The sequence below is a fragment of the Lysinibacillus sp. UBA5994 genome (genome assembly GCF_002429725.1).
GTDB lineage: Bacteria > Bacillota > Bacilli > Bacillales_A > Planococcaceae > Lysinibacillus > Lysinibacillus capsici.
The window spans coordinates 1-57,671 of the sequence record NZ_DJAU01000054.1; the positions used below are offsets into that span (position 1 = coordinate 1).

48 protein-coding genes, 1 pseudogene and 1 other annotated feature (1 of these 50 running past the window's edge) are annotated in these 57,671 nt (G+C 37.6%); of the genes and pseudogenes, 41 read left to right on the forward strand and 8 right to left on the reverse strand.

The window, feature by feature from the left end; genetic code table 11:
* Nucleotides 1–227: 227 nt before the first annotated feature.
* The 21 genes and pseudogenes from B3D98_RS15855 to ileS all read left to right on the forward strand — a co-directional run bounded on the left by B3D98_RS15855 (nucleotide 228) and on the right by ileS (nucleotide 22,728).
* The gene (locus tag B3D98_RS15855) at nucleotides 228–2,450 is read left to right on the forward strand and encodes a penicillin-binding protein (protein WP_066037191.1); all 2,223 of its coding nucleotides are present in this window, start codon (nucleotides 228–230) and stop codon (nucleotides 2,448–2,450) included.
* Nucleotides 2,451–2,507: 57 nt separating this feature from the next.
* Nucleotides 2,508–4,424 carry a stage V sporulation protein D gene (locus B3D98_RS15860; protein ID WP_048394665.1) on the forward strand — a complete coding sequence of 639 codons (1,917 nt, stop codon included), beginning with the start codon at nucleotides 2,508–2,510 and terminating at the stop codon, nucleotides 4,422–4,424.
* A 125-nt stretch (nucleotides 4,425–4,549) separates the two neighbouring features.
* On the forward strand, nucleotides 4,550–5,521 hold the full coding sequence (gene mraY / locus B3D98_RS15865; RefSeq protein WP_048394663.1) for a phospho-N-acetylmuramoyl-pentapeptide-transferase: 972 nt from the start codon (nucleotides 4,550–4,552) through the stop codon (nucleotides 5,519–5,521).
* The gene (gene murD, locus B3D98_RS15870) at nucleotides 5,521–6,870 is read left to right on the forward strand and encodes a UDP-N-acetylmuramoyl-L-alanine--D-glutamate ligase (RefSeq protein ID WP_048394660.1); all 1,350 of its coding nucleotides are present in this window, start codon (nucleotides 5,521–5,523) and stop codon (nucleotides 6,868–6,870) included. Before mraY ends, murD begins: the two co-directional genes overlap by 1 nt.
* A gap of 40 nt (nucleotides 6,871–6,910) precedes the next feature.
* Nucleotides 6,911–7,973: pseudogene (locus B3D98_RS15875) on the forward strand (FtsW/RodA/SpoVE family cell cycle protein).
* Nucleotides 7,974–7,994: 21 nt separating this feature from the next.
* Nucleotides 7,995–8,828 carry a cell division protein FtsQ/DivIB gene (locus B3D98_RS15880; RefSeq protein ID WP_048394656.1) on the forward strand — a complete coding sequence of 278 codons (834 nt, stop codon included), beginning with the start codon at nucleotides 7,995–7,997 and terminating at the stop codon, nucleotides 8,826–8,828.
* Complete coding sequence (locus tag B3D98_RS15885; protein ID WP_048394654.1) at nucleotides 8,806–9,534, forward strand: DUF881 domain-containing protein; 729 nt, start codon at nucleotides 8,806–8,808, stop codon at nucleotides 9,532–9,534. Before B3D98_RS15880 ends, B3D98_RS15885 begins: the two co-directional genes overlap by 23 nt.
* Before the next feature lie 123 nt (nucleotides 9,535–9,657).
* Nucleotides 9,658–10,377 carry a DUF881 domain-containing protein gene (locus B3D98_RS15890; RefSeq protein WP_036077135.1) on the forward strand — a complete coding sequence of 240 codons (720 nt, stop codon included), beginning with the start codon at nucleotides 9,658–9,660 and terminating at the stop codon, nucleotides 10,375–10,377.
* Between the two features lie 3 nt (nucleotides 10,378–10,380).
* Entirely contained in the window at nucleotides 10,381–10,752 is a 372-nt protein-coding gene (locus tag B3D98_RS15895; RefSeq protein ID WP_048394651.1) for a small basic family protein, read from the forward strand.
* 95 nt (nucleotides 10,753–10,847) lie between these two features.
* Nucleotides 10,848–12,131 (forward strand): cell division protein FtsA, encoded by a 1,284-nt coding sequence (ftsA, locus tag B3D98_RS15900; RefSeq protein ID WP_004224856.1) that lies wholly within the window; start codon nucleotides 10,848–10,850, stop codon nucleotides 12,129–12,131.
* Nucleotides 12,132–12,184: 53 nt separating this feature from the next.
* Complete coding sequence (gene ftsZ / locus B3D98_RS15905; protein WP_288584175.1) at nucleotides 12,185–13,342, forward strand: cell division protein FtsZ; 1,158 nt, start codon at nucleotides 12,185–12,187, stop codon at nucleotides 13,340–13,342.
* Nucleotides 13,343–13,524: 182 nt separating this feature from the next.
* Nucleotides 13,525–14,358 carry a sigma-E processing peptidase SpoIIGA gene (locus B3D98_RS15910; RefSeq protein ID WP_054549862.1) on the forward strand — a complete coding sequence of 278 codons (834 nt, stop codon included), beginning with the start codon at nucleotides 13,525–13,527 and terminating at the stop codon, nucleotides 14,356–14,358.
* 13 nt (nucleotides 14,359–14,371) lie between these two features.
* The gene (sigE, locus tag B3D98_RS15915; RefSeq protein ID WP_009373518.1) at nucleotides 14,372–15,079 is read left to right on the forward strand and encodes an RNA polymerase sporulation sigma factor SigE; all 708 of its coding nucleotides are present in this window, start codon (nucleotides 14,372–14,374) and stop codon (nucleotides 15,077–15,079) included.
* Between the two features lie 114 nt (nucleotides 15,080–15,193).
* Entirely contained in the window at nucleotides 15,194–15,967 is a 774-nt protein-coding gene (sigG, locus tag B3D98_RS15920) for an RNA polymerase sporulation sigma factor SigG (RefSeq protein ID WP_004227313.1), read from the forward strand.
* Between the two features lie 131 nt (nucleotides 15,968–16,098).
* Nucleotides 16,099–16,341, forward strand: coding sequence for a PRC-barrel domain-containing protein (locus B3D98_RS15925; protein WP_225340754.1), 243 nt, complete (start codon nucleotides 16,099–16,101; stop codon nucleotides 16,339–16,341).
* Between the two features lie 119 nt (nucleotides 16,342–16,460).
* On the forward strand, nucleotides 16,461–17,165 hold the full coding sequence (locus B3D98_RS15930) for a YggS family pyridoxal phosphate-dependent enzyme (protein WP_054549893.1): 705 nt from the start codon (nucleotides 16,461–16,463) through the stop codon (nucleotides 17,163–17,165).
* A complete protein-coding gene (locus tag B3D98_RS15935) occupies nucleotides 17,149–17,646 on the forward strand; it encodes a cell division protein SepF (RefSeq protein WP_004227319.1) in 498 nt (165 codons plus the stop codon). Before B3D98_RS15930 ends, B3D98_RS15935 begins: the two co-directional genes overlap by 17 nt.
* 20 nt (nucleotides 17,647–17,666) lie before the next feature.
* Nucleotides 17,667–17,948 (forward strand): YggT family protein, encoded by a 282-nt coding sequence (locus B3D98_RS15940; protein ID WP_004227322.1) that lies wholly within the window; start codon nucleotides 17,667–17,669, stop codon nucleotides 17,946–17,948.
* A 170-nt stretch (nucleotides 17,949–18,118) separates the two neighbouring features.
* The gene (locus B3D98_RS15945; RefSeq protein ID WP_004227327.1) at nucleotides 18,119–18,907 is read left to right on the forward strand and encodes an RNA-binding protein; all 789 of its coding nucleotides are present in this window, start codon (nucleotides 18,119–18,121) and stop codon (nucleotides 18,905–18,907) included.
* Between the two features lie 95 nt (nucleotides 18,908–19,002).
* A complete protein-coding gene (locus B3D98_RS15950) occupies nucleotides 19,003–19,527 on the forward strand; it encodes a DivIVA domain-containing protein (protein WP_004227329.1) in 525 nt (174 codons plus the stop codon).
* 96 nt (nucleotides 19,528–19,623) lie between these two features.
* Nucleotides 19,624–19,847, forward strand: a binding site (T-box leader).
* A 112-nt stretch (nucleotides 19,848–19,959) separates the two neighbouring features.
* Nucleotides 19,960–22,728, forward strand: a complete 2,769-nt coding sequence (gene ileS / locus B3D98_RS15955; protein WP_054549863.1) for an isoleucine--tRNA ligase — start codon at nucleotides 19,960–19,962, stop codon at nucleotides 22,726–22,728.
* A gap of 99 nt (nucleotides 22,729–22,827) precedes the next feature.
* On the opposite strand, the gene B3D98_RS15960 is transcribed toward ileS, so the two are convergent.
* Nucleotides 22,828–24,033, reverse strand: coding sequence for a helix-turn-helix transcriptional regulator (locus tag B3D98_RS15960; RefSeq protein ID WP_048394644.1), 1,206 nt, complete (start codon nucleotides 24,031–24,033; stop codon nucleotides 22,828–22,830).
* Nucleotides 24,034–24,235: 202 nt separating this feature from the next.
* Here B3D98_RS15960 and B3D98_RS15965 point away from each other — a divergent pair, with 202 nt between their 5' ends.
* The 19 genes from B3D98_RS15965 to opp4C all read left to right on the forward strand — a co-directional run bounded on the left by B3D98_RS15965 (nucleotide 24,236) and on the right by opp4C (nucleotide 46,119).
* Nucleotides 24,236–24,571: a hypothetical protein gene (locus B3D98_RS15965; protein ID WP_054549864.1), complete on the forward strand. Its 336-nt coding sequence runs from the start codon at nucleotides 24,236–24,238 to the stop codon at nucleotides 24,569–24,571.
* Between the two features lie 24 nt (nucleotides 24,572–24,595).
* Entirely contained in the window at nucleotides 24,596–26,164 is a 1,569-nt protein-coding gene (locus B3D98_RS15970) for a cation acetate symporter (RefSeq protein ID WP_054549865.1), read from the forward strand.
* 164 nt (nucleotides 26,165–26,328) lie between these two features.
* Nucleotides 26,329–26,808 (forward strand): signal peptidase II, encoded by a 480-nt coding sequence (gene lspA, locus B3D98_RS15975; RefSeq protein WP_004227346.1) that lies wholly within the window; start codon nucleotides 26,329–26,331, stop codon nucleotides 26,806–26,808.
* Nucleotides 26,805–27,716: an RluA family pseudouridine synthase gene (locus B3D98_RS15980; RefSeq protein ID WP_279494103.1), complete on the forward strand. Its 912-nt coding sequence runs from the start codon at nucleotides 26,805–26,807 to the stop codon at nucleotides 27,714–27,716. The genes lspA and B3D98_RS15980 overlap by 4 nt, the downstream gene beginning before the upstream one ends.
* 240 nt (nucleotides 27,717–27,956) lie before the next feature.
* Nucleotides 27,957–28,505, forward strand: coding sequence for a bifunctional pyr operon transcriptional regulator/uracil phosphoribosyltransferase PyrR (gene pyrR, locus B3D98_RS15985; protein ID WP_004227349.1), 549 nt, complete (start codon nucleotides 27,957–27,959; stop codon nucleotides 28,503–28,505).
* Nucleotides 28,506–28,519: 14 nt separating this feature from the next.
* Entirely contained in the window at nucleotides 28,520–29,830 is a 1,311-nt protein-coding gene (locus B3D98_RS15990; RefSeq protein WP_054549867.1) for a uracil-xanthine permease family protein, read from the forward strand.
* Nucleotides 29,831–30,024: 194 nt separating this feature from the next.
* Complete coding sequence (locus tag B3D98_RS15995; RefSeq protein ID WP_048394636.1) at nucleotides 30,025–30,903, forward strand: aspartate carbamoyltransferase catalytic subunit; 879 nt, start codon at nucleotides 30,025–30,027, stop codon at nucleotides 30,901–30,903.
* Nucleotide 30,904: 1 nt separating this feature from the next.
* The gene (locus B3D98_RS16000; protein WP_288584192.1) at nucleotides 30,905–32,182 is read left to right on the forward strand and encodes a dihydroorotase; all 1,278 of its coding nucleotides are present in this window, start codon (nucleotides 30,905–30,907) and stop codon (nucleotides 32,180–32,182) included.
* Nucleotides 32,182–33,282: a glutamine-hydrolyzing carbamoyl-phosphate synthase small subunit gene (gene carA / locus B3D98_RS16005; RefSeq protein ID WP_016994256.1), complete on the forward strand. Its 1,101-nt coding sequence runs from the start codon at nucleotides 32,182–32,184 to the stop codon at nucleotides 33,280–33,282. The genes B3D98_RS16000 and carA overlap by 1 nt, the downstream gene beginning before the upstream one ends.
* Nucleotides 33,275–36,472, forward strand: coding sequence for a carbamoyl-phosphate synthase large subunit (gene carB, locus B3D98_RS16010; RefSeq protein WP_048394632.1), 3,198 nt, complete (start codon nucleotides 33,275–33,277; stop codon nucleotides 36,470–36,472). The genes carA and carB overlap by 8 nt, the downstream gene beginning before the upstream one ends.
* A 1-nt stretch (nucleotide 36,473) precedes the next feature.
* Nucleotides 36,474–37,247 (forward strand): dihydroorotate dehydrogenase electron transfer subunit, encoded by a 774-nt coding sequence (locus tag B3D98_RS16015; protein WP_004227355.1) that lies wholly within the window; start codon nucleotides 36,474–36,476, stop codon nucleotides 37,245–37,247.
* Entirely contained in the window at nucleotides 37,244–38,155 is a 912-nt protein-coding gene (locus tag B3D98_RS16020) for a dihydroorotate dehydrogenase (RefSeq protein WP_048394627.1), read from the forward strand. Before B3D98_RS16015 ends, B3D98_RS16020 begins: the two co-directional genes overlap by 4 nt.
* Entirely contained in the window at nucleotides 38,155–38,859 is a 705-nt protein-coding gene (pyrF, locus tag B3D98_RS16025) for an orotidine-5'-phosphate decarboxylase (RefSeq protein ID WP_288584200.1), read from the forward strand. Before B3D98_RS16020 ends, pyrF begins: the two co-directional genes overlap by 1 nt.
* A gap of 3 nt (nucleotides 38,860–38,862) precedes the next feature.
* Nucleotides 38,863–39,492, forward strand: a complete 630-nt coding sequence (gene pyrE, locus B3D98_RS16030) for an orotate phosphoribosyltransferase (RefSeq protein WP_054549871.1) — start codon at nucleotides 38,863–38,865, stop codon at nucleotides 39,490–39,492.
* 880 nt (nucleotides 39,493–40,372) lie between these two features.
* Entirely contained in the window at nucleotides 40,373–41,368 is a 996-nt protein-coding gene (locus B3D98_RS16035) for an ABC transporter ATP-binding protein (RefSeq protein ID WP_048395394.1), read from the forward strand.
* A gap of 4 nt (nucleotides 41,369–41,372) precedes the next feature.
* Nucleotides 41,373–42,362 (forward strand): ABC transporter ATP-binding protein, encoded by a 990-nt coding sequence (locus B3D98_RS16040; RefSeq protein ID WP_054549872.1) that lies wholly within the window; start codon nucleotides 41,373–41,375, stop codon nucleotides 42,360–42,362.
* A gap of 54 nt (nucleotides 42,363–42,416) precedes the next feature.
* On the forward strand, nucleotides 42,417–44,150 hold the full coding sequence (opp4A, locus tag B3D98_RS16045) for an oligopeptide ABC transporter substrate-binding protein (protein ID WP_048395392.1): 1,734 nt from the start codon (nucleotides 42,417–42,419) through the stop codon (nucleotides 44,148–44,150).
* Nucleotides 44,151–44,232: 82 nt separating this feature from the next.
* Nucleotides 44,233–45,198, forward strand: coding sequence for an oligopeptide ABC transporter permease (opp4B, locus tag B3D98_RS16050; RefSeq protein WP_016994271.1), 966 nt, complete (start codon nucleotides 44,233–44,235; stop codon nucleotides 45,196–45,198).
* Nucleotides 45,199–45,210: 12 nt separating this feature from the next.
* Nucleotides 45,211–46,119 carry an oligopeptide ABC transporter permease gene (opp4C, locus tag B3D98_RS16055; RefSeq protein WP_048395389.1) on the forward strand — a complete coding sequence of 303 codons (909 nt, stop codon included), beginning with the start codon at nucleotides 45,211–45,213 and terminating at the stop codon, nucleotides 46,117–46,119.
* Nucleotides 46,120–46,670: 551 nt separating this feature from the next.
* Here the strand turns inward: opp4C and B3D98_RS16060 are convergent.
* From B3D98_RS16060 to B3D98_RS16090, 7 genes are all read right to left on the reverse strand, one after another.
* Nucleotides 46,671–47,597: an ABC transporter ATP-binding protein gene (locus tag B3D98_RS16060; protein WP_288584210.1), complete on the reverse strand. Its 927-nt coding sequence runs from the start codon at nucleotides 47,595–47,597 to the stop codon at nucleotides 46,671–46,673.
* Nucleotides 47,590–48,645 carry an ABC transporter ATP-binding protein gene (locus tag B3D98_RS16065; protein ID WP_048395385.1) on the reverse strand — a complete coding sequence of 352 codons (1,056 nt, stop codon included), beginning with the start codon at nucleotides 48,643–48,645 and terminating at the stop codon, nucleotides 47,590–47,592. The genes B3D98_RS16060 and B3D98_RS16065 overlap by 8 nt, the downstream gene beginning before the upstream one ends.
* A gap of 13 nt (nucleotides 48,646–48,658) precedes the next feature.
* A complete protein-coding gene (locus tag B3D98_RS16070; RefSeq protein ID WP_048395384.1) occupies nucleotides 48,659–49,579 on the reverse strand; it encodes an ABC transporter permease in 921 nt (306 codons plus the stop codon).
* Complete coding sequence (locus B3D98_RS16075; RefSeq protein WP_004227372.1) at nucleotides 49,579–50,508, reverse strand: ABC transporter permease; 930 nt, start codon at nucleotides 50,506–50,508, stop codon at nucleotides 49,579–49,581. Before B3D98_RS16075 ends, B3D98_RS16070 begins: the two co-directional genes overlap by 1 nt.
* Before the next feature lie 133 nt (nucleotides 50,509–50,641).
* On the reverse strand, nucleotides 50,642–52,303 hold the full coding sequence (locus tag B3D98_RS16080) for a peptide ABC transporter substrate-binding protein (protein ID WP_054549875.1): 1,662 nt from the start codon (nucleotides 52,301–52,303) through the stop codon (nucleotides 50,642–50,644).
* Between the two features lie 907 nt (nucleotides 52,304–53,210).
* On the reverse strand, nucleotides 53,211–54,896 hold the full coding sequence (locus B3D98_RS16085) for a methyl-accepting chemotaxis protein (RefSeq protein WP_103117560.1): 1,686 nt from the start codon (nucleotides 54,894–54,896) through the stop codon (nucleotides 53,211–53,213).
* A 253-nt stretch (nucleotides 54,897–55,149) separates the two neighbouring features.
* The gene (locus tag B3D98_RS16090; protein ID WP_103117561.1) at nucleotides 55,150–56,847 is read right to left on the reverse strand and encodes an Rqc2 family fibronectin-binding protein; all 1,698 of its coding nucleotides are present in this window, start codon (nucleotides 56,845–56,847) and stop codon (nucleotides 55,150–55,152) included.
* A gap of 258 nt (nucleotides 56,848–57,105) precedes the next feature.
* Between B3D98_RS16090 and B3D98_RS16095 the strand changes: the two genes are divergently transcribed.
* Nucleotides 57,106–57,671, forward strand: partial view of a YicC/YloC family endoribonuclease gene (locus B3D98_RS16095; protein WP_103117562.1) — the 5' portion only. Its footprint extends 310 nt past the window's final position; 566 of the gene's 876 nt are visible here — the first part of the coding sequence; it begins with the start codon at nucleotides 57,106–57,108; the stop codon falls past the right edge of the window.

A 57,671-nucleotide genomic window follows, 5' to 3' on the forward strand; every position in this document is an offset into this window, starting at 1 on the left:
AAAAACGAACCAGAAGTTTGAAAAGACAATGCTAATTGTTTTAATTGGCATTATTGCTGTACTAGGAATTCTTGTATTAAATAAACAAGCAGCGATTCAAACAACAAGTATAGACATTCAAAAAATCGAATCAGAAGCAGAAGAGATTGCGAAACAGAATGTTGACTTAACGNNAAAGAACTCGGTTTAACTCAAAATGAGAAAAATGTAAAGGTAGTGCCGGGAGAATGAAAAAAAAGAGATTTCGATTCCAATGGGGAGCCTTTCTATTATTAATTTTTTATGGAGGGCTCTTTTTTCTATTATTCACAAGAATGGTGACATTACAGGCTACAGGTGAAGTGGAAGGACAAGAGCTTGCAGCGAGAGCAGCAGCTAAGTATGGTAAGGAAAGTGTAATTACAGCTAATCGTGGGAAGATTTATGATCAAAATGGACAAGTAATTGCAGAGGATACATTGAGTTATCGAATGATTGCCATTGTAAGCGAAAAGGCTACAACAGATCCAAAGAATCCTCGACATGTAGTGGATTCGGAGAAAACGGCAAAAGTACTAGCGAAATATATTCCAGCGATGAAGGAAAAGGAAGACGAGATTGTTAAAAAATTGAACAATCGATATAGAAGTGATGGTGAACCTTTATATCAAGTTGAGTTTGGTAGCGCAGGCCGTGGCATTAGTCACGAGGTCATGAGTAAAATAAAGGAAGAAAAATTACCAGGAATTCTCTTTGTGAGTGACTTAAAACGGTATTATCCAAATGGTGTATTTGCCTCTCATTTAATTGGCTATGCTCTCAAAAAAGATAATGAAGATGGCACGGTTACAACCAAGGGAGAAATGGGTCTAGAATATACGTATGATAAAGAATTAACAGGCGTTAATGGCAAAGTGGAATATGAGACAGATGCTTTCCGCTATTTGCTTCCAAACAGTGAGAAAATGATTACACCTGCAAAAAATGGGGACGACATTTATTTAACACTTGATAAAACAATCCAAAGCTTCTTAGAGGAAGCAATGACAAAGGTTGAACAGGAATATAATCCTGAGTCCATGACCGCGGTAGTAGCAGATCCGAAGACTGGAAAGATTTTAGCAATGTCACAGCGTCCTACATTTAACCCAGAAACACGTGAAAGTCAAAATATGAAGTGGCTGAATGAGGTGATTGAGGAGACAATTGAGCCTGGCTCGACGATGAAAACTTTCACGCTTGCTTCAGCTATCGATACGGGAAAATGGACACCCAATGATTGGTTTATGTCAGGTTCATATACAGTATTTGACCGTACGATTCGAGATCACAATAGATATGGTTGGGGTCCAATCACTTATTTAGAAGGTTTTCAACGCTCTGCCAATACTGGTATGGCCCATTTATTAACTAAGATTGGCGATGACGTATTTATTGATTATCTGGATCGCTTTGGTTTTGGGCACAAAACGGGAATTGATTTACCGAATGAAGCAGCGGGTACTATTTTATCGAAGTACCCTATTCAACGAGTAACAACAACTTACGGCCAAGGTTCAACAGTAACACCTATTCAGTTAATCCAGGCGATGACTGCTATTGCGAATGATGGCAAGATGATGCAACCGTATGTTATCGACCGTATTGTTGATTCTTCTACAGGGAAAATTATTCAAAATCATGAGCCTGTTGAAAAAGGACAGCCGATTAAAGCTGATACAGCGAAACAAGTACGAGAAATCCTAGCTTCAACATTAACATCAAAACATGGGACAGCGAAGGATTTTATATTGGAGGATTATGAGGTTGCAGGGAAAACGGGGACTGCCCAAATTCCGAAAGCTAGTGGTGGATATCTTTCAAACCAATACCTTTATTCATTTTTAGGCTTGGCTCCTGTAGATGATCCACAGCTAATTGTATATGTCTCAGTGAAAAAACCTAAGCTGAACAATGAGCTTGGATCTGTACCAGTATCGAAAGTCTTTAATCCAGTTATGTTAAATAGCTTAAAGCACCTTAATATCAACCCAGACGATGTTCAACATGTCAATAAAGTCAGCATTCAGGACTTTACAGGTCAAAGTGCTGAAGCGGTTGAAGTAGAATTAGCCAATGATGGTTTACAACCAATTGTTGTTGGTAGTGGTGGTAAAATTATTGAACAATATCCATCGAACACTCAAAAGCTGGTAAAAGGTAGTTTTGTATTTTTAAAGACAGATGGCGAGGTAACATTGCCAGACTTTACGAATTGGTCATTACGTAATTTACTAGTCTTCAAATCTATGACTGGACTAGAGATGGAAATATTCGGCGAAGGTTTTGTAGCAAGTCAAAGCGTTTCAGCTGGAACCGTCATCACTGATAGTTCCCCGATTGTTGTTAAGCTCAAAACACCTGCTGAAAGCTTTGTACAAGACGTTGAAGCTGCCTCTGAGGGTGAAGTTGAAGAAGTAGAGGATGAATAATACTGAATAGAAGTCCACTTTATTTCATACGTTGTAAAAAACAAGGTGTGATGTCGAATGAAGTGGATTTCTATCCATTCTAAAAAGCGTTTACGTATTTTATATGTGTTATTTATGTGTGTAGCAGTGGCAATTGTTGTTAGGTTGTTCTTTTTGCAAGTGTTAGATCAAAAAGAATTGACTACTAAGGCAGAGGAGAACTGGGACAGGGAAATTCCATTTGCGAATGAACGAGGGCATATAACAGATCGAGATGGAGAGAGTATTGTAACTAATAAGCTAGCGCCTACTTTATATTTCATGCCTTCACAAAGTGATGATATTGAAGGAGCTGCTGAAAAAATTGCCCAGGTTCTAGAAGTGGATAAAGCGAAGCTATTAGAGAAAATGCAAAAAAAAGCGTACTTAGTGAAACTAGCACCTGAAGGCAAAAATATACCTTATGAAAAAGCAGTAGAATTACAAGGCATGCAAATTGAAGGATTGTATAGTGGTGTTGATTATTCTAGGGATTATCCTTATGGCACGCTATTATCTCGATTTTTAGGTTTTACGGGGTATGATGCCCAAGGATTAGCTGGGATTGAATATGAATATGATAAATTTCTGCAGGCTAATTCTTCTGCTATCCGTCTCTTTACAGATGCAAAAGGTAATAATTTACCTAATGTTTCAAGTGCTTGGAAAGCAGGAGAAGATGGTGCTACGATCGAGCTAACAATTGACGTTGATGTACAGCAAGTCGTAGAGCGCGAAATATCGCAAGCAATGAAGCGCTATGAAGCTGACCAAGCACTAGCTATTGCGATGAATCCAAACACTGGCGAAATTTTGGCATTAGCCTCTTATCCTACTTTCCACCCAGCGGAATATCAATTAGTAGAGCCAGCCATCTACAATCGAAATTTACCTGTATGGATGACGTATGAGCCCGGTTCTACTTTTAAAATTATTACCCTTAGTGCTGCGTTGGAAGAAAACTTAGTGGATTTGGAGCATGAAACCTTTTATGATCCAGGTTATACGATGGTAGCGGGAGCAAAGCTTCGCTGTTGGAAACGTGAAGGACATGGGCATGAAACCTTTTTAGAGGTGGTTGAGAACTCCTGTAACCCAGGCTTTATAGAATTAGGTCAGCGTCTAGGCAATGAGCGATTACTACAATATATTAAAGACTTTGGTTTTGGAAAAAAGACAGGGTCTAATATAGCTGGTGAAGCATCGGGTATTTTATTTTCTAAGGATGCCTTTGGCCCTGTTGAGCAGGCCACCACTTCATTTGGGCAAGGGGTAGCCGTGACACCTATTCAACAAGTTCAAGCAGTAGCTGCTGCCATAAATGGAGGCAAGCTTTATACGCCATATGTTGTGAAAAAGGTATTTAATCCAAATACAGGTGAAGTCATACAAGAAACGCAACCAGTTGTTAAAAATCAGGTAATTCGTGAAGAAACCTCTGCTAAGGTTCGAGGTGCTTTGGAATCAGTAGTAGCGAATGGTTCAGGTCGACAAGCCTTTCGAGATGGACTGCGAATTGGTGGTAAAACTGGAACAGCGCAAAAAGTTGAAAATGGCCGTTATAAAAGTGGAGAATACATCGTATCCTTTATTGGCTTTGCACCAGCAGACAATCCGCAAATTGTTGTCTATGTAGCTGTTGACAATCCGAAAAAGACAACCCAGTTTGGTGGTGTTGTAGCAGCGCCTATAGTGGGGCAAATTATTGAGGATGTTGCGCCTTTTGTAGGTATTGAAAAATCGAAGGAACAACTGGAAAAGGATTATCGTTATGGTGACCCAATTACTGTGAAGGTACCGAATTTTATTGGTCAAACAAAGGATGATATTGCCAAGCAGTTTTATCCATTCCGTATTGAATGGCATGGAGAAGGGACTAAAATTGGTAATCAATTACCTGAAGTGGATAGTGTTATCAAACAAGATGGTACCATTCATTTATATTTGGAGAACTAAAATAACTTTACCTTTAAAAAATGGGAAAGAACCACTATTATTATGAAGGGTAGTAATAATAAAATGAAAGTTAATGCTTTTTTCTTAAAGAAGAAAGTGAAACAAGATTTAAAGGAGATTTTTCAATGAAACTCGCAACAACACTTACCATTTTAGCTCTTGCTTTTATAGTAACAGTTATCCTGGCACCAATTAGTATTCCACTTCTTCGTCGTCTAAAGTTTGGGCAAAGTATTCGAGAAGAGGGACCAAAATCACATATGAAAAAAGCTGGTACACCAACAATGGGGGGAATCATTTTCTTAATATCCATCCTCGTAACAACTGTTGGTGTAGGTAGCTTTTTAGATTTATTAACGACACAGACCGTAGTACTTTTATTAGTATTAGCAGGATTCGGCTTAATAGGTTTATTAGATGATGGTTTAAAGGTTGTATTTAAAAGAAATTTAGGTTTAACCTCTCTTCAAAAATTGATTGGTCAAATTGTTATTGCTATTCTTGCGTATTTCCTTCTACATGTAGGATCGTTTGATACAACGTTAGCTATTCCATTTACGGAGTGGACTATTGATCTAGATGTATTCTATGTAGCCTTTTTAATTTTTTGGTTAGTAGGCTTCTCCAATGCAGTGAATTTGACAGATGGACTAGACGGGCTAGTGGCGGGTACTGCCTCAATTGCCTTTGCAGCATTTGGTGTTATTGCGCTATTCCAAAGTCAGGCAGATATTGCACTATTTTCGTTTGCTGTAACAGGTGCTTTATTAGGCTTTTTATTATTTAATGCAAATCCTGCAAAGGTATTTATGGGGGATACGGGGTCATTAGCATTAGGTGGAGCATTAGCTATGGTATCTGTCTTAGTAAAAGAAGAATTCTTGCTTTTACTAGTTGGCTTAGTGTTTGTGATCGAAACACTTTCCGTTATTTTGCAGGTAGGTAGCTTTAAGCTTCGAAAAAAGCGTATTTTTAAAATGAGCCCTATTCATCATCATTTTGAATTATCCGGTTGGTCAGAATGGAAAGTAGTGCTTGTCTTCTGGTCAACTGCCTTAGCAGTAGCATTAATTGCAGTCTTATCGGAGGCGTTCTAATGAAAAACTATACAGATTTACAACATAAAAAAGTACTTGTGTTAGGTCTAGCAAAAAGTGGTGTGGCCGCTGCTGAAATTTTACATGAGCTTGGTGCATTTGTAACAGTAAATGATTCAAAACCATTTGATGAAAGTCCAGATGCACAAGGGCTCTTACAGAAGGGGATTACAGTTATCTGTGGTCGCCATCCTGAAGATTTACTTGATGAAGGCTTTGAGTTAGTGGTAAAAAATCCAGGTATACCTTATAGCAATCGAATTGTGGCTGATGCCCTTAGTCGAGAGATTCCAGTCTGGACAGAGATTGAGCTAGCTTTTTTAATTAGTGATGCACCATTTATTGGTATAACAGGCTCAAATGGCAAAACAACGACGACAACTTTAATATTCGACATGTTAAGTAACGGAAGTAAAAATCCTTTAATTGCTGGAAATATTGGGACAGTTGCTTGTGGCGTCGCAAAAGAAGCTAATCAAGATGACATCATTGTAACAGAATTGTCTTCTTTCCAATTGATGGGGATTAAAACGTTTAAGCCTAAAATTGCTATTTTGACGAATCTTTATGATGCGCATCTAGACTATCATGGAACATTTAATAACTATGCTGAAGCGAAGTTTGGCGTAACTCGTAATCAAGATGACAGTGATTATTTTATTTATAATGCCGACCAACCGATAGTGGTTGGATATGCAGCACAATCTCATGCACAGAAGATTCCATTCAGTTCGAAGGGGCGTACTGCAAATGGAATTAGTGCAGATGATACAACAATTTATTGGCAAGGTGAACCATACATGGATCGCGCGAACATTGCCTTGCCTGGTAAGCATAATTTAGAAAATATCCTAGCAGCCGTGGCAGCCTGTATTTTAGTTGGCTGTGACAAAGAGAAGATGGAAGAGGTTTTAGCGACATTTGGTGGAGTTAGACACCGTACACAATTCGTACGTGAATGGAACGGTCGTAAGATTTACAACGACTCTAAGGCAACCAATTGCTTAGCGACAAAGAGTGCTTTAGATGCTTTCCAAGCTCCTGTCATTTTACTCGCAGGTGGCTTAGATCGTGGACATTCTTTCGAAGAGCTTCGCCCTTGTATGAGTCATGTAAAGGGTGTTGTTGCGTTTGGAGAAACTGGCTTACGATTTGTAGAATTTGCAAAATCGTGTGGTGTCCAACATACCGTCATTGCTCAAAATGTAGAAGACGCTGTTCAATATGCAGCACCGATGTCTGCAGAAGGAGATGTTATTTTACTATCTCCAGCATGTGCAAGTTGGGATCAATATGACAGCTTTGAAATACGTGGAGATGTTTTTATTGATGCTGTAATGAAGCTGTAATGAGCCTGTAACTATTTTAGAATATACTTGACTTGGAAGGATGGCATTACTGAGAGGTAAAGAAAGCTACTTATTGCTCGTCACAACTTTGATGCTATCAATAATCGGCATTATTTTCGTCTATTCTGCAGGTACCTATTGGAGTGCCGTTCATTATAGTGGAAAAATGCCGTTTTATATGAAGCAAAGCGTATACTTTGTGGTAGCCATNNATTCGATTAAATATTTTGAGAGAGCAGTCCTTTTGGAAAATGGCCTATATATTTTCGTTAATTTTACTCGTTCTCGTCCTGATTCCTGGTATAGGATTAGTGCGAAATGGTTCGCAAAGCTGGATTGGTGTAGGTCCATTAACAATACAGCCGGCAGAGCTAACGAAAATTACCGTCATTGTGTACTTGAGCCATATATTAGCCCAACATAAAACGGGCACTCCTGTTGTTAACTGGCGACATGGTTTTATCCTGTTACTTCCTGTTGTTCTTATCATGTTGCAGCCGGATTTTGGCTCAGTATTTATTCTCGTTGTATCTGTGTTTTTATTGTTTTTTGTCGCTGGCTATCCTCTAAAATTATACGCCATGATTATGCTAGCTGGTGTCGCTGGATTAGTAGGTCTCATAGCGACAGCGCCATATCGTCTAAAGCGTATAGAAGCATTTCTTGATCCATGGGCTGATCCCTTGGTTAGTGGGTTCCAAGCGGTGCAATCTTTAATGGCTATCGGTCCAGCAGGGATTTTTGGGCATGGCTTTGGACAAAGCCGACAAAAGTTTCTGTATTTACCAGAGCCTCAAAATGATTTTATTTACGCCATTATTTTAGAAGAAGTCGGATTGATTGGTGGCCTCGTTATTTTAGTGCTTTTTGTACTAACGATCTATGCAGGCTATAGATTTGCTGTACAGGCTAAAAACCGAACGTCCTATTATGCGATTATCGGGCTAGTCACAATGCTTATGGTGCAGGCTTTTCTAAATATAGCCGTAGTAATAGGTTTAGTGCCAGTAACGGGTGTTACATTACCTTTTATTAGCTATGGTGGAACATCTTTAGTAACAATGTGGTTAATAATAGGTATTATTTATCAATTAGCGAAATAAATATAAAGGAGGAGTACTTTTATGGAGAAAGTAATTGATATAGAAGAACGCATACCTACGCTAAAAAAGCGACGAAAAAAGCGTACAAACCGGAAATTTATAGTGCTAATATTACTTTTCTTTATTGTGTTAGCAGTACTCCTTTATTTTCAATCTCCATACAGTAACATCAATAAAATCACTGTCAATGGTGCGAAGCTAGCGAATGACCAATATTATTTGGAGGCAAGTACTCTTGCGCCAGGAAAATCAATGTGGAGTTTCAAAGTGGAAGATATTGAACAGATTTTATTAAAGGATAAATGGGTAAAAGAAGTACAGGTTAACCGTAACTGGTTACAAGGCGTAACAATTGATATTAAAGAATGGAAAAAAGTTGCGTACTTAGCTGGGGATGGGACTTATTATCCTTTGCTAGAAAACGGCAAGCGCTTTGAACAAACGGGAAATGATACACCCATTGATGCACCTGTTTTTATCGGGATAACTGGTGAAAAGACAATTAATAAGCTTGTTGAACAGCTAGCACAATTAAAGCCCGAAGTATTAGCTTTAATTTCTCAGGTTAACACGAATAGTAATGAAGCAAATCCAAATGCAGTCAAGCTTTATATGAATGATGGCTACGAAGTACGTGCTGTTATTCAGACACTAGCGGAAAAGTTAAATTACTACCCCTCTATCGTCGCACAAATTGCTAACTTAGAAAAAGGTGTGATTGATTTAGAGGTCGGTTCATACTATCGTCCTTTTAACGAGGAATACAACAAGATTAGTATTGACATGGAAGTAAATGCAGATGGTGAAATGGTTAACCAGGAAGTGACAGAAGATGAACAACAAGAAGACGAATAGCAAAGGTAGTTTTTTTACTAGAAAACAATTCGAATTACTAATTGTTTGTGTAACAACAGGATTTATCATCGGCTATTCATACAACCAGGCGAAAGATAATCGAGAAGCAGGCACTATTAATTCTGAGCTTTTTGAGCAAGAAGATTCTTATCGTGAGGAGCTAATCACTCAACAAGAGCGCAATAAAGAACTTACGGAAGAACTAAATCATTTACAAGAACAAATTCGGAAGTATGAAAAATCCTTTGCTTCAAACGAAAAGGACTACAAGAAGCTTGTTGAGCAAGCAGAAGATTTACGGCTTTTACTCGGTGAACTAAAGAGTGAGGGGAAGGGCATACGCATAACCCTTCAAGATGGAGACTATGATCCAAAATCCTTAAATCCAAATGACTATATTGTCCATGAAAGTCATGTATTTAAATTGTTAAATGAACTAAAAATTTCAGGCGCGCAAGCTATTGCTATTAATGGACAACGTGTATTAGCGAGTTCTTATATTCGCTGTAATGGCCCAGTAATAACAATTGATGGTACACAACATCCAGCTCCGTTTGTAATCGAAGCGGTTGGTGATTCAGATACATTAATAGCTTCTTTAAACTTAAACGGGGGCGTGGTGGATCAATTATTAAATGACAATATTGTTGTGTCACTTGAAGAAAATCAGAAGCTTACCATGCCAAAAGTAAAAATAGAAAGTTAGGACAAGTTCTATACTTTAAACTTCATGTTTAATTTAGCCTTCAGTTATATAGTCGATTGTAGAAAATTATACAATTCAAAGTCGTATTCTGAGGGGCATACGATACGTCTAGGAGGGGCTATTTTGAAAAGAAATATGTACACCCGAATAACGATCGTGCTATTTATTATCGGTTTGATGATAGCGGTACAATACAATACCATACAAAAACCAGCTGAGCGAGATACACGAGATATTTGGGCAATAAGAGAGGAATTAGCACAAGAAAAACAAAGACATTCCGCACTACTGGCAGAAATTCGCTCACTTCATGAAGTAGTGGATCGCTATGAGCAATCTGAAAAAGTAAATCAGCAAGCAGCTTTAAATGAAACATTAAATCGTTTAAAGCTACAAGCAGGATTAACAGAAGTTATAGGGCCAGGTGTTGTACTTCGAGTTGAACCTGCACCTGAACTGATAGAAATGGGCTATGAAATTAAAGAGATTTCACCCGATTTGTTAACTCAATTATTGAATACCCTTTTTAAGAACAATGCTACTAATGTCTCAATTGATGGTAATCGGGTAGTACAAACAACAGCCATACGGGATATTAATGGTAAGACAACAGTAAACAGTATACCACTGTCTTCGCCTTCATTTGAGATATTTGTTGGGACAAGCGATTATAAAGCAGCACAAAAAATGTATAATTCCTTGCAGGCCTCAACATTTATAGACTCATTTTATTTAGACAATTTTAATTTAGTAATTGAAGAACCAATTGAACAGTTACAAATTCCAGCATTTGATCAGCCGTTGACAAATGATTATTTAGCAGAGGTAAAAAAAGGAGATTAATATATGTGGCTACCATTTTTAGGTTTGGTATTTGGACTTGCCCTTGGCTTGTTAACAAATATACAAATCCCCTCTATGTATGAAAATTATCTGTCAATAGCTGTTTTAGCAGCTTTAGATACATTATTTGGAGGTATCCGTGCTCAATTACAGCAAGTTTACGATGATAAAGTTTTTGTATCAGGATTCTTTTTTAATATAGTTCTAGCAGCAGGATTAGCTTTTATAGGAGTGAATTTGGGGATAGATTTGTATTTAGCAGCGATTTTCGCTTTTGGAGTACGTTTATTCCAAAATATAGCAATTATTAGGCGTATATTACTAACTCGGTTAGATGAGAAACGTCACAAGCGAAAAAAAACTTCCATAGAATGAGAGAAAAATTGACCAAAATACTCGATTTGCTTAGACATTATGCCAAATTTACAATAGAATGAAAACAAGAGCATTTTTCAAGGAGGTGCAGCGAATTGAATCAGCAAGATTTATACATTTCCCTTGATATTGGGTCCTCCTCTGTCAAGGTATTAATAGGTGAAATGAGTGACGGGCAATTACATGTAATTGGCGTCGGAAATGTAAAGTCGAATGGAGTTCGAAAAGGTGCAATTGTTGATATTGATGCAACAGTACAATCTATTCGAAAAGCAATAGAACAGGCCGAACGAATGACTGGTTATCAAATCCATGAAGTCGTTTTAGGCGTTCCAGCTAACCAGACGATGTTACAGCTAGTTAAAGGTGTTGTCGCTGTAAATAGTGAAAATAGAGAAATTACAGATGATGATTTAGACAGAGTGGTAGAATCTGCACAAGTCATGTCAATACCTCCTGAACGTGAATTAGTTAACATCATTCCAAGACAGTTTATTGTGGACAACCTTGATGAAATTAAAGATCCTCGTGGTATGATTGGCATCCGTCTTGAAATGGATGCAACAATGATAACGACATCCAAAACGCTTTTACACAATGTTCTTCGCTGTGTTGAGCGAGCGGGTTTAAGTATACGAGAAATATATTTGCAGCCATTAGCATCAGGCTACTTTGCATTAACTGAAGATGAAAAAAACCAAGGAACTGCCTTTATTGATTTAGGTGGCGGATCTACAACAATTGCAGTTTTTGAAGAGGGATTATTAACGCATACGGGTGTCATACCAGTTGGTGGTGATCATATAACGAAAGATATTTCAATCGTTTTAAAAACACCAACAGAACAAGCAGAACAAATTAAACACCAGTTTGGACATGCCTTTTATGATGACGCATCAGATGACGAACTCTTTGAAGTGCCTGTCGTGGGTACAGATTCTACTGATCAGTACAGCCAACGTTATATATCGGAGATTATCGGTGCTAGATTAGAAGAATTACTAGAGTTAGTTATAGATGAATTAGCACGTTTAGGTGTTAGAGATTTACCAGGCGGTGTAGTTTTAACTGGTGGTGTTGCAAAGCTTGAGGGGATTGCCCAATTAGCACGTCAAATTCTACAAACGCGTGTTAGAATCTATACACCCGATTATATCGGTGTTAGAGAGCCTTCATTTGCGACGGCAGTTGGACTTATTCGTTACGCCTATTTAGAAGATGATTTTTACGGTAAAAGTACGAATACGCAGCCTGTTGAATATGCAGTTGTAGGGGCTCAACCAGCTATAAGCAAAAAGCAAGAGTATTCTGCACCTTCAGAACCAAAAGAAAGCGTAATTGGGAGAGCAAAAAAATTATTTGATAAGTTTTTTGATTAACTAGAATGCGTAATGAATGATACAGAGTCGAGTTACCGTGGGAGGAAAAAGAGATGTTAGAATTTGATACAAGTGTTGATGAACTTGCAGTAATAAAGGTCATAGGTGTTGGTGGCGGCGGTAACAACGCTGTCAATCGAATGATAGAACATGGTGTACAAGGTGTTGACTTTATCGCAGTTAACACGGATGCTCAGGCATTAAATTTATCCAAAGCGGAAGTAAGGCTACAAATTGGGGCTAAATTAACGCGTGGATTAGGTGCAGGTGCAAATCCAGAAGTAGGAAAAAAAGCTGCTGAAGAGAGCAGAGAACAGCTAGAAGAGGTTTTAAGAGGCGCCGATATGGTATTCGTGACTGCTGGTATGGGCGGCGGAACGGGTACTGGGGCAGCTCCAGTGATTGCACAAATTGCACGTGAATTGGGAGCCCTAACAGTAGGTGTTGTCACACGTCCATTTACTTTTGAAGGTCGTAAACGTCAAACACAAGCAATCGGTGGAATTGGCGGTATGAAAGAAGCAGTAGATACACTGATTGTGATACCAAACGACAAGCTACTACAAATAGTTGATAAATCAACACCAATGTTAGAAGCCTTTAGAGAAGCCGATAATGTATTACGTCAAGGTGTACAAGGTATTTCAGATTTAATTGCTACACCTGGTCTTATTAACTTAGACTTTGCAGACGTGAAAACGATTATGTCCAACAAAGGTTCAGCCTTAATGGGAATTGGTATTGCAACAGGTGAAAACAGAGCTTCTGAGGCTGCAAAGAAAGCTATTTCAAGTCCATTGCTTGAATCATCCATTGATGGTGCTAAAGGTGTCCTTATGAACATTACAGGTGGTTCAAATCTTAGCTTATTTGAAGTACAAGAAGCAGCAGATATCGTTGCTTCTGCATCAGATGAAGAGGTAAATATGATTTTCGGTTCTGTAATTAATGAAAATCTTAAAGATGAAATCATTGTTACAGTTATTGCGACAGGCTTCACAGAGGAAGCTTTACAGCAACAACGACCTACAGCAAAACCGACACTTAATATGAACAGACAATCTGCTCCACAGCAACAAGCACCTATTCGTGAACAACGACAAGAAATGCATGTTCAACAAGAGCAGCCACGTCAAAATCAGCAAAATTATGCACAGGATGACATGCTTGAGGTTCCGGCATTTTTACGTAACCGCAAAAATCGTGGTTAATTAACTTCTAAAAAGCTCGTATTTTACATATGTAAAATACGAGCTTTTTATATTGTCTGCCATGATGTTCAAATGTGTAAGGAAACCATGTTTTTTGTCAAAACATTTTTAGGAAATGATGCGATTGTTTGACAATATTTGTGGGAGTAACGTGCTAACTTTGTAAGTAGGAGGCGGCTGTTATGTATGGAGAATGGCTGGTGCTCATTAATACGCTTTTTAATCTAGCGATACTCACGTTTACGGCAAGAGTAACAGGAGTCCTTGTAAAAAATTCAAGATTATTAATGAGTTCTATTTGTAGTAGTTTTGTAGCTGTCATTGGCGGTCAAATGCTGTGGACGACAATTCTTAGTTTTATATTGTTAATTGGTATAGCGTTTCACTTTAAGATTCGAAGCTTTCAGAAGCAAGGACCTATTGTGTTAACAGCAACGATCGTTATTGGCGGATTGTTAACAGCACTACAACCTTTTTTAAAAAATCTTTCTTCCACCCATTTCATTATGATTTGCTTTTTGCTTGCAGTTTTAAATCTTATTGCATTTTATAAGCAATGGGGTTTTGTAAAGTTAGAACGCTTAAGTGGTCAATTTGTATTTGATACAACTTTAACAATCTTTGGGGCAAAGATACCACTTTCTGCCTTTGTAGATACAGGAAATCAAGCCATTGAGCCATTATCAGGAAAGCCGGTTCATTTTGTTTCCTATACTGCTTTGAGACCACATTTACCTTCAGCGTTCCGGGAATCATTAATGGAATGGCAAGAAACAGATCCGTACAATGTATCTATGTTTTCAGAAGATTATCAGCGTTATATACGATTTATTCATGTCAATACAGTACAGCAGCAAACCGTTGTCCTTGGTTTTCGCTTTGATGAGTGGCATATAAAGGGGGAGCCTTCGCAAGTGAAAATGAATGAATATATCGTATTAACCAAAAAAGCTAAAAATTTTCCACATAGCACAGCAGCAATTTTACATTTTTCAGCGCTTTCAAATAACTCATAGAGGGGGAGAACTATTGCTTCTTAGGCTACTTGCTAGCTTGAAAAAATTATGGAGTAAGTTTCGGAGTCGTGAAACGTACTATATAGGGGGAAATGATTCATTGCCAGTGCCATTAAGTCGAGAAGAAGAAGTTACAGTCATTGCATCCTTTATGAATGGTGATTTACGAGCTAGAGACACACTAATTGAACGTAATTTACGTCTTGTTGTTTATATTGCTAGACGTTTTGATAATACGGGAACGCCAATCGAAGACTTAATCAGTATTGGCTCCATTGGTTTAATAAAAGCAATTGAGACGTTCAATACGGATAAAAATATTAAGCTTGCAACATACGCATCACGCTGTATTGAAAATGAAATTTTAATGCATTTACGAAAAACAAGTCGTATGAAGGGTGAAGTATCCTTAGATGAGCCACTAAATTCTGATGCAGATGGAAATGAATTATTACTGTCAGATATTTTAGGAACAGAAGAGCATATTATTTTAGATAATGTGGAGAAAAAAATTGAACGTCAGCATATGTTCCACGCTATTAATTTACTAGGTGCGCGTGAACGTTATATTATGGAATGTCGCTTTGGTCTCAATGGAAAAGTTGAAATGACACAAAAAGAAGTTGCAGATCATTTAGGCATATCGCAATCATATATTTCCCGTTTAGAAAAGAAAATTATTCAAGATTTACGTGAAAATTTAAATCAACCAATTTCTTAGAAAGGGAAATTTATCCTACCTAAAATTGGTCGCAGCTTTTGTGCATATTCTTGTTTCTCTCGGACAAACTGATGTCACGGTTTAGTCAGAGAATAACATCCGGAGGAATCGAATATGCGAACAAAAGTAGATCTTTGCGGCTTAGATACATCGACTTTGCCAATTTTAAAGCACGAGGAAATGAAGGAACTCTTCATTCGTTTACAAGCTGGTGAAACTGAAATCAGAGAAGAGCTTGTCATGTGCAATTTAAGGTTAGTGCTAAGTATTGTTGGTAGATTTGCCTATAGAGGTGAACAGGCAGATGATTTATTTCAAGTAGGCTGTATTGGCCTCATGAAAGCCATTGATCATTTTGATTTAAAGCATAATGTACGATTTTCGACATATGCTGTACCAATGATTATTGGTGAAATTCGTCGCCATCTGCGTGATCATCATGCATTACGTGTATCTCGCTCTCTAAGAGATATAGCTTATAAGGCAATGCAGGCAAAAGAGCAATGGATAACCGATAATTTGCGAGAACCAACGATTGAAGAAATTGCCGAGATGATTGACATGAAAAAGGAAGACGTTTTATTTGCTTTAGATGCCATTCAAGATCCAGTTTCATTACAGGAACCCATTTATTCAGATGGCGGAGATGCTGTTTATATGATGGACCAATTACGTGATGATGATGTATCAGAAGATCAATGGGTTGCCTATGTGTCGGTAAAGGAAAGCTTGCAAAAGCTAGATGAACGTCAGCAAATGATCGTTGCCAAACGATTTTATTATGGAGAGACCCAAACTGAGATTGCCAAAGAACTTGGGATTTCTCAAGCACAAATTTCACGTCTTGAAAAAAATGCAATTGAAACAATGCAAAAAGATTACAAATAAAAAAATGCGCATCGTATAATTCGGTGCGCATTTTATCTTCATTCAATGAACAAATGATACATAAATATAAAGTAACAGCAAAGTTTGATGGTAGTAGAAATGTTTATACGAAAGTAAACAATAGAGGAGGTATGTCATTGCGTTTTTCGATGTTACAACAAAAAGAAGTCATTGAAGCAGGAAATGGACGATTTATAGGCTTTGTCATAGATGCTGAAGTATCAAAAGAAACAGGCTATGTGACAGCATTTTTGATTGCAGAGCCTCGCAAATATCTTGGTTTTTTTAAAGGTGAAGAGTCTGTGAGAAAAGTGTATATGAAGGATGTGCTTGTTGTTGGTAAGGATGTCATTTTAGTCAAAGCCCTTTCCTAAGACATAGGCACATTAAAATTGTGAGAATTGTATGCTGACATAGGTCAGGCTATTCATTGATAAATCAAGCATTGCTTGTTACAATAAAGGAAACTATTGTTGTAAAGTTGGGAAAAACAGTGACAAAAATCTTAACAAATTTAAACAAACTAAATGATTTAATAACAGCAGCAGAAAAAAAAGGGAATCGTGAGGGCGAAAAAGTCCAAATAATTGCCGTGACGAAGGAAGTTTCTGTTGAAAGAACACAAGAAGCAATTGAAGCAGGGCTCACTCATTTAGGAGAAAACAGACCAGAGGGCTTACATCGTAAAATTACTGAGATACATGCTGATGTTCATTGGCATTACATTGGGTCGCTTCAAACACGTAAAGTAAAACAAGTGATTAACAGCATTGATTATTTACACTCCTTAGATCGTTTGAGTTTGGCAGAAGAAATTGAAAAAAGAGCCGAACAACCTGTTAAATGTTTTGTACAAGTAAATATTTCTGGTGAAGAATCAAAACATGGTTTAACTATCGAAGAAGTTTTGCCTTTTGTAGAAGCATTAAAAGGTTTTACTAAGATTCAAGTTGTAGGTTTAATGACTATGGCACCAAACACCGAAAACGAAGCAATTATTCGCTCTGTTTTCAAGCAATTAAAACAATGTCAACAGCAAATAGCCGAGCAAGGATTCGCACACGCACCTTGTACCGAGTTATCAATGGGCATGTCTAATGACTTTGAAATTGCGGTAGAGGAAGGGGCTACTTTTGTTCGAGTCGGAACGGCTCTTGTTGGAAATGAAAGAGGGGAACAGGATGAGCATGAAAAATAAGATTAAAAACTTCTTTTACCTTGAAGAAGAATTAGAAGAAGAAATCACGCAAGCTCCTATTCAGCAACAACAACCCATACAACAACAGCAACCGATTCATTCAGTTAAGCCAAAAAAAATGATGAAAGAACGCAAAGCACCTATTCATGAAATCATGCCACAAAGCACAGCAACTCCTAATAACATTGTCAGTTTGCAGGCAGCTATGAGTTCTAAGGGAGCAAAAGTTGTTTTAATAGAACCGAGAGTTTATGCAGAAGCACAAGATATCGCAGAGCATTTAAAAAATAAACGTGCAACAATTGTCAATTTGCAACGTATCGAAAGAGAACAAGGTAAACGCATTATTGATTTTTTAAGTGGCACAGTCTATGCTCTTGCTGGAGATATTCAACGTATTGGTAAAGATATCTTCCTTTGTACGCCAGATAATGTAGAAGTGACTGGTGAAATTACAAACTTTATTTTAGACGATAATTAATAGCGAGGATTGTAGTTTATATGACTTTTTTTATAATACTTGGTTATGTATCATTAGCATTTAAGATTTACTCATTCATGCTAATTGCATATATCTTAATGTCTTGGGTGCCTGCCGCTCAAAATTCAGCAATTGGTCGCATGCTTGAAAAAGTTTGTGAGCCATATTTAGGGATTTTTAGGAAATTCATTCCGCCTCTTGGTATGATTGATATTTCGCCAATTGTAGCCATCTTTATGCTGAATTTTATAGAAAGAGGGCTTTATATAGTCATTCAGAAAATATATTTTATGTTCGCTTAGAAGTAAATCCTCACGTTTTGGTGGGGATTTTTTATTTATTTTAATTTTCTATGCTACTAAAGCGACTAATAAAAAATTTTAAAACAATGACGTCCAAACGTCATTAATTGGGAATACTAAGTTTCCAACTAACAAAGCAAAATGGAACTAGTGAAAGAGGAGACAACAAGATGGAACACTTAATCCAGCATTTTCGAAAAGATGAACAGCCCTTTATTGAACAGGTAATAAGCTGGCAGCGTGAGGTTGAAGATCGTTATGCGCCTAAGCTGACAGATTTTCTTGATCCAAGACAACGTTTTATTGTGACATCGATTATCGGGCAAAATGATACCCTAAAAACTGCATGCACAGGTTTATTTGAAGAGGCGGAGAGGCAGCGTATGCTTATTTTTCCTACTTACTATGAAGCAATAGAAGAAGACTTTCAGTTAGTGGCATTTACGATTCAATATCCAGTGAAATTTGTTCAATTACGACATCCTGATGTTTTAGGTGCGTTGCTTTCATTAGGTTTAAACCGTGGCAAATTTGGTGATATTCGTGTAAATGATCAGCAGGTGCAATTCGTTGTAGCTCAAGAGGTAGCAGAATATGTTCGGTTACATTTAACAGGTATTGGTAAAGTTAAGGTGCATATTGAGTCTTTAAAAGAAGCAGATTCCCTTATTGTAAATGAGGAAGAATGGTTGGAGGAATCTCATACAGTATCTTCCATGCGCTTAGATGTAATTATTGCGACTGTATTAAATGTATCACGCCAAAAAGCTCAAGCTTTAATTACTGGGAAAAAAGTTCGTGTAAATTGGACAGAAAGAGATACAGTTGCTTTTGAATTACAAGAGGGAGATATTTTATCGATACGTGGAAGTGGTAGGGTGAAAATTATTATGACTGAAGGCCGAACAAAAAAAGATAAAATCCGTCTTCAAGTCGGTCGATTGGCCCAAAAAAGCTGAAAGTGAAGTAAATTTCATTAATTTTTACTGCTAAGTTGTCGGAACAATTGTATAATAGGAATTACGAATGTACATGTAAAGGAGAGAAGGATTGTATGCCATTATCACCTATTGATATACATAATAAGGAGTTTACAAAAGCCTTCAGAGGTTATGCTGAAGATGAAGTAAATGAATTTTTAGATCAGATTATTAAAGACTATGAAATTCTGCTTCGTGAAAAAAAAGAGGTTGATAAGCAATTAGAGATGGCTTTAGAACAAGCGAGACATTTCAACACCTTAGAAGAAACTTTGCAGAAGTCTATTGTCGTTGCACAAGAAGCGGCTGATGAAGTGAGAAGAAATTCTCAAAAAGAGGCAAAGCTCATTGTAAAAGAAGCTGAAAAAAATGCTGATCGAATTGTCAATGAAGCTTTGACGAAGGCTCGTAAGGTGACGATTGAAATTGATGAGCTTAAAAAGCAATCTAAGGTATTTCGTAATCGTTTCAAGATGCTTGTAGAAGCACAGCTGGATTTACTTAATGCAGATGACTGGGATCATTTGCTGCAATATGATATCGATTTAACAGAAATTCAAGCATCTGTTGAAGAAGCACAGGATTCTGAGGATATTTAACTTTTCTTTTTAATTGCTGTAATTGACAAATGAAACTTGACGCGATTGTTTGAATTTCATATACTTTGTAATAGTAATTATTTTGAACAGATATGCATAAAAGCAGAGACGAAGACAGTATTTGTTAGGCGTTGTTAAGCGATTTGGGGACAGTGAGAGCCCAAACATACAACTAGCATTGAACATCACTTCTGAGCTAAATAACTGAAAAAAGTAGGTTATTTCGTGATGCACGACGTTAAACGTGCTTTTAAGAGGTAGTGCAAATTTTTGTACTACAATTAGGGTGGTACCGCGAGTAGAAGCTTCTCGTCCCTTAGTGGGATTGAGGGCTTTTTTTGTTTGTTTCCGAATCGTTTTAGATAATTTTGCCAATAACTGTCTTATGAGAAAAATGTCTACCTGTTTGTGTAAAATAAAGGAGGAATTTTAATGGTTGAATACAAAGATACTTTATTAATGCCAAAAACAGATTTCCCAATGCGTGGAAATTTACCGGCAAATGAGCCAAAAATGCAAGAAAAATGGAATGGCATGGATATTAACAAATTACAGATGGAGCGTACGAAAGGTCGACCAGAATTTGTTCTACATGATGGTCCTCCCTATGCAAATGGTGATATCCATATAGGCCATGCTCTAAATAAAGTATTGAAGGATATGATTACACGTCATCGCTCCATGACTGGCTACCATGTCAATTATATTCCAGGTTGGGATACACATGGTTTACCAATTGAGCAAGCATTGACTAACAAAGGTGTAAAACGTAAAGAAATGTCAGTAGCAGCATTCCGCCAACTTTGTGAAGAGTATGCTTATGAGCAAATTGACAATCAACGTGCCCAATTCCGCCGTCTAGGCATTCGAGGTGATTGGGAAAATCCATATATTACATTAAAGCCTGAGTTTGAAGCTCGTCAAATTGAAGTATTCGGTAAAATGGCGGAAAAAGGTTATATCTATAAAGGGTTAAAGCCGGTTTATTGGTCTCCTTCTTCTGAATCTGCTTTGGCGGAAGCTGAAATTGAATATAAGGACATCAAATCTCCATCCATTTATGTAAGCTTTGCAATTAAGGATGCGAAGGGTGTTGTTCCAGCAGATGCTAAATTTATCATTTGGACAACAACACCATGGACATTACCAGCAAACTTAGGGATTTCTTTGAATCCTGAATTTATCTATGTAGTAGTTGCAGTGGCTAATAAAAAATTCATCATTGCCAAAGAGTTATTAGAGTCAGTGGCAACTACGCTTGGATGGGTAGACTATGAGGTTGTACAAGAGGTAAAAGGAGAGGCATTAGATCGTATTGTAGCACAACATCCATTCTACGATCGTGAATCGCTTATTATGGTAGGTGAACACGTAACTGCTGAAGCGGGTACAGGTTGTGTTCATACAGCCCCAGGGCATGGTGAAGACGATTATCATATTGGTAAACAGTACGGTTTAGGTATTCTTAGCCCTCTTGATAATAGTGGCTGTTATACAGATGAAGCACCTGGCTTTGAAGGCGTGTTTTATAATGATGCGAATAAACTCGTCACAGAAAAACTAAAAGAAGTAGGAGCGTTAGAAAAGCTTGATTTCTTTACGCACTCCTATCCACATGACTGGCGTACGAAAAAGCCTGTTATTTATCGTGCGACACCACAATGGTTTGCATCTGTTGAAGCATTCCGTGGGGAGTTATTAGAGGCTGTAAAAGCAACAGCATTTACACCAGCTTGGGGAGAAACTCGTCTTTATAATATGATTCGTGATCGTGGAGACTGGGTAATTTCACGTCAACGTGCGTGGGGTGTGCCGATTCCGATTTTCTATGCTGAAAATGGTGAACCTATTATTACACCTGAAACAATTAGTCATGTCTCAGCATTATTCCGTGAGAATGGATCAAATATTTGGTTCCAAAAAACAGCAAAAGAGTTATTACCAGAAGGCTTTACACATCCAGGTAGCCCGAACGGCGAATTTACAAAAGAAAATGATATTATGGATGTATGGTTTGATTCAGGTTCATCACACCAAGGTGTACTAGTAGAACGTGGTATGAAATATCCAGCTGATCTCTATTTAGAGGGCTCTGACCAACATCGTGGTTGGTTTAATTCCTCTCTTATTACATCTGTAGCTATTAACGGCTATGCACCATACAAAGGACTTTTAACACATGGTTTTGTACTTGATGGTGAAGGACGTAAAATGAGTAAATCTTTAGGGAATGTGATTATTCCGCAAAAAGTAATGGATCAGTATGGAGCAGACATACTTCGTTTATGGGTTGCTTCTGTTGATTATACAGCAGATGTGCGCATCTCTATGGATATGTTAAAGCAAGTATCTGAAGTGTATCGTAAAATTCGTAATACTTTCCGTTTCTTACACGGCAATATTGCTGATTTCGATCCTACGAAAGATCGTGTAAGTTATGCTGAGCTTCGTGAAATGGATCAATATGTGTATATGCGCTTACAGGATGTCTTAAAAACTGTGCGTGCTGCCTATGATCGCTATGATTTTGCTGCTGTCTATCATGTAGTCAATAATTTCGTTGCTGTAGAGTTATCTTCATTCTATCTTGATATTGCCAAAGACGTAGTCTATATCGAGGGTCATGACAATAAGGATCGTCGTGCGATGCAAACAGTTATTTATGATACATTGATGACATTAGTAAAAATCATGACACCAATTATCCCACATACAACAGATGAAATGTGGTCTTATCTACATGCTCAAGGTATTGTAGAAGAAGTTTCTGTTCAATTAACAGATTTCCCAGAGGTAGATGTTCAAGCGAATTTTGACAGCATACGTACAAAATGGGAAAAAATTATTGATGTACGCGATGATATTTTAAAAGCATTAGAGGAAGCACGTAATGCGAAAACAATTGGTAAATCACTTGAAGCAAAAGTCACTGTCTACGCGAAAGAAGATGTTGTCGCATTATTGAACGATGCCAACATTGACTTTGCACAACTTTCCATCGTTTCAGCTTTTGAGGTAGCTGCTATCGAGGAGGCACCTGCTGAAGCTTTAACACTTGAGCATGTTTCCATTGTTGTTGAGAAGGCTACAGGTGAGAAATGTGAGCGTTGCTGGTCAATTTCAGAAACAGTTGGTTCAAATGAAGCACAGCCTACAGTATGTGCTCGCTGTGCAGAAGTTGTAGAAAAGTATTACGTTTAATCTATAAATAACAAGAATCTGCATTTTAATGTAGAGGATGTGCAAGTCTCCTTGTTGGAGGCTTGCTTTTTTCATAGAAGTTTTGCAGATTCTTTTCCATTATTTAAATAAAATTTCTGTCGTATTGCGATAGTCTGTTGGAGATATACCTACATATTTTTTAAAAGTTAAACTATAGTAATTTGGTGTATTGAAGCCACAGGTGGAGGAGATTTTTTCTATGGTGTAGTCGTACTTGCGTAAAAAAGGTAAGGTTTTGATAATGCGTGTATAAGCAACATAGTCAACAAAATTGCGACCTGTTTCTTTTTTAAATAGTCTACTAAAATGAGTTGGGCTAAAGTTAATATATTTTGCAACATCACGAATGGTCAGTTGTTCGTCGTAATGCTCTTCAATATACTGAATAGCTTTTTGCAGCTGCTCATGCTTTGTTAAATCTTCGTAATATCGGATGTGTATATTATGGATAGGTGGTTTTCTACGTGCTTTTCTAGCCTGGCTATAGGATTCCTTCACTTGCATAGCATCCTGAAATACACCTCCAACCCCCATAAAAAGATGAATAGAACAATCCCTTTTTAGGGTCTCGATAACCTCTAATAAACAGGCTTCACCCTCAGTCCAATGTTTGAAAGAGTTGTAGTCAGTAGGAATTCGCATGAGAAGTAATAAATAGCGTTCAAAATGTAAAAAGGATAATGAGGCCTTCTCAGCAAAGTGCTGACGAAAAACTGTTGTAATACTACTACTTGCATCATGTGGGACAGCTTTCTTATTAGCCCCATCAATATAGCCTTGAATTAAAAATACAATATTAGGTATACAGTTTGTCGATAAAAATGAAGCAGATTGTATTATTTCTTGTTCATTGTCAATTTCTCCACGGATCAGGCGTTTTAAAAATGCTTCCCTAAATGGAGAGGTATGTTGTTGGGATACTTGTTGTGATAGCTCAAGCATTGTAAGTGTACTCGCCTTTTTTTCCTGATAGGACGTATACAGCTTTTTTACAATTCGTAAAAATTTTGATTTTTGTAATGGTTTTATGAGAAGTGCAGGTAAAGCTAATTCAATTGCTATACCAGTCGAGTAGGTAAGGTGTTCTGTAACAAACGGGACAATAATACTATTAGGATAATTTCTTTTTAATCGATTAATCTTTACCCAATCAAATAACCGATTGACTTCATAGACAATAATGACCTCATCTTCTGGCTTTGGCACTTTACATTCCTCTAAAGCGTTTGGTAAAACCTCTTTTAACCATTCACTCATTTGCTGCTTGTCAAATGAGCTTTCCATATACCATACCACCTTTAAAATGCTACCAGCCCCCTACGAATAAAAAGATAAAAATATTTTAACTTAAAATAGCAATTTTTTGTACTAATACAGCAATATTTTATATCTATATTGAAGTTGAAATAGAATAGAATAATTGTAGTGAATAATAATTTGAAATTTCAGACAATTATTCACTTACCAAAAAAGGGGGAATTGGCTTATGGCGGAAGTAGGCAGTCATGATTATGACTATGTAGAAGCAGGAACAATTGATGTGAAAGATCTACCACCTTTAGATGCAACAACAAACAAAATTATGAAAGATGAATTTACAACAGGTTTAGGTTTATCGATATTTTACTTTATTTTGATTTTTAGTATCCCTGTTATGAATTGGTTTGGGCCAGCATTTGCGTTTAAGAAGATCTGGGGTGGTATGACAGTCACATGGTTTGTGACAACGATTGTAATGATGGCTATGGCATTTATTATTGCATATGTTCACACAGCCATGTACGAGAAACGTCTAAAGCAATATGATATAGCAAATAAGTAGTTGGAACAAAGGGGGAAATGTTGAATGATGGAAGCTCTATTAGAACCAAAGATGTTAATGACCATTGCTTTAATGGGAACAATTGTATACATTACGTATTTAACAAAAAGAAATGCAACAGCTTCGGATTTCTTTGTAGGTGGCCGAAGCTTCGGATGGTTTACAAATGGGTCTGCCATTGGTGGGGATTACTTAAGTGCAGCAACATTTCTGGGTATCGCAGGGTTAACATTTCAACTTGGATATGATGGTGCTTATTATGCTTTTTGCTTCTCCATTGGGTTAACATTATTAGCGATTTTTGTGGCAGGTCCTTTAAGACGTTTTGGTGCATTTACCGTTGCAGATTTTTTAGGCTATCGTTTTCATAGTAGACGAGCTCGGCTTGTAGCTGTGGCAGTGGTGTTAGCTATTTCAGGCTTTTATGCAGCTCCCCAATTATTAGGTGCTGCACAGATTTTAAGTATGTTTTTCGGTACTTCTTATGAATTCGGCATTATATTTACTTGTGTTGTTATGATTTTTTATGTAGGTATTGGTGGTATGAAAGGAACAACCATCAACCAAGCATTAGAGTTGTGGATTCGTCTTGGTGCGTTTATTGTGATGTTAATTGCAGCAGTTTATGGCGGTTTACATTATGATAAAATTTTAGCAGCCATCCATTCATTTAGCGGTCCAATTACAGGCACTTCACCGTATGCCTTAGATGGCAATGATATCAATTTTGATGGTGCTGCTTGGACAGGCACGGGCTTTTATTTCCCCACGTTCTGGCAAACAATTAGTATGACGATAGGATTAGCGCTAGGAACAATTGGTCTTCCTCATATTTTATTGCGCTTTTATACAAACCCAAGTGCTAAAGCAGCCCGTAAATCTGCACTCATGGCCATTGGAATTGCAAGCGCGTTCTTCTTGTTAGCTGTTTATTTAGGTGTTGTAGGTCGATCTATTTTCATTTCTGGGACAGCTAGTGAGGAAGTCATGCGTGATTTAGTGCTGGGTGGGAATAATATGGTCATTCCTACTACAGCCCTTGCACTAGGTGGCAAATGGCTACTTGGATTAGTTATAGCAGGAGCATTTGCAGCTATTTTCTCCAATCTTTCAGGATTGTTTATTACAAGCTCAGGTGCACTAGCTCATGATTTATATGCCAACATCTTGAAAAAGGATATTACACAAAAACAACGAGTTATTGCTGGGAAAGTGGCTATTGTATTATTAGGTATTTTATATGGAGCATTGGGTTTACTTGTAAAGGATGCATCCATTGGCCATTTAGTGGCGCTGGCTTTTACTGTCGCTGCAAGTACATTTACCCCAATATTCATTTTAGGTATTTGGTGGAGAGGCATGACAGAAAAAGGAGCCATTGCAGGATTATTAATAGGACTTGGCGTGTCTATGTGGATGATCTTTTTACCAGGAACGTTACCAAGCTTCTTGCAGTTTAAAATTCCAGGTATTGTGACAGTACCTGTGGGCTTCTTATCTGTTATCATCGTGTCATTAATAGATCGCAAAGTTCCTGCTGATGTTAATGACTTCATGAAGCGAGTACATTCAAAAGAATCTGAAACTGTCTAACCAATAAGTTATGGCTATTTCTATTGCTTAAACGTAATAGGGGTAGCCTTTTTATATTTCTTGAAGAGATTTAGAATCAGCCATATTTAGATATGATATTAGTTATTGTGATTGGTACTGTTATGGTAGAATAGGTAAGATGTTGAGTGAACGGAGGAATGTCTGTGTATAAATATTATGGATTAGCTGCTTTTGTCGTTTTACTGGATCAATGGACAAAATGGCTGATTGTGAAAAATATGGAATATGCTGAACGCATTGCTGTATGGGACCCATGGTTCGGTATTTTGTCTCATCGAAATAGAGGGGCAGCATGGGGGATGCTAGAGGGGCAAATGTGGTTGTTTAGTATTGTCACAGTTGCTGTTATCTGTGCGATTGTCTATTTTTATCATAAAGAAGCAAAGGGAAAGCCTGTTTTTCAAGTCGGCTTAATGCTCTTGCTTGGTGGTGCAGTAGGAAACTTTATAGACCGTCTATTTAGAGGAGAAGTGGTCGATTTTGTAGATGTTTTAATTCCAATTATTAATTATGATTTCCCTATTTTTAATGTGGCAGATGCTGCATTAACAATAGCGGTTGTCGTGCTGATGATTGGCTTAATTATGGAAGATAAAAAAGAGAAGAAACAGGTGAAACAATGACGCAAGTAACATATACAATCGAAGAACAGCAGCAAGGAGAGCGCATTGATAAAGCACTTTCTAGCTTACAATCTGAGTGGTCACGCACGCAAATTGGGAACTGGATTAGTGAGGGAGTCATTAAAGTAAACGGTGATGCTGTAAAGGCAAAATATAAGGTTAAAGCTGGTGACATCATCGCTATTGATGTACCAGAAGTGGAAGAATTGGATGTTGTCGCAGAAAATTTAGAGTTAGATATTGTTTATGAGGATGCAGATGTTCTTGTTGTGAATAAACCAAAGGGTATGGTGGTACATCCAGCACCGGGCCATATGGGAGGTACACTGGTAAATGGCTTAATGTATCATTGTAAAGACTTATCAGGGATTAATGGTGTACTACGACCAGGGATTGTCCATCGTATCGACAAAGATACATCGGGCTTATTGATGGTTGCTAAAAACGATACGGCTCATGAATCATTAGTCAATCAATTAGTGAATAAAACAGTTACTCGTAAATATATTGCTCTTGTCCACGGGCATATTGCACATGATAAGGGTACAATTGATGCACCAATTGGACGTGACCAAAAAGATCGCCAAAAACAGGCAGTTGTCGATAATGGTAAACATGCTGTCACACACTTCCAAGTTGTTGAACGTTTTGGTGACTATACGCTGGTGGAATGTCGTTTAGAAACGGGACGTACACACCAAATTCGTGTGCATATGAATTATATTGGCTTCCCACTTGTTGGAGATCCAAAATATGGTCCGAAAAAGACAATCGACTTTGGGGGACAAGTTTTACATGCAGCGACTTTAGGATTCGATCATCCTTCATCTGGAGAATACTTGGAGTTTGAAACACCACTTCCAGCTGATTATGAACAATTATTAAATGATTTACGAAATAGGCATTGACGTATACGAAAAGAAAGTCTATACTAACGACAGTGAATGAACAACATAACTAAATATTCACCTTTAATGGCAGTCCAGAGAGGCTGAGAAGGGACATGTGATAGTGTTGTGGAAATTTGTGCTGCAAATTTTTCCAACATGCTTTTTCAACACGTATACAACCCTCTCAGGCTATTCGCCTCGAGAGGTTTTTTTATGGACACATGGCCGATAATAGATTGAAGAGAGGAGGATACGAATATGGCACAAAATGAATTATTAGATGGCCCATCAATGACACGAGCATTAACACGTATTGCCCATGAAATAATTGAACGTAATAAAGGAATCGATGAATGTATTTTAGTTGGCATTAAAACACGAGGTGCCTTTCTAGCCAGACGTTTGGCGCAGCGAATTGAAAAAATTGAAGGTAAACCGATTCGTACAGGGGAACTTGATATTACACTTTACCGAGATGATTTAACAACGAAACATGAAAACGAACAAGCACATGTAGAACAAGTTGATATCGAGTATCAAGTGAAAAATCAAAAAATCATCTTAGTAGATGATGTACTTTATACAGGTCGAACAGTACGTGCAGCTCTAGATGCTGTAATGGATTTAGGAAGACCTGCACAGATTCAACTAGCTGTTCTAGTAGATAGAGGACATCGAGAGCTACCAATTAGAGCAGACTATGTGGGAAAAAACGTTCCAACTTCTGGCTCTGAGCGCATTGTTGTCAATTTACAAGAAGTAGACGGAGAAGATTGCGTCATTATTTACAAAGAAGACGAACAATAAAGTGAGGAAACAGTATGTCAAATGCAGTTTTAGATATTAAGGATAAACCGACCCCGCTCCAGCTAGTGACATTAAGTTTCCAGCATATGTTTGCGATGTTTGGTTCAACGATTTTAGTACCGCAGTTAGTAGGTCTTAGTCCAGCGATTGCCCTTTTAACAAGCGGAATTGCTACATTATTCTTCCTATTAATTACGAAATTCCAGGTACCAGCTTATTTAGGCTCATCCTTCGCCTTTATTGCACCAATCCTACTTGCTGCAGGTGGTTTAAATGAAGACGGTTCGAGTGTAAACCCAGGCAATGCCATGATCGGTGCTATGGCTGTCGGCATTACGTACGGAATTGTATCCTTAATCATTTGGAAAAGTGGTTATAAGTGGATTATGAAAATCTTGCCACCGATTGTGGTAGGCCCAGTAATTATGGTAATTGGGCTTGGACTTTCTGGTACGGCTGTGAATATGGCAATGAACGTTAATGGAGAGTATAGCTTTTTACACTTCTCAGCTGCTTTAGTTACGGTCTTTACAGCTATCATCTTTACGATTTTCTTTAAAGGAATTTTAAGCACTATGCCAATTTTGATGGGCCTAATTGTAGGTTACATTTACTCCATGATAATTGACATAGTAGACTATACACCGATTGCCAAAGCAAAATTCTTCGCTATGCCTGATTTCTTAATACCGGGTGTGCATTATGAGTTTGAAATAACAACAAAAATTCTACTTATCATGGTACCAATCGTTATTGTAACAATTTCAGAACATATTGGTCATCAACTGGTATTAGGAAAAGTAGTAGATCGGGATTATATTAAAGAGCCAGGACTACACCGTTCGCTACTAGGTGACGGACTTGGCACATTTGTGAGTGCTTTAATCGGAGGCCCTCCGAAAACAACGTATGGTGAGAATATTGGTGTACTAGCCATTACTCGAGTATACAGTATCTACGTTATTGCAGGTGCAGCAGTGGTTGCTATCTTACTATCATTCTTCGGGAAAGCAATGGCCGTAATTGCAACGATTCCAACCGCAGTACTTGGTGGGGTTTCTATCTTACTGTTCGGAATTATCGCAGCAAGTGGCTTACGTATGCTAGTAGATAATCATATTGATTTTGGTAACAGTCGTAACCTAGTAATTGCTTCAGTGATTTTAGTCATTGGTATCGGCGGTGCCAAGTTTGTTATCTCAGAATCATTGAGTGTTGAAGGAATGGCCCTAGCAGCGATTATTGGTGTGCTATTGAATGCGATTCTACCAGGTAAAAAAGAAGCTGATATACCCGTACAATACAATCAAAATAAAGATTCATAGTAGTACCTTTTAATGAATTGTCCAGAGAGGCAAAAAAAGGGAAGTTGTGGACAGGCTGAAGTAGGATGTATGTCTTGCTGTAGTTTGTCACGCCTCCTCATGCCTCGTTGATGACATCAACGGGGCTTTTACTTTATATACAGAGAACGTCATACAAAGACGTTCACGATTCACAACCTAATGGAGGTCACATGATGAAGAACTTATTATCGATGGAACATTTAACAACAGAAGAGATTAACCAAATCCTAGATCTTGCGCAAGCATTTGAAAATGGTGAAACATCATCGTTATCTCGCACACACAAAGTGGCCAACCTATTCTTTGAACCAAGTACTCGTACAAAAACAAGCTTTGAAATGGCAGAATACAAAATTGGCTGTCATGTTATCCCTTTTGATGCAGGGTTTTCGAGTGTTACAAAAGGGGAAACGATGTACGATACTGTCAAAACATTGGAAATGATTGGTTTAGATGCTGTCATCATTCGAGCGTCAGAAGATGAGTATTACAATGAGCTGCTGAATGGTATCAACGTAGCGATTATTAATGCAGGAGATGGTGCTGGGCAACACCCTTCACAATCCTTATTGGATCTTTATACCATCAAAAAAGAGTTTGGCTATTTCGAAGGGTTGAATGTCACAATTGCAGGAGATATCTCTCATAGTCGAGTAGCGAAATCAAATGCAACAGCATTACAAAATTTAGGGGCAAATGTTCATTTCCTTTGCCCAGAAGAATGGTCTGGCGGTTTTGAAGCGCACCATTCATGGGATAATCTGATCGAAATAAGTGATGTCATTATGTTACTACGTGTGCAACATGAACGTCATAAAGTAAATAAAAGCTTCTCAAAGGAAGGTTACCATCAAGAGTTTGGTTTAACAATTGAACGAGAAAAGCAAATGAAAGAATCGGCCATTATTATGCATCCAGCACCCGTCAATCGTGATGTCGAAATTGCTTCTGAGTTAGTCGAGTGTGATCGCTCTCGAATTTTTGAACAGGTGCGGAACGGTGTTTACACACGGATGGCTATTATGGAAACCATTTTAAAGGGGAGAGAATAACATGACAAAGGTACTTCAAAATGTACAAATGCTAGATGAACAAGGTGAATTGAAGACAGTCAATATTGCAATGGCAGACGGAAAGATTACGGCTATTGGTCAAGATGTGACTGTAGCAGGTGCAGAACTGATTGAAGGACATGGTTTAATCGTAGCACCAGGCTTTATCGATGTTCATACACATTTACGAGAGCCAGGATTTGAGCATAAGGAAACCATTGCAACAGGTTCGGCATCAGCAGCAAAAGGCGGCTTTACGACAATTTGCGCAATGCCTAATACAAAGCCAGTACCTGATTCGGTTGAAAACATGCAACTTATCAATGGGCTCATTAAGGACAGTGCGGTTATTCGAGTACTCCCATACGGTTCCCTAACAAAGGATATATCGGGTGAGGTTCGAACAAATATTGAAGAATTAAAAGCATATGGAGCAGTGGCATTCTCAGATGATGGTGTTGGTATCCAGCTAGCCTCAACGATGTATGAGCAAATGAAAGATGCGGCCCAGCACGATATGGTCGTTGTAGCACATTGTGAGGACAACTCATTAATCTATGATGGTGTGATGCATGAAGGAAAGCGTAATAAAGAGCTAGGCCTCCCAGGAATACCTTCCATTTGTGAATCCGTACAAATTGCACGAGATGTACTACTTGCAGAAGCAGCAGGCGCTCGTTACCATGTTTGTCACGTATCGACGAAGGAATCAGTGCGTGCGGTAAGAGATGCAAAGGCTGCAGGAATCCGTGTCACAGCAGAAGTTTGTCCACATCATTTATTACTAGAAGAGATGGATATTCCATCTGATGATGCTAATTGGAAAATGAATCCACCATTACGTGCAGCGGATGATAAAGATTCTCTACATGCAGCACTACTTGATGGCACAATCGACTGCATTGCAACAGATCATGCGCCACACACAGTAGAAGAAAAATGCTGCGGTATGGTTGGCGCACCATTTGGTATTGTAGGTTTCGAAACAGCATTCCCACTACTTTATACACAGTTTGTAGAAACAGGAAAGTGGACGTTAAAACAATTAGTTGATTGGATGACAGTGAAAGCAGCTGAGATTTTTGATCTGCCATATGGCACATTAGAAGTAGGTGCTTCAGCGGATATGATTTTAATTGATATTAAAAAAGAACAAACGATTGATGCAGAAGGCTTTGTATCAAAAGGTCGTAATACACCATTCAACGGCTGGGTGGCAAAGGGTTGGCCAGTACTAACTATTTTTGAAGGCAATATCGTATATCAGGAGGCAGAGTAATGAAAAAACGTTTACTAGTTTTAGAAGATGGCACAGTATTTACAGGTACAGCATTTGGTAGCGAGCGCGCTTCACAAGGTGAGGTTGTATTCACAACAGGGATGACGGGTTATCAGGAAACGATTTCAGATCCCTCATTCTATGGACAAATTGTCACTTTAACTTATCCTTTAGTTGGTAATTACGGCATTAACCGTGATGACTTTGAATCGATTACGCCAGCCATTCGTGGATTTGTTGTGCGTGAATTAGCTAAAAATCCTTCAAATTTCCGCTGTGATTTAACTTTAGATGATTATTTGACATCAAAGGATATCCCAGGAATTGAAGGAATTGATACACGAAAATTAACACGTATTATTCGTAGTAAAGGTTCCGTAAAAGCGATTTTGACAGCTGCTGATGAAGAAGTAAATGTGGATGAAATAGTAGCACAATTACAAGCAACGCCAGCCATTACGCACCATGTTCGTGAAGTATCACCAAAAGCGGCCTATCCATCTCCAGGGCGTGGTAAACGAGTTGTCCTAATTGATTATGGAATGAAGCATGGGATTTTACGAGAATTAAACAAACGTGATTGTGATGTGCTAGTAGTACCTTATAATACGTCAGCTGAGGAAATTTTAGCTTGGCATCCAGATGGCATCATGCTGTCAAATGGACCAGGAAATCCTGAAGATGTTCAAGAAGGCATTGAAACAGTACGTAACTTAATTGGAAAAGTGCCAATGTTCGGTATTTGTTTAGGCCATCAAATCTTTTCTTTAGCAAGTGGTGCAAAAGCCTTTAAATTACCGTTTGGACACCGTGGTGGTAACCATCCAGTAAAAGATTTACGTACAGGTCGTACAGATTTAACATCTCAGAACCATGGCTATGCCATCGATATCGAATCATTAAAAGATACAGATTTAGAATTAACACATATCGCGTTAAATGATGGAACATGTGAAGGTGTGCGTCATAAAAAATATCCAATTTTCACAGTGCAATATCACCCAGAAGCATCACCAGGTCCAGAAGATTCAAACCACTTATTTGATGAATTCATCGAAATGATGGAAGTAGAAGCAGGGAAGGGGAAACAACATGCCTAAACGTACAGATATTGAAACTATTTTAGTAATCGGCTCAGGCCCAATTGTTATCGGACAAGCAGCAGAATTTGACTATGCAGGAACACAAGCATGTCTTTCATTAAAAGAAGAGGGCTACCGCGTTATTTTAATCAATTCAAACCCTGCTACAATCATGACAGATACAGAAATTGCAGACAAAGTCTATATTGAGCCAATTTCTCTTGATTTTGTATCGCGTATATTACGTAAAGAACGTCCAGACGCGATTTTACCAACACTTGGTGGTCAAACGGGCCTAAATATGGCGATCGAATTAGACAAATCAGGTATTCTAGATGAGCTTGGGATTGAAATTCTTGGTACTAAATTAGATGCCATCCATAAAGCAGAGGACCGTGATTTATTCCGTAATTTAATGTATGAGCTAGGAGCTCCAGTTCCTGAATCTGATATTATTCATAACTTAGATGAAGCGAAAAGATTTGTTGCGAAAATTGGCTATCCTGTCATTGTTCGACCTGCCTTTACACTTGGCGGTACAGGGGGCGGTATTTGCTACAACGATCAAGACTTAGAAGAAATTGTGACATCGGGTTTAAAATATTCACCTGTAACGCAATGTCTATTAGAGAAATCAATCGCAGGCTATAAAGAAATTGAATACGAAGTAATGCGTGATGCAGCTGACAATGCCATCGTTGTATGTAACATGGAAAACGTTGACCCAGTAGGGATTCATACAGGTGACTCAATCGTTGTTGCACCAACGCAAACATTATCTGATCGCGAAAACCAAATGCTACGTAATATTTCACTCGACATTATTCGCGCATTAAAAATTGAAGGTGGCTGTAACGTACAGCTTGCACTTGATCCATATAGCTTTAATTACTATGTGATTGAAGTAAATCCACGTGTCTCTCGATCATCTGCATTAGCATCAAAAGCAACAGGTTATCCAATTGCTAAGCTAGCCGCTAAAATTGCAGTAGGCTTAACGTTAGATGAAATTAAAAATCCTGTAACAGGCTCAACATATGCTTGTTTTGAGCCTGCACTGGACTATATCGTAGCAAAAATTCCTCGCTGGCCATTCGATAAATTCGAATCTGCTAAACGTAATCTTGGTACGCAAATGAAAGCTACTGGTGAAGTAATGGCGTTAGGTCGTACTTTTGAGGAAGCTATGCTAAAAGCGGTTCGTTCTCTTGAGACAGGTCAAGTACACTTAGAGTTAAAACATGCTGAAGAAAATTCAGATTCTTGGATTGAAAAACGTATTCGCAAGGCTGGGGATGAGCGTCTATTCTTCATCGGTGAAGCTTTACGTCGAGGTGTAACAATTGAACAAATTCATGAATGGTCAGCAATCGATCTATTCTTCTTAAATAAATTTAAAAATATTGTGAATATGGAACAAACGCTTGCTGACAATAAGAATGATAAAGACGTACTACGAACAGCTAAACGTTTAGGCTTTGCAGATAAGAAAATTGCTGAGCTTTGGGAAACAACACCAGAAGAATTGTATGCTTATCGTAAAGAGCATGGTATTATGCCAGTCTATAAAATGGTGGATACATGTGCAGCAGAATTTGAATCAGAAACACCATATTTCTATGGCACATATGAAGACGAAAATGAATCGATTAAGTCAGAAAAACCTTCTGTGGTGGTACTCGGTTCAGGACCAATCCGCATTGGCCAAGGGGTAGAATTTGACTACGCCACAGTACACTCAGTATGGGCGATTCAAGAAGCAGGTTATGAAGCGATCATCATTAACTCAAATCCAGAAACAGTGTCAACAGATTTCTCAATTTCTGATAAATTATATTTCGAACCATTAACAATTGAGGATGTTATGCATATTATCGACTTAGAACAACCAATTGGTGTTGTTGTTCAATTCGGTGGTCAAACGGCTATTAACCTTGCTGATAAATTAGCTGCTAATGGTGTGAAAATCTTAGGTACGTCTCTTGAGGATATTGACCGTGCAGAAAACCGCGATAAATTTGAGCAGGCGCTACGTGAATTAGATATTCCACAACCTCAAGGAGAAACAGCGGTTTCTACAGAGGAGGCTCTTGCCATTGGTGAGCGTCTAGGCTTCCCAGTGCTTGTCCGCCCTTCTTATGTACTTGGTGGGCGTGCAATGGAAATTGTTTATAACCAAGAAGAATTACAGCACTATATGGAAAACGCGGTAGAGGCATCTCCAGATCATCCAGTATTAGTAGACCGTTACTTAACAGGACAGGAAATTGAAGTAGATGCTATCTGTGACGGTGAGAATGTGTTAATACCAGGAATTATGGAGCATATCGAGCGTGCAGGAGTTCACTCTGGTGACTCAATCTCTGTTTACCCGCCGCAAAAATTAACACAGGCACAAAAAGATACATTAGTTGACTATACAACTCGTCTTGCGAAGGGGCTAGGCATCATTGGATTAATGAACATCCAATATGTCATTTCACAAAACGAAGTATTTGTTATCGAGGTGAACCCACGTTCATCACGTACAGTACCGTTCCTAAGTAAGATTACAAATATCCCAATGGCTAATATTGCAACAAAAGCAATCCTTGGCAAATCCATTGTAGAGCAAGGCTATCCAACAGGCCTAGCAGCTGAGCAAAGAGGCGTATTTGTAAAAGTACCAGTGTTCTCATTCGCTAAATTACGACGTGTAGACATTACATTAGGACCTGAAATGAAATCTACTGGTGAAGTAATGGGGAAAGATGCAACATTAGAAAAAGCTCTTTATAAAGGCTTAGTTGCAGCAGGTATGGAAATACGAACAGAAGGTACAGTATTATTCACTGTGTCTGATAAAGATAAGGAAGAAGCGATTGCATTAGCAAAACGCTTCTCAACAGTAGGCTATCGCATTGTAGCAACTGAAGGTACAGCAAAAGCATTTGAAGCAGCAGGCGTACGAACTGATGTAGTAGGCAAGATTGGGGCGAAAGGACAAACATTGATTGACCTTATCCAAAATGGGGAAGCTCAGCTTGTTGTCAACACATTAACAAAAGGCAAGCAACCAGCTCGTGACGGCTTCCGAATTCGTCGTGAGTCTGTAGAAAATGGTGTTCCTTGTCTGACATCTTTAGATACAGCAGAAGCCATGGTACGTGTTATTGAATCTATGACATTTACAGCAGAACAAATGCCAAAAGCGGAGGTAGTACACTAATATGATACGTCAAGAGAAAATGACGGTCGTCTCTCAAAAGCAAATTGCGACAAACATTTTCGAACTGACACTTCATGGTGAACTGGTTCAGGAGATGACTCCTGGCCAGTTTGTCCATGTAAAGGTGTCGGATTCACTGGAGCCGCTTTTACGTCGACCAATTAGTATTGCAAATATTGATAAAGACAACAATGAGTTTACAATGATCTATCGTGCTGAGGGGCGTGGTACGAAAGTTCTGGCAACAAATCGAGAAGGTCAGCTGGTCAACGTACTTGGACCAATTGGGAATGGTTTCCCAGTAGAAGCGGTGCAAGAGGGAGGTACTGCACTACTAGTTGGTGGTGGCATTGGTGTCCCTCCATTACATGAGCTAGCCAAGCAATTGAATGCTCGTGGTGTGAAAACAATCCACGTCTTAGGCTTCCAAACAAAAGATGTCTGCTTTTATGAGGATGAATTTAGTGCACTTGGTGAAACGCATTATGTTACGGTGGATGGCTCGAAAGGTACAAAAGGCTTTGTAACAACGGTTTTAGAGTCGCATGCTCCTGAATTTGATGTTTTTTATTCCTGTGGACCCTTACCAATGTTAAGGGCATTAGAAGGCTTTTATCCTGAAAAAGAAGGCTATTTATCATTTGAAGAACGTATGGGCTGTGGTATTGGAGCTTGCTTTGCATGTGTATGCAAAACAACTGATCAGGTTGAAAAAGACTATGTTAAAGTTTGCTCTGATGGACCAGTTTTCCCGAAAGGAACGGTGGCACTATGAGTCGTTTAACAATTCAAATACCAGGCTTAGATTTAAAAAACCCTATTATGCCAGCCTCAGGTTGCTTTGGTTTTGGTCGTGAATATGCACAGCTTTATGATTTATCTAAACTGGGGGCTATCATGATTAAGGCAACAACGGTCGAAACGCGTGCAGGTAACCCTACGCCACGTGTTGCCGAAACAGCAGCGGGGATGTTAAATGCCATTGGTCTACAAAATCCGGGCATTGAAAAAGTGATGAATGAGGAATTAAAATTTTTAGAGGATTATAATGTGCCCATCATCGCCAATGTTGCTGGAACAGAGACATCAGACTATGTAGAAGTAGCACGCCGTATTTCAACAGCTTCAAATGTTAAAGCGTTGGAGCTGAATATTTCGTGCCCTAATGTGAAATGTGGTGGTATTCAATTTGGAACAGATCCTGCTACTGCACGTGAGCTTGTCAAGGCTGTCAAGGCTGTGTCAGAAGTGCCAGTCTATGTGAAGTTATCACCAAACGTGACGAACATCGTTGATATTGCCCTAGCTGTTGAAGCAGGTGGAGCAGATGGTATTACCATGATTAATACATTGGTTGGTATGCGTTTAGATGAGCGTACAGGTAAGCCAGTCATAGCTAATGGCACAGGTGGACTATCTGGTCCTGCTGTAAAACCTGTAGCAATACGAATGGTTTATGAGGTGTACAAGGCTGTCAATATTCCGATAATTGGTATGGGCGGTGTAACGGAAGCACAGGATGTCATTGATTTTATGTCCGCAGGTGCTTCAGCTGTAGCAGTAGGAACAGCTAACTTTGTTGACCATTTCGTTTGCCCGAACATTATTGAAGAATTACCAGCAAAGCTGGATGCATTAGGTGTAGAACATATAACAGAGATTATTGGAAGGAGCCATCGTTGATGAATACGAAACCTATACTAGCTCTAGATTTTCCAGGAGAAAAAGAAGTATTCGATTTTCTTAAAAAATTCGATGAGCCTCTTTTCGTGAAAATTGGAATGGAATTATATATGCAAGAGGGACCTGATATCGTACGCAAAGTAAAGGATTTAGGTCATGATATTTTCCTTGATTTAAAATTACATGATATCCCAAATACAGTAGGCTCTGCGATGAAGGGGCTAGCAAAATTAGGGGTAGATTTAGTCAATGTCCATGCTGCAGGCGGACGTGCTATGATGGAAGCAGCTCTAGAAGGACTTGAAGCAGGAACACCAACAGGCAAAGAACGTCCAGCACTAATAGCTGTTACTCAATTAACATCCACAACAGAAGAACAAATGCAAGCAGAACAAAAGATTGCTCTTTCATTGCAAGAGTCTGTCCTACACTACGCAGGGCTGACAAAGGAAGCAGGCTTACAAGGTGTTGTTTGCTCTGTCCATGAGGCTAAGGCGATTGCTGAGGTGTGTGGAGATAAATTTCTACGTGTCACACCAGGGATTCGTTTAGCTGGAGGTGCTGCACACGATCAAAAACGTATAGCAACACCTGATGGGGCAAAGCGTGATGGTTCATCACTCATCGTTGTTGGCCGTGCTGTAACAGGTGCACAGGATCCAGTAGCAGCATATAAAATCGTAAGTGAATTATGGGAGGCATAAATTATGACATTACAAAATGAAATTGCACACGCTATGTTAAAAGTTGGAGCAGTAGAATTAAATCCTACAGAGCTATTTACATGGGCATCTGGTATTAAATCACCTATTTACTGTGATACACGTTTAACAATTTCCGATCCAATTATTCGTAAACAATTAGCAATTGGTTTAGCCTCTGTCATCAAAGAAAATTTCGGAGCGACAGAAATTGTAGCAGGAACAGCTACAGCAGGTATCCCACATGCGGCATGGGTAAGTGATATTTTAGAATTACCAATGGTTTATGTACGCTCTAAAGCGAAGGAGCATGGCCGTGGTAATCAAATTGAAGGAAAATACGTAGCAGGACAAAAAGTAGTGGTTGTGGAGGATATCGTTTCTACAGGTGGTTCTTCCATTACAGCAGTAGAAGCATTGCGTGCAGCAGGCTGTGAGGTGCTTGGAGTTGTTTGTGTATACACATATAATCTTCCACGCGCTGAACAAGCATTTGATGAGGCTGGCATCCAATACGTATCATTAACAAATTTTGATTATCTGATTGAAGCAGCAAATGAATCCGGCGCTATTAAAGAAGAAGATATCCCATTCTTAAAAGAGTGGCATGGAAAATTAAAAGCTGGAGAGCTATAATTAGAAATCTTGTAAAAGTAGTAGTAAAACATAGAGTTACTGGAATATAAAAGAGGGCAAATGCATAGAAACAACTATCGATACTTTTGTTGATAGTTGTTTTTTTGTGTTTTTCGACGTGGTCAAAGGAAAATAAACTTTATTAACTTTTAAGAGAAGTATGGCCTATAGATTAAAGAAATTATAAAAATAATTTATTTTTTTAATGTAATATAAAACACTTCATTTGTTTAGTGCTTTAGTAAATAAAATTATTCATTAATAATAATTAGGAAAATTTAGTATCATTCACTGAATTAAATAAACAATAAAAATCCTTTTATAATCATGTTTTCCAAATAAAAGTAAATTTTGACGTAGTATGTGTGGATCAATTGAGTAGGTTATTATTATTCTAATAAAATAAAAAAATGATACTTTAGGCAAATAAAGTTGAAAATGAACTAATATTCAGTATGCTTAAACGTAAAGTGTCCAATTTGAAATGGTATAGTTGTATGGATTATTTTGTATGTAATATTATGAGAATTATAAAAATTCACTTGATTAAATGTATTATTTCCAGATAAAATAGCATTACGCCTAATTGTCAGAATATTATATACTGATCCAGTTACTATTACATTTGGAAAATAGGATCAATTTTATGTAATAAAGATGTTCTCTTTAAAATTTGATGTTTTTTTTAGCTAATATAATTTTGAAATAGGTTTAACATCTTATGATCTAATTTTTCGGAATATTGAATCTTATGAAGGAAGTCAAAAGCTAATTTCTTTTTACATCTTTTACTTAAAGAATACATTTTAGACATATGTTTCTGTTGCTTACATAAAGGATGTAGTGATTTTTAGTAAAAAAATTAAAGGTGTGATATTAAATGAGCTTAATGTTAGAAGTGAAAAACCTTAAAACTGGTTTCGATATAGATGGGGATATCTATCATGCTGTTGATGATGTTTCTTTTTCAGTCAAATCAGGTCAAATTATTGGGGTAGTTGGAGAATCTGGATGTGGAAAAAGTGTCATGTCACTTTCAGTTATGCAGCTTCTTCCAAAAGGGATTGGCAAAATTACAGGCGGAGAAATTAAGTTTGAAGGAAAAAACATCGAAAATTATTCTAGCGATGACATGAATAAGATTAGAGGAAAAGATATCAGTATGATTTTCCAAGAACCCATGACATCATTAAATCCCGTTTTTACAATTGGTTCACAAATACAAGAGATTATCTTAAATCACTCTAAAATCTCAAAGGCTGAGGCTAAAAGTAAAGCAATAGACTTATTAAAACAAGTCGGCATACCGAGAGCGGATCAAATTGTAGATGAGTATCCTCACCAATTATCTGGTGGTATGAGACAAAGGGTTATGATTGCCATTGCCATTGCATGTCAACCTAAACTATTAATTGCAGATGAGCCTACTACGGCACTTGATGTGACGGTACAAGCTCAAATCTTAGAGCTATTAAAGACAATTCAAGCAAAAAATGATATGTCCATCGTACTTATTACACATGATTTAGGAGTCGTAGCCGAAATGTGTGATGAAGTAATTATCATGTACGCGGGGAAAATTGTAGAAAAAACAAATGTAGATAATTTGTTCCACAATCCTCAGCATCCTTATACAAAGCTATTAATGGCTTCTATACCAAGAATCGATGAGGAAGTTGAAAAGTTAACGACCATTCAAGGGATTGTACCTTCGTTGAAAAATATGCCCCAAATAGGTTGCCGTTTTGTGGATAGATGTCCTTCAGCTATGCCTGATTGTAGCAAGGTTACGCCGCAACTTTCCTTTATAGATGATGGACATGAGGTATCTTGTTTACTTTATGAAAGTTGCGATACTAGAAAGGGTGTGAGCTGACAGCATGAATGAAACAATCGTAAAACAAGAAAAGGATAACTTATTAGAAATTATTGATTTGAAGACATATTACCCAATCAAAGGTGGCTTCTTAAGGCATACTGTCGGTCATGTAAAAGCAGTGGATAACATTTCTTTTTCTATTAAAAATGGCGAGACATTAGGGTTAGTTGGAGAATCGGGTTGCGGAAAATCGACAACTGGACGGACAATTTTAAGATTATTAGACTCGACGGATGGAAAAATTATCTTTGATGGTAAAGATATTACAAACTTGAGAGGGAAATCTTTAAGAGATATACGAAAAGATATTCAAATGGTATTTCAGGATCCATACGCATCTTTAAATCCTATGCAAATGGTAGGAAGCATTGTTGCAGAGCCGATTATGAATTTCAGTAACAAATCATTGAAATCATTAAAAGGCGAGGTAATGGAGCTATTAAGAAAAGTCGGCTTACCTGAAGATGCCTATTATAAATATGCTCATGAGTTCTCAGGTGGTCAGCGCCAGCGTATTGGTATTGCTCGGGCACTTGCACTTAGACCAAAGCTTATTATTGCAGACGAGCCTGTTTCAGCCTTAGATGTATCAGTACAATCACAAGTTCTTAATCTATTAAAAGAACTTCAGGATGAGTTTGATTTAACATTCCTGTTTATCGCACATGATTTAAGTGTGGTCAAGCATATGAGCGATCGAATTGGCGTGATGTATCTAGGAAATATTGTAGAAATAGCTGATAAGGAACATATTTACGATGAGCCATTACATCCTTATACACAAGCATTGATCTCTGCAATACCTGTGCCAGATCCGAGAAAGAAAAATAGTCGTATTGTTTTAGAGGGAGATATACCGAGTCCTGCTAATCCACCATCAGGCTGTCCATTCCATCCAAGATGTCCAAAGGCAATGGCAGAATGTTCATTATCTAAGCCAGCTTTAAAGGAGGTGAAGTCGGGGCATAGTGTTGCTTGTCATTTATATTAAAAACTAAAAACGGAAAATAGTTATTGACAAAAATAAAATTACGGGGGGAAAAAAATGAAAAAATCAGCATTATGGTCATTTATGCTATTGCTAGTTATGGCATTATTTTTAGCTGCATGTAATAATGACTCATCAAAAACAGAGAAGGAAAATGAAAAGGATACAAGCGGGGATACAACGACAACAACAGATGAACCTTCTACAGAGGGTGGCATCGTAACATATGGTACAGATGTTGCACCTGAAGGCGTATATGATCCTGCTTATTCAGGTAGTATTGTAGACAGCTATATTCAAAATTTCACAATGGAAGGTATTTATGATGTAAATGATGACTTAGAATATGTTCCAAACTTAGCTTCATGGGAAATTAGTGAGGATAAATTAACGTATACGTTTACATTCCAGAAGGGTGTAAAATGGCATAATGGTGAGGAATTAACAGCTGATGACTGGGTTTTTGCTTTAGAAACACTTGCGCATCCTGATTATGCTGGACCTCGCTACAATTATGTTGAGGGAATTAAAGGTGCCAAAGCTAAAAAAGAAGGTAAGGCTGACAAAATCGAAGGTATTGAAGTAGTAGATCCATACACTGTAAAAATCACTTTTGAACAAGTGAAAATTAATAATTTAGAAAATCTATGGTCAAATCCAATGCCGAAGAAACATTATGAAGGTATTGCTGTTAAGGATTTAGAGGAGTCAAAGCAAGTTCGTGAAAATCCTGTTGGCTTAGGGCCATTTAAGGTGAAAAAAGTTGTAGATGGAGAATATTCTGAATTAGAGCGTTTTGATGATTACTGGAAGGGCAAACCACAGCTTGATGGTGTTATTGTAAAAGTAATTGACCCATCATTAGCAACTGGTGCATTCCAAAATGGAGAAATTGACATTATGGATATTAGACCACAATCCGTAAAAGAATTAGAAGCATTAGGCAATGTACGTATTGAAGAAACTAATGGTGTGGGCTATTCATACATCGGACTTCGTTTTGGTCATCGTGATAAAGCTACATTAAAAAATGTGGCAGATTTTGATAAATTTAATGCAAAAGAATTACGTCAAGCATTATTATACGCAATTAACCGTCCAGCAATGATCGATGCTTTCTTAGAAGGAAAAGCAACAGTTGCCAACACTGTGATTCCAACTACTTTCTGGACTGCTGCACCAGAGTCAGAACTAAACCAATATGAATTCAACCCAGAAAAAGCAAAAGAGCTATTAGCATCTGCAGGTTATGTAGATAAAGATGGTGATGGTTTCGTAGAAGATCCAAAGGGACAACCATTTAAAATTTCATTTGGTCACTATGCAGGTTCAGCAGCATTTGAAGGACGTGCACAAGCAATTGTTCAATCTTGGAATGATATTGGTGTAAAAACAGAATTAGCGACAGGTAGTTTAATTGAGTTTAACTTATATAATGATATGAAAGATAATGATGATGCAGCTTTAGAAGCATTCTTCGGTGCGTGGAGTACAGGTGCTGATCCAGATCCATCAGGATTATGGGGTAATGACGCTGAGTGGAACTATGGTCGTTGGGTAGATCCTAAAAACCAAGAATTATTGGATAAAGGCTTAAGTGAAGAAGCATTTGACAAAGAAAAACGTATGGCAACATATGTTGAATGGCAAAAATACTTCAACGAAGAATTACCTGCACTTCCTTTATGGGAAAACTTAGATTTATATGGTATTAATAACCGTTTACAAGGTGTTCATGTCAACGCTGTTGGCTTCCAAACGGATGTTTATAAATGGCATATTAAAGAATAAGCTATTGTGTACTTTAATTCTTGCTAACTAAGTCCTTGAAAAGAGGACTTAGTTAGTAAATTTATAGATAAGGAGACGTTACATGCTTCAATATACACTTCGACGACTACTTGGCATGATCCCATTGTTACTCCTTATTTCGTTGGTGGTATTCTTTTTAGCGAAAATGATGCCAGGAGATGCATTTGCTGGTGAAATTGATCCTTCTAATACGAATCCACAATATATCGAAGAAATGAGAGAAAAATTAGGCTATAACGATCCTATTATCCAGCAATACGGTAGATGGATTGTTAATTTTATGCAAGGGGATTTTGGTAAATCAACTGTTTATAAGAAACCAGCAGTAGAAATTATTGCGCAGCGTATACCTAATACCATATTTTTAGCTCTAACATCGTTAATTTTTACCTACATATTTGCATTTATCATGGGCATGTATGCTGGTAGAAAACCCTATACACTTGGGGATAATTTGATTGCAACGTATAATTATCTAGCTTTAGCCATTCCGTCATTTGTTGCGGGAATTGTAGCCATTTACTTTTTCTCGTTCAAGTTAGGTTGGTTCCCATTTAACGGATCTGTTGGCGTCGGGCTAGAGCCTGGAAATTTGGACTACTATATAAGTAGATTCCACCATGTTTTACTACCTGCGCTTATATTAGGATTGATGGGAACAGCATCCTATACACAATTTTTGCGGAATGACATTATTGAAAATAGTAGAAAAGATTTTGTAAGAACTGCGAGAGCAAAGGGAACAAAAGAATCGAAAATTTATAACAAACATATTTTACGAAATTCTATTATTCCTCTTATTACGTTCCTTGGGTTTGATATCGCAACATTAATTAGCGGTGCGGTAATAACAGAAACAATCTTTACGTATCCTGGAATAGGTGCTCTCTTCCTTGAATCAGTTGGAAGAAGGGATTATGCAGTCATGATGTCGATCACAATGTTACTTTCGTTTTTAACACTTTTTGGAAATTTAATAGCGGATTTATTATATGGTGTAGTAGATCCACGTATTAGATTGGATTAAGGAGGGGGAAATATGACATTGGTAACGGATCAAGAAGTTTTAACGCCAAAATCGCCAAAGAAAAGCCCCTCGCCATGGGTAATTGCGAGACGAAAGTTCTTTAAAAATAAACTAGCCTTGATTAGCCTTATATTTCTACTGATCGTTATTATCTTATCGTTTCTAGCACCATATATTACAACTAAAGATATTGTCCGGGTTGATTTTACCCAAATAAGTAAACCACCCTCTAGTGAAAATTGGTTAGGAACAGATACAAATGGACGAGATGTGTTTACAAGAATGCTCTATGCTGGTAGATCCTCCTTAACAGTAGGATTAAGCTGTATGTTCTTTATTGTTTTAATTGGAACTACTGTCGGCGCCATTTCAGGGTACTTTGGTGGAAAAATAGATCAAATACTCATGAGATTTACAGATTTTATCTTAATGTTTCCATTTATGATTTTTGTAATTGTTTTAAATCAAATTCTAATTGGAAAAGTATCTGGTCTATGGACTTTGATTTTTGTTATCTCACTGTTAATGTGGGGATCAGTTGCAAGGATTGTACGAAGTAGGGTGCTTGCTGAAAAGGAAAATGAGTATATATTAGCAGCTCAATCAATAGGATGTAAATCATCAAAGATTATTATGAAGCATTTACTACCTAATGTTGCTTCGACGATTATTGTACAAGCAACATTGCTAATGGCTGTAACAATCGTCGCTGAATCTGGTTTAAGCTTTTTAGGGTTAGGCGTACCAGCAGATACACCAAGTTGGGGGAATATGCTGTCCGAAGCTAGAAACTCAGAGGTATTAAAGGAGAAGCTTTGGATGTGGGTGCCTCCTGCAACAGCTATTACGCTAGTAATTTTGTCCATTAATTTTATCGGAGAAGGGTTAAAGGATGCATTAAATCCAAAATCTAGAAGGTAATTAAAAAATGGATATTAAATAAGTGACAAGAAAATAGGGCACCTTTAAATGTAAAAGTAATCACATTTAAAGGTGCCGAATTTTATAAAGGATAATAGTTTAATACATAGTAATATTGATTGTCCTTACAGAGACCATAGAGACCTGGAAATAATGTTTTGAGAGCAACTATTATGGTCTAATCACACAAGGCTTTGGACTGTGGCATGGACCAGGGTAGGCAGATGCTGTGGTAGAACCAACACTAATTAATACGATTGTAAAACAACATGTAGCAAGAAGAAGTTTCATACTTTTTTTCATTGAATACACCCCTTTATTCGTGTTAACTCTATCATAATATATTCCTTAAAATATTTAAACTAATTTTACATAAATGGTATTTATTAACTAATTATTTTATGTAAAATAAAAGAATGAAGGGAATTATAGTCTACTAAAAGGTAGTAAGTTTATTTAGGTTTACACTGATCGGGATATTGGGTAAGGAAGAAGTAAAATTAAAAAAACTCCCATCTCAGTAATTATACTGTCGATAGGAGTTATAGCTTTTAGCGATTAGCAACCCAAGTTTTTACTAGATCAGCAGTACCATAAACATAATGCTGATCACCTACTTCATGGTAGGTTGCACTTTCTTCAACCTCTGTATGCTTGTACTGAATACGTTGACGGCGCTTCTCTGACATTGGATCAGGAAGTGGGATAGCTGATAGTAAAGATTTTGTATACGGATGAACAGGGTGATTGTAGATATCATCTGCTTTACCGATTTCCATGATTTTACCACGGTACATTACAGCAATACGGTCACTGATGTATTTTACCATAGATAAGTCATGGGCAATGAAAAGATATGTTAAGCCACGTTCTTTTTGTAGTTGTTTTAGTAAGTTAACAACTTGCGCTTGGATAGATACGTCTAGCGCAGAGATTGGCTCATCTGCAATGATAAACTTAGGATCTAAACTTAGTGCACGGGCAATCCCAATACGTTGACGTTGACCACCAGAGAATTCGTGTGCGTAACGATTCGCGTGTTCTTTGTTTAAACCAACAGCTTCAAGTAGCTCTTGAATTTTTGCACGACGTTCTTTTTTATCCTTGTAAAGGCCATGAATATCAAAGGCTTCACCAATGATCTCACCAGCCGTCATACGAGGGTTTAAAGAAGCATAAGGATCTTGGAAAATCATTTGCATTTGACGGTTAAATTTCTTTAACTCATTTTTAGATTTTTTTCCATGGACATTTTCACCATCGAAAACAATCTCGCCACCTGTAATATCATATAAACGAATAATTGAACGACCAGTTGTTGACTTACCACAACCTGATTCACCCACAAGACCAAGTGTTTCACCTTCGTAAACATCGAAGCTGATACCATCTACAGCTTTGATAGGATTACTTGGCGAACCAAAATGCTGCTGTAAATTTTTGATTTCAAGAATTTTTTTCGCACCAGTTTTAGTCATTTTCTTGTGCCTCCTTTGCTAAATACCCTTCAATACGTTTAGCAACCGCATCTGGAAGAGGAATCTTTGGTGCATCAGGATGCAACAACCAAGTCTTTGCAAAATGTGTTTCACTTACTTGGAACATTGGTGGCTCTTGTTCATAATCAATGGCCATAGCATACTCGTTACGAGCTGCAAATGCATCACCCTTAGGTGGATTCGTCAGATCTGGTGGTGAGCCTGGAATCGTACGTAATAGCTCATCAGTATCATTATCTAAATCTGGCATTGAACCAAGTAGACCCCATGTGTAAGGATGCTTTGGATTATAGAAAATATCATTTACAGTACCATATTCAACGATTTGTCCAGCGTACATTACTGCTACACGGTCAGCGATATTCGCCACTACTCCTAAATCGTGTGTAATGAAAATGATAGATGTTTGCGAGTTTTTCTGAATTTCTTTCATTAATTCTAAAATTTGCGCTTGAATTGTTACGTCTAGAGCTGTTGTCGGCTCATCTGCAATTAATAGCTTAGGATCAGCTGCAAGGGCAATGGCAATAACAACACGTTGACGCATACCACCTGAAAATTCATGTGGGTATTGGTTATAGCGTTTTTCAGGGAAGGGGATACCTACCTGTGTTAAAAGCTCAATCGCACGTTTTTTCGCTTCGTCTTTAGAAACTTTTTTGTGTTGCAAAATTACTTCAGTTATTTGACGTCCGACCTTCATTGTTGGGTTCAAACTTGTCATTGGATCTTGGAAAATCATCGCAATTTCATTTCCGCGTACTTTAGACATTTCTTTATCAGTTAATGGAACTAAATCACGGCCATTAAATAAAATTTGTCCTGACTCATAAATACCAGGTGGCTGGGGAATTAGTTTCATTAATGCATTACTCGTAACACTTTTACCAGAGCCTGATTCACCTACTATAGCGAGTGTTTCACCCTCTTTTAAATCAAAGTTAACACCACGTACAGCATGGACAAGCCCTGCATAAGTTTTAAAGTTAATTCTTAAATCTTTTACTTCTAGAATTGTTTTACTCATTTCGGCCACCTCCTTATTTACGTAGTTTTGGATCTAGAGCGTCACGTAAGCCGTCACCAACTGCGTTAAACGCAAAGATTGTCAGTGAGATAAATACTGCTGGGAAAATCAAGCGCCATGGAGCATTGGCAATAGCTTTATTACCATCAGAGGCCATTGTACCCCAAGAAGCAGTTGGAGCAGGCACCCCAAGACCAAGGTAGCTTAGGAATGATTCAGTGAAAATAGCAGATGGAATTGTTAACGTCATCGTTACTAAGATTGCACCAAGAGCATTCGGAACTAAGTGTTTAATAATTAAATGGCCTGTACTAGCACCTAATGTACGAGCAGCAAGAACATATTCTTGATTTTTAATAGATAATACTTCACCACGAACGATACGAGCCATGTTAATCCATCCAGTGATGGACAGGGCAATAATCATAGGAATTAAACCAGGTTGCATAACAACTAAAAGTACGATTACTACTAGAAGGTAAGGTACAGCTGTTAAAACGTCGGCAATACGCATCATGATGTTATCAACACGACCGCCTGCTAAGCCTGAAATACTTCCCCATAAAACACCGATAATTAAATCAATAATCGCTGCAGCAATACCGATAAATAGGGAAATACGAGCGCCTTCCCAAATACGAACGAAAATATCACGACCAAGGTCATCCGTTCCAAACCAAAATTGTGCAGATGGTGGTGCGTTGTAAACACCTAGCTGATCACTTGCTTTATATTGAGAAAACATTGGTACGAATGTAGCCATTAAAATAACAATGATTAAAATGATTATCCCAATGATGGCTAATTTGTTATGAGAGAAACGGAGAAATACTTCTTTCCAAAAGGAGACTGATTTATCAGCTAATTTTTCCGTTGCTTCATGATTTCCACCAACAATTTTAAACTTATCTTTTTCAATTTGTTGCTGTGTCATTATTTTTTCGCTCCTTTCAGTTTAATACGCGGATCAATCACACTATATAGAATATCAACGATTAATACCGCAAATAAAAGGATGATGGAATAGAACACCGTCGTACCCATAATTACTGTATAGTCACGGTTTGTAATACTTTGAACAAAGTGCTTACCAAGTCCAGGAATAGCGAAAATTTGCTCAACAATGAAACTACCTGTTACAACACCAGCTGTTAATGGACCAAGGTATGTTACGACTGGCAGAAGGGCATTTCGTAATGTATGACGGAATACGATTGTCCATTTACCAATACCTTTCGCACGAGCCATTTTTACATAATCACTATTGTTTTGTTCAAGCATACTTGAACGTGTTAATTTTGCGATAAAGCCCATATGAGAGAAAGCGATTGCAAGGGCTGGTAAAATACTATAAATAAAGCCCTTCCACCCACTAATAGGGAACCAGCCTAGCTTAAAGGCTAAGAAATACTGCATTAAACCTGCTAATATAAATGAAGGTACTGATATACCGAGCACCGCAAAGGACGTTGCCAAATAATCCGGGAACCTATTATGATATAGCGCGGAAACTACGCCAATTAATACACCGAATCCAACTGCTAATAGCATAGCTTCAATCCCTAATGTTAATGAAACAGGGAAACTTTCAGAAATCATATCATTTGTAGAACGCGCTTTATATTTCATTGACTCACCGAAATTGAATGTGGCCGTATCGATTAAATAATCTTTATATTGAATATACCAAGGGTTATTTAATCCATACGTTTCGTTTAACTTCTCCTCAATTTGAGGTGGGAAATTACGTTCACTCGCGAAAGGACTACCAGGAGCGAGACGCATTAAGAAAAACGTAACCGTTACGATGACGAAAAGCGCGAGAAGTATATACATCAGCCTTTTCAAAATATATTTAATCACATAAAACTCCTCCTTCTATTTGTCAATTTTCAGACAAATATATGCCTTCGTATTTTAAAAAGAGCTGACTCGCGCCGAAGTGGCTACGAGGCAGCTCTTCGCTGTAGAGCTAAATAAGCGAATTATTTGTTGATTATTTCTCTACTTTAACCTCTTTAAGAGAGATGTTACCAAGGATGTCTGCCTTCATGTTTTTCACATAATCTTGTACTACAGATAGGTTCGTGTAGTAGTAGATTGGAATAACTGGGAAATCATTTACAGCAACTTTTTCAGCTTGTTTTAAAAGCTCAAGACGTTTAGCAGGATCTGCTTCAACGTTAGATTGATCTAATAATTTTTTGTATTCTGCACTTTCCCAACCAGTATCGTTGTTACCGTTTGCAGCAGTGTCATACATTTCTAAGAATGTATAAGCATCGTTGTAGTCACCAACCCAGCCCATACGGCCAACTTGGTAATCTAATTGGTTAAGTTTTTCTAAATATACTTGCCATTCAGAGTTATCTAGACCTACAGTGATACCTAGGTTTTTAGTCCAGCCCTCTTGAACGTATTGAGCGATAGCAGCGTGTGCTTCACTTGTGTTGTAAGAAAGGTTAATTTTGATATCTGCTGGGTTTGTAATTCCAAGTTCTTTCATACCAGCTTCAAGTGCTGCTTTAGCACCTTCGATATCGTTATCTTTGAAGTAACCACGGTCTTCTTCAAAGCCATGAACTGCGATAGGAACCATGCCTAATGCAGGTTTTTGCTCACCTTTAGTAATGTTGTCAATTAAACCTTGACGATCAACTGCTAAAGCTAACGCTTTACGGATGTTAGCGTTTCCAGTGATTTTATCTTTTGTATTTAGCTTGTACCAGTAAACAGAAGCTTGGTCATTAATATTTAATGAACCATCAGCTTTAAATGCGTCGATTGAATCAAGTGCCACAGATTGGAATGGTGCACCTAAGTAGTCAATTTCTCCAGCTTTGAAGCTTGTTGCTGCAGTTGCTTCAGACTCAACCATACCGATATTAACAGTTTCTAAAGAAACTTTATCAGCATCCCAGTACTCTGGGTTTTTCTTTAATACGATTGTATCATTGTGTCTCCATTCAGCTAATGTGAAAGGACCGTTTGTTACATAGTTTTCACCAGCATCTGCATACCACTCATCATTACCTTCAACTACTTTTTGGTTTAATGGTGCATATGTTTTGAATGCTGTTAATTCTAAGAAGTAAGGTGTTGGGTTTTCTAAAGTTACTACTAATGTTTTTTCGTCTTGTGCTTTAACGCCTACATCATCAGCAGAACCTTCACCATTGTTGTATGCTGCAGCACCTTTAATTGGGTAAAGGATTGAAGCATATTCAGAAAGATTGTCTGGGTTTAATGCCCATTTCCAAGCGTATTCGAAGTCACCAGCTACTACTGGATCTCCGTTTGACCATTTAGCATCACGTAATTTGAACGTGTATGTTTTTAAATCTTCACTAACTTCCCAGCTTTCAGCAGCAGCTGCAACTGGACGAGCGTCTGCATCAAGTGTTGTTAATCCTTCAAAAGTATTTGTTAGAATAACACCAGAAGTTGTATCTGTTGCTAATGCAGGATGAAGAGATGGCGGCTCAGAAGCTACTACTACATTTAATTCGCCACCTGATGAAGTTGTTTCTGAAGAGCCAGAATCTTTTCCTTCGTCTTTAGATTTGTCAGACGAATCTCCACCGAAGCCACATGCAGCAAGTACTAAAGAAAATACTGCAAGGACTGTTAGTAATAAAAACTTTTTGTTTTTATTCATGTGAATCCCCCTTATACAATTTTTAAGCCTTTTGTGAAGCTCCTATTTAATATACCAAAAAAATCATTGTGTACAAAATAAAAAAGATTCGAATTTATATAGTATTATCTGACATTTAGGAGAATAATAAATTTTTCCGATTTATCACGCTAAAGAGGCGAAGTGTATATATATTAAAAATTTGATATTTACTTATTCTGAATATCAAAAATAAAGTAAAAATAAAAAAATGATTTACTATACGGAAAATTCCTATTTTTTTGATAATATTATCGATATTTGAAAAATGAATCAAAAGTCATAGATGTAATACCTTGAGGAATTTGTATAGATTTGTAGAAAATCTATGTAAAACTCAGTGAATTAGATTCTTTTACAGGTAATTTCTTGTAATTTATTATCGCAAAACATGAATATTTTTATCTATTAATGATATATAAGAAACTTGTTTTGTATTTTTCTAGGATTATCCATTTGTGGGGAAGAAAAAGAAAAAAATGAGCATTTGTATGAAAAAAGGTACCCATACTAAGAAAAATTTGGATTTAGTGACAAGCTAGTTTACGAGATTAAGTTTTTTTGAAATAATTTTGGAGCTAGTTGTATATACATGCATATATGCAGTTGGTTACTGTTTTATTCATCCGTTAAAAAATAAAAGGAATGCTTCATTTCGCCTTGTATTCTTCCAAAGAGAACTGTTTAAATCTTATTGTTTTTTTGAGGATGTCATTTGTCTTACTGAAGAGGATTGATAATGCAAATAATTACTAAAAATCTGTTTATTCATCGAATGAAAACGTTAACAATAGCTATTCAGAAGGATATTCTTCCACTTTTTAAGTGGTATACCATGAAAAAATATAAAAAACAGTGCATCCCATTTATAAAATGCACTGTTTTTTATTTAAAGTTTAAATTGATTGATCTGATTCTGTAAATCTAAGGACTTTTCGCTTAGATCTGAGGCAACTTGGTTTACTTGTTGTACTGTTATAGATTGTTCTCTAGTTGCTGAAGCTACAATTTTTGTATTATCCGCGCTAGTTGAAGCACCATGGGCGATTTCTGCAACGGACGCTGCAACCTGTTCAGCGCTAGCTGAAATTTCTTCAGAGGTAGCTGATATATCTTCTATTTGATCTGTCATCGTATTAATTGCTTTCACAATTCCTTCAAAGGCTTGTCCTGCATGTCCGATGATTTTAACGCCCTCTGTGACAGAATGAAGTCCATCAAAGACTGCTTTTTCTACATTATGTGTATCCTGTTGAATTTCTAGCGTTAAGGCAACGATTTGGTTGGCTGATTGTTTGGATTCCTCAGCTAACTTACGAACCTCATCTGCTACTACCGCAAATCCTTTACCATGCTCTCCAGCTCTAGCCGCTTCAATTGCTGCATTGAGTGCCAATAAATTTGTTTGATCTGTAATAGCTGTAATAACAGCTGTGATCTGACTAATCTCATCTGATTGCTTACTCAATTTTTGAACAAGATTATTAATCGTTTGTGTTGATTCATGGATGACATTCATTTGTTGCTGAGCTTCTTCTACCGTCTCATTTCCATTTGTTGCTAATTCTGAAGTTGTTATAGCATTCTGATGTAGTTGTTGAGTTGCCTCAGCTATTCGTTGAACACCTACAGCCGTTTCATCCATTGCGTGTGCGCTTTCGTTAGCTGCAACTGTAGCTGTCACTGCAGCCTCAGCTGTTTCGTTAATCCGTATTGTAATTTCATCAGCAGTGGCAGTAATTTCTTCAGTTGAGGCAGAAAGTTCCTCTACTGAAGCTGTTAAATGCTCTGCATTGTCCTGTATATGCGTTAATAAATTTTTCAAATTACCCTTCATGGCATTAAAAGCTGCTGAAAGCTGACCAATTTCATCTTTTGATTGATGGGTAATATCTGGATGAATTAATTCTCCATTAGCTACATGGTTTGCAGCCAGAACGACAGATTTTAAAGGGCGTGAGATTGTCCGTTGTATATAGAAAATAAGGAAAATACCTAGAGCGATACCAATAATGATTGCGATAATGGAAATAATTTGTGAATTAAACACGGCCTGTTTAGATTCTTTTGTCACAATATCTAGTTGTTCCTTTTGATAGTTTCCAATTTGATCGGATACATCTTGTATACCTTTATTAGCTTGTTGGACTTCACCATTTACCTTCTGCAAAGCACCTTCTAGATTACCAGCTTCAAATAAAGCTATTGCTTCAGTTGCTGCCTTGTTAAAAGAATCATTATGAACTTTTAATTCCTGTGCATATGTTTCCATTTCAGCTGAATTCGATTTTTCAGTGATTTCATCTACATGTGTGTCGAGCATACTTGCATATTTTGAGAAACTCTCTTTGTTAGCAGGTTTGTCTTCGATGATGATGGCACGTATGAAAAGACCTTGCATAGCCATTTCGTATTGAATATCATCTGCTAATTCTACAAGGGCAACATGTCCTTCTAATGCATTTTCAATCTTTTTTTCAATGTTTGAAAATAACAGGAACATAATGAACAAAGAAATGATTAATGTGAGAATAATTGCAAAGAAACCAAAGCTTAATTTTTTACCTACAGACATATAGATACGCCCTTTCCTGAATGCTCTATAAAAATTTTTATACTTTAATTTAGCGTTTCTCAGTAGTAGAAGTCAATATACGTTGAAGGAAACAGTGCAGATTATTCATGTGTTTTTATATTGTTATTATAATAAGGAAGATTGTCTGTAAAAATCAATCAAGATAAGGTTGTTTTCATCGTTTTATAGTACGGATTACGTGTACTCGTTATAAAAAGGAAGAAACCGATACAATTTGTATCGGTTTCTTCCTTTATGACTGTTTCTTTAACTGTAAAATGACTGCCTCATCCGGGTCAATATACAGTGTCTTTTGTTCAAAATAGATGACGAAACCAGGTTTGGCACCATTTGGTTTTTTGACCTGTCGTATTTCGGTATAATCTACAGGCACAGAAGAGGATTCTCTGGCCTTAGAAAAATAGGCGGCTAGTGTGGCAGCTTCTCGCAATGTCGTTTCATCGGGTTCACTTGAATGAATGACAACATGAGATCCAGGAATATCTTTTGTGTGTAACCAAATATCAGTCCGCTTTGCTAGTTTAAATGTCAGCATATCATTTTGTTTATTGTTTTTTCCAACAGAGATTGTTACACCTGTAGAAGAAACATAGCGTTCTGGTTCAGGTTTCGCTTGTTTTTTCTTTTTCTTCGCATGACGTAGTTTTAAGTAACCTTGCTCTGCTAGCTCTTCACGAATTTCCTCAATATCTCCAGGAGAAGCCTGCTGAACTTGCTGTGCAAGCATTTCGAAGTAAGAAATTTCATCAGTAGTTTTTTCTAGCTGCTCTTGAACCATGACCAAGGCATTTTTTGCCTTTGTATATTTTGTGTAATAACTTTGGGCATTTTCAATAGGTGTTTTACGTTCGCTTACTGGAATCGTTATTTCTTCGCCAGTTTCACTATAGTAATTTGTGACAGTAACTTCCTTAACTCCTTTTTCAAAGGCATAGATATTAGCCATTAATAGCTCACCATATAGTTGGAATTGATCGAGCTTGGAGGCACGTTCATAATCCTTTGTTAACTTTTTTGTTTTTAAAGCTAATTTGTCAATCTCATTTTGTAGCCAGCGCTCTAAATCGCCTGCTTGTTGTTTTACACGATCTCGCTCTGCACGGGCAAAGAATACACGATCAAGAAGCTCATGGACATTAGGATAGATTGTTATATCCCCATCATGCAAATGCGTTAATTCGATAGGGGAAAAGTATACTTTCTGATTGAAGAGTACGTACATAGGCTTCATTCCACCGTTCGCAAAGGAGGCCATAAAATCCTTGAAACATACTAGTGTATTTGAAGTCGTCTTCATTCGATACAATAATTCTTCCGCGTGAAGAGGTGAAAAACCAGCTAATTGTTGCACGATCTCTTTAGAGGTTTTTGCTTCAGCGAAAAATGCTGTTAGCTCTTCATCTGTCACTGTTAAAGGATTCCATTTGTTTTGTGTGGGTGGCGCAAAATACGGTTGCCCTGGTAGTACAGTACGGAAGCTATTGACTGAAGGCGGTAGATGTTTTAGGCTGTCAATAATTTTTCCCTGCTCTTGATCAATCAACAGTAGATTACTATGTCTACCCATAATTTCAGCATGTATTTCTCTTACAATTGGATCTCCAATTTCATTTTTACTTTCAATTTCTACTATTATAATGCGATCAAAATCACGCTGTTTTATAGAAGCAATAAAACCACCCTCTATATGCTTACGCAAAAGCATACAAAACATTGGCGGCTCTGCTGGATTTTCAATCACCTGTTCAGTAAGGTGTACACGTGCATAAGAAGAGTGGATGGAAAACAGTAATTTATGATTCTTTCCGTTCGCTCGCACATGTAAAATAACTTCTTGTGCATTGGGTTGATGTATTTTGGTAATCCGACCAGTGACTAGCTGTTGTAGGTCGGCAGTTATTGAATAAGTAAATAAGCCATCAAATGCCATATGAATTCCTCTTTCCAACGATATCAAGCATCTTGGTACTTTCGTATTTTTTCTTTATGTATCTGCATGCACTATTTTTAAGCTCGCAAATACTCTTTTGGTATGTTTATCATAGCATTTTTTAGGTGAATATTAAAATATAGCTTCAATTGTGGTAGAATTAGCTTTTACTTTAACCAAATTTTTTTGGAGAGTCGTCATAATCGACAAAGCTTATGTTATAATAATCCCAGTATGCAAAGAAAGGTGTGACGAACCTTGGTGCGTAGTATGACTGGTTTTGGCAGAGGTGTCACAACAACTAGAGACTTTCAATTAACCGTAGAAATGCGCTCGGTCAACCATCGTTTTTTAGAAATTAATGCAAAATTTCCGAAAGAATGGCTTGAAGCTGAAATTTTTGCAAAGAAACTAATTTCTCAAGCTTTGTCACGCGGCAAAATTGATGTGATGGTATATGTGAAGGACTTAGAGAACGTAGAGCAATCTATTGAGATTAATTGGTCATTAATTGAAGCGTATCGTAAGGCAAAAGAGCAATTAGCAAGTAAAGTACCACTTGAAGAAAAATGGACGATGCAAGAGCTTTTATCGTTAGAGCAGGCCCTTGTGCAGCAAAAGCCTCAGCTTACACCAGAGGATTTACTCAGCGCTGTTGAACAAGCAATTTCACAAGCGATTGAACAGCTCGTACAAATGCGTGAGCGTGAAGGGCAAGAATTACAAGAGGTTGTTGTACAATATAAAGAACAGTTAATGGAGCAAGTCAATCAGATTCGTTTGTGTTCTTCACTTGCTGTTGAAAAATATCGTACACGATTAAT

Coding starts and splice junctions, on each gene's coding strand:
- carA (WP_016994256.1), top strand. CDS start 32,182: ATGAAAAAACGTTTACTAGTTTTAGAAGATGGCACAGTATTTACAGGT.
- B3D98_RS15860 (WP_048394665.1), top strand. CDS start 2,508: ATGAAGTGGATTTCTATCCATTCTAAAAAGCGTTTACGTATTTTATAT.
- ileS (WP_054549863.1), top strand. CDS start 19,960: ATGGTTGAATACAAAGATACTTTATTAATGCCAAAAACAGATTTCCCA.
- B3D98_RS15995 (WP_048394636.1), top strand. CDS start 30,025: ATGAAGAACTTATTATCGATGGAACATTTAACAACAGAAGAGATTAAC.
- B3D98_RS16090 (WP_103117561.1), bottom strand. CDS start 56,847: ATGGCATTTGATGGCTTATTTACTTATTCAATAACTGCCGACCTACAA.
- B3D98_RS16060 (WP_288584210.1), bottom strand. CDS start 47,597: ATGACTAAAACTGGTGCGAAAAAAATTCTTGAAATCAAAAATTTACAG.
- B3D98_RS15910 (WP_054549862.1), top strand. CDS start 13,525: ATGTATGGAGAATGGCTGGTGCTCATTAATACGCTTTTTAATCTAGCG.
- B3D98_RS15990 (WP_054549867.1), top strand. CDS start 28,520: ATGTCAAATGCAGTTTTAGATATTAAGGATAAACCGACCCCGCTCCAG.
- B3D98_RS15935 (WP_004227319.1), top strand. CDS start 17,149: ATGAGCATGAAAAATAAGATTAAAAACTTCTTTTACCTTGAAGAAGAA.
- B3D98_RS15960 (WP_048394644.1), bottom strand. CDS start 24,033: ATGGAAAGCTCATTTGACAAGCAGCAAATGAGTGAATGGTTAAAAGAG.
- B3D98_RS16085 (WP_103117560.1), bottom strand. CDS start 54,896: ATGTCTGTAGGTAAAAAATTAAGCTTTGGTTTCTTTGCAATTATTCTC.
- B3D98_RS16000 (WP_288584192.1), top strand. CDS start 30,905: ATGACAAAGGTACTTCAAAATGTACAAATGCTAGATGAACAAGGTGAA.
- B3D98_RS15950 (WP_004227329.1), top strand. CDS start 19,003: ATGCCATTATCACCTATTGATATACATAATAAGGAGTTTACAAAAGCC.
- B3D98_RS15885 (WP_048394654.1), top strand. CDS start 8,806: ATGAACAACAAGAAGACGAATAGCAAAGGTAGTTTTTTTACTAGAAAA.
- opp4B (WP_016994271.1), top strand. CDS start 44,233: ATGCTTCAATATACACTTCGACGACTACTTGGCATGATCCCATTGTTA.
- B3D98_RS16015 (WP_004227355.1), top strand. CDS start 36,474: ATGATACGTCAAGAGAAAATGACGGTCGTCTCTCAAAAGCAAATTGCG.
- B3D98_RS15925 (WP_225340754.1), top strand. CDS start 16,099: ATGTCATTGCGTTTTTCGATGTTACAACAAAAAGAAGTCATTGAAGCA.
- mraY (WP_048394663.1), top strand. CDS start 4,550: ATGAAACTCGCAACAACACTTACCATTTTAGCTCTTGCTTTTATAGTA.
- B3D98_RS15880 (WP_048394656.1), top strand. CDS start 7,995: ATGGAGAAAGTAATTGATATAGAAGAACGCATACCTACGCTAAAAAAG.
- ftsZ (WP_288584175.1), top strand. CDS start 12,185: ATGTTAGAATTTGATACAAGTGTTGATGAACTTGCAGTAATAAAGGTC.
- sigG (WP_004227313.1), top strand. CDS start 15,194: ATGCGAACAAAAGTAGATCTTTGCGGCTTAGATACATCGACTTTGCCA.
- B3D98_RS15970 (WP_054549865.1), top strand. CDS start 24,596: ATGATGGAAGCTCTATTAGAACCAAAGATGTTAATGACCATTGCTTTA.
- pyrR (WP_004227349.1), top strand. CDS start 27,957: ATGGCACAAAATGAATTATTAGATGGCCCATCAATGACACGAGCATTA.
- opp4C (WP_048395389.1), top strand. CDS start 45,211: ATGACATTGGTAACGGATCAAGAAGTTTTAACGCCAAAATCGCCAAAG.
- pyrE (WP_054549871.1), top strand. CDS start 38,863: ATGACATTACAAAATGAAATTGCACACGCTATGTTAAAAGTTGGAGCA.
- B3D98_RS16035 (WP_048395394.1), top strand. CDS start 40,373: ATGAGCTTAATGTTAGAAGTGAAAAACCTTAAAACTGGTTTCGATATA.
- B3D98_RS15855 (WP_066037191.1), top strand. CDS start 228: ATGAAAAAAAAGAGATTTCGATTCCAATGGGGAGCCTTTCTATTATTA.
- B3D98_RS16065 (WP_048395385.1), bottom strand. CDS start 48,645: ATGAGTAAAACAATTCTAGAAGTAAAAGATTTAAGAATTAACTTTAAA.
- pyrF (WP_288584200.1), top strand. CDS start 38,155: ATGAATACGAAACCTATACTAGCTCTAGATTTTCCAGGAGAAAAAGAA.
- B3D98_RS15940 (WP_004227322.1), top strand. CDS start 17,667: ATGACTTTTTTTATAATACTTGGTTATGTATCATTAGCATTTAAGATT.
- opp4A (WP_048395392.1), top strand. CDS start 42,417: ATGAAAAAATCAGCATTATGGTCATTTATGCTATTGCTAGTTATGGCA.
- B3D98_RS16080 (WP_054549875.1), bottom strand. CDS start 52,303: ATGAATAAAAACAAAAAGTTTTTATTACTAACAGTCCTTGCAGTATTT.
- B3D98_RS15895 (WP_048394651.1), top strand. CDS start 10,381: ATGTGGCTACCATTTTTAGGTTTGGTATTTGGACTTGCCCTTGGCTTG.
- B3D98_RS15965 (WP_054549864.1), top strand. CDS start 24,236: ATGGCGGAAGTAGGCAGTCATGATTATGACTATGTAGAAGCAGGAACA.
- B3D98_RS15945 (WP_004227327.1), top strand. CDS start 18,119: ATGGAACACTTAATCCAGCATTTTCGAAAAGATGAACAGCCCTTTATT.
- B3D98_RS16070 (WP_048395384.1), bottom strand. CDS start 49,579: ATGACACAGCAACAAATTGAAAAAGATAAGTTTAAAATTGTTGGTGGA.
- B3D98_RS16020 (WP_048394627.1), top strand. CDS start 37,244: ATGAGTCGTTTAACAATTCAAATACCAGGCTTAGATTTAAAAAACCCT.
- B3D98_RS15980 (WP_279494103.1), top strand. CDS start 26,805: ATGACGCAAGTAACATATACAATCGAAGAACAGCAGCAAGGAGAGCGC.
- murD (WP_048394660.1), top strand. CDS start 5,521: ATGAAAAACTATACAGATTTACAACATAAAAAAGTACTTGTGTTAGGT.
- B3D98_RS16040 (WP_054549872.1), top strand. CDS start 41,373: ATGAATGAAACAATCGTAAAACAAGAAAAGGATAACTTATTAGAAATT.
- carB (WP_048394632.1), top strand. CDS start 33,275: ATGCCTAAACGTACAGATATTGAAACTATTTTAGTAATCGGCTCAGGC.